This window comes from Curtobacterium sp. VKM Ac-2865 (assembly GCF_015350905.1).
In the GTDB taxonomy this organism is placed as follows: Bacteria; Actinomycetota; Actinomycetes; order Actinomycetales; family Microbacteriaceae; genus Curtobacterium.
This window is the reverse complement of the sequence record NZ_JADKRZ010000002.1, coordinates 557,575-614,693: the sequence shown is the minus strand read 5'-3', so window position 1 is coordinate 614,693 and position 57,119 is coordinate 557,575. Positions and strand designations below refer to the sequence as shown.

General features: G+C 71.5%; 53 protein-coding genes and 4 tRNA genes (1 of these 57 running past the window's edge). 41 read left to right on the top strand and 16 right to left on the bottom strand.

The annotated features are described in order from the left end of the window. Positions 1–927, top strand: partial view of a cytochrome c biogenesis protein ResB gene (gene resB / locus ITJ54_RS08105; protein ID WP_194627128.1) — the 3' portion only. Its footprint begins 795 nt before the window's first position; the window shows 927 of its 1,722 coding nt (coding positions 796–1,722); its start codon lies beyond the left edge, outside the window; the stop codon is at positions 925–927. A gap of 5 nt (positions 928–932) precedes the next feature. Continuing rightward, positions 933–1,946, top strand: coding sequence for a c-type cytochrome biogenesis protein CcsB (gene ccsB / locus ITJ54_RS08100; protein ID WP_194627415.1), 1,014 nt, complete (start codon positions 933–935; stop codon positions 1,944–1,946). 675 nt (positions 1,947–2,621) lie between these two features. Here ccsB and ITJ54_RS08095 read toward each other — a convergent pair. Further along, positions 2,622–3,611: an o-succinylbenzoate synthase gene (locus ITJ54_RS08095; RefSeq protein WP_323741641.1), complete on the bottom strand. Its 990-nt coding sequence runs from the start codon at positions 3,609–3,611 to the stop codon at positions 2,622–2,624. Positions 3,612–3,784: 173 nt separating this feature from the next. Between ITJ54_RS08095 and ITJ54_RS08090 the strand changes: the two genes are divergently transcribed. Genes ITJ54_RS08090 through ITJ54_RS08075 form a run of 4 tightly spaced genes read left to right on the top strand, consistent with a single transcriptional unit; the run spans position 3,785 to position 7,474 of the window. Continuing rightward, positions 3,785–4,354 (top strand): hypothetical protein, encoded by a 570-nt coding sequence (locus tag ITJ54_RS08090; protein ID WP_194627126.1) that lies wholly within the window; start codon positions 3,785–3,787, stop codon positions 4,352–4,354. Positions 4,355–4,392: 38 nt separating this feature from the next. Beyond that, on the top strand, positions 4,393–5,322 hold the full coding sequence (locus ITJ54_RS08085) for a 1,4-dihydroxy-2-naphthoyl-CoA synthase (RefSeq protein WP_194627125.1): 930 nt from the start codon (positions 4,393–4,395) through the stop codon (positions 5,320–5,322). Further along, a complete protein-coding gene (locus ITJ54_RS08080; protein ID WP_194627123.1) occupies positions 5,322–6,458 on the top strand; it encodes an AMP-binding protein in 1,137 nt (378 codons plus the stop codon). Before ITJ54_RS08085 ends, ITJ54_RS08080 begins: the two co-directional genes overlap by 1 nt. Before the next feature lie 20 nt (positions 6,459–6,478). After that, a complete protein-coding gene (locus tag ITJ54_RS08075; RefSeq protein WP_323741640.1) occupies positions 6,479–7,474 on the top strand; it encodes a 1,4-dihydroxy-2-naphthoate polyprenyltransferase in 996 nt (331 codons plus the stop codon). Positions 7,475–7,552: 78 nt separating this feature from the next. Here the strand turns inward: ITJ54_RS08075 and ITJ54_RS08070 are convergent, their stop codons facing one another. Next, positions 7,553–7,879 carry a DUF4229 domain-containing protein gene (locus ITJ54_RS08070; RefSeq protein WP_194627119.1) on the bottom strand — a complete coding sequence of 109 codons (327 nt, stop codon included), beginning with the start codon at positions 7,877–7,879 and terminating at the stop codon, positions 7,553–7,555. Between the two features lie 63 nt (positions 7,880–7,942). Between ITJ54_RS08070 and ITJ54_RS08065 the strand changes: the two genes are divergently transcribed. After that, positions 7,943–8,296 carry a PLD nuclease N-terminal domain-containing protein gene (locus tag ITJ54_RS08065; RefSeq protein ID WP_194627117.1) on the top strand — a complete coding sequence of 118 codons (354 nt, stop codon included), beginning with the start codon at positions 7,943–7,945 and terminating at the stop codon, positions 8,294–8,296. Positions 8,297–8,390: 94 nt separating this feature from the next. Next, the gene (gene menD / locus ITJ54_RS08060; RefSeq protein ID WP_194627115.1) at positions 8,391–10,061 is read left to right on the top strand and encodes a 2-succinyl-5-enolpyruvyl-6-hydroxy-3-cyclohexene-1-carboxylic-acid synthase; all 1,671 of its coding nucleotides are present in this window, start codon (positions 8,391–8,393) and stop codon (positions 10,059–10,061) included. Between the two features lie 190 nt (positions 10,062–10,251). Here menD and ITJ54_RS08055 read toward each other — a convergent pair whose 3' ends face one another. After that, on the bottom strand, positions 10,252–11,511 hold the full coding sequence (locus ITJ54_RS08055) for an isochorismate synthase (protein WP_194627113.1): 1,260 nt from the start codon (positions 11,509–11,511) through the stop codon (positions 10,252–10,254). 87 nt (positions 11,512–11,598) lie between these two features. Between ITJ54_RS08055 and ITJ54_RS08050 the strand changes: the two genes are divergently transcribed. The 4 genes from ITJ54_RS08050 (at position 11,599) to ITJ54_RS08035 (ending at position 16,174) form a co-directional block, all read left to right on the top strand. Further along, positions 11,599–12,465: a demethylmenaquinone methyltransferase gene (locus ITJ54_RS08050; protein WP_323741639.1), complete on the top strand. Its 867-nt coding sequence runs from the start codon at positions 11,599–11,601 to the stop codon at positions 12,463–12,465. A 48-nt stretch (positions 12,466–12,513) separates the two neighbouring features. Then, positions 12,514–13,590, top strand: a complete 1,077-nt coding sequence (locus ITJ54_RS08045; protein ID WP_194627111.1) for a polyprenyl synthetase family protein — start codon at positions 12,514–12,516, stop codon at positions 13,588–13,590. Between the two features lie 79 nt (positions 13,591–13,669). Then, on the top strand, positions 13,670–15,073 hold the full coding sequence (locus ITJ54_RS08040; protein WP_194627109.1) for an FAD-dependent oxidoreductase: 1,404 nt from the start codon (positions 13,670–13,672) through the stop codon (positions 15,071–15,073). Between the two features lie 3 nt (positions 15,074–15,076). Continuing rightward, on the top strand, positions 15,077–16,174 hold the full coding sequence (locus tag ITJ54_RS08035) for a heparan-alpha-glucosaminide N-acetyltransferase domain-containing protein (RefSeq protein ID WP_194627107.1): 1,098 nt from the start codon (positions 15,077–15,079) through the stop codon (positions 16,172–16,174). Positions 16,175–16,332: 158 nt separating this feature from the next. Here ITJ54_RS08035 and cls read toward each other — a convergent pair whose 3' ends face one another. Further along, positions 16,333–17,793: a cardiolipin synthase gene (gene cls, locus ITJ54_RS08030; protein WP_194627105.1), complete on the bottom strand. Its 1,461-nt coding sequence runs from the start codon at positions 17,791–17,793 to the stop codon at positions 16,333–16,335. Positions 17,794–17,834: 41 nt separating this feature from the next. Further along, the gene (locus ITJ54_RS08025) at positions 17,835–18,323 is read right to left on the bottom strand and encodes a YajQ family cyclic di-GMP-binding protein (protein ID WP_194627102.1); all 489 of its coding nucleotides are present in this window, start codon (positions 18,321–18,323) and stop codon (positions 17,835–17,837) included. Between the two features lie 113 nt (positions 18,324–18,436). On the opposite strand from ITJ54_RS08025, the gene ITJ54_RS08020 reads away from it, so the two are divergent. The 5 genes from ITJ54_RS08020 to ITJ54_RS08000 all read left to right on the top strand — a co-directional run bounded on the left by ITJ54_RS08020 (position 18,437) and on the right by ITJ54_RS08000 (position 21,451). Further along, positions 18,437–18,518: transfer RNA gene (locus ITJ54_RS08020), tRNA-Tyr, on the top strand. A gap of 488 nt (positions 18,519–19,006) precedes the next feature. Beyond that, the gene (locus ITJ54_RS08015; protein ID WP_194627100.1) at positions 19,007–19,828 is read left to right on the top strand and encodes an inositol monophosphatase family protein; all 822 of its coding nucleotides are present in this window, start codon (positions 19,007–19,009) and stop codon (positions 19,826–19,828) included. Between the two features lie 146 nt (positions 19,829–19,974). Further along, positions 19,975–21,183, top strand: a complete 1,209-nt coding sequence (locus tag ITJ54_RS08010; RefSeq protein WP_194627098.1) for a M23 family metallopeptidase — start codon at positions 19,975–19,977, stop codon at positions 21,181–21,183. Positions 21,184–21,273: 90 nt separating this feature from the next. Beyond that, a tRNA-Thr gene (locus tag ITJ54_RS08005) sits at positions 21,274–21,345 on the top strand. A 32-nt stretch (positions 21,346–21,377) separates the two neighbouring features. Next, a tRNA-Met gene (locus tag ITJ54_RS08000) sits at positions 21,378–21,451 on the top strand. A 255-nt stretch (positions 21,452–21,706) separates the two neighbouring features. On the opposite strand, the gene ITJ54_RS07995 is transcribed toward ITJ54_RS08000, so the two are convergent. Next, positions 21,707–22,093 carry a hypothetical protein gene (locus ITJ54_RS07995; protein ID WP_194627096.1) on the bottom strand — a complete coding sequence of 129 codons (387 nt, stop codon included), beginning with the start codon at positions 22,091–22,093 and terminating at the stop codon, positions 21,707–21,709. A 134-nt stretch (positions 22,094–22,227) separates the two neighbouring features. On the opposite strand from ITJ54_RS07995, the gene ITJ54_RS07990 reads away from it, so the two are divergent. The 3 genes from ITJ54_RS07990 to ITJ54_RS07980 are packed head-to-tail and all read left to right on the top strand — an operon-like array spanning position 22,228 to position 24,127. Continuing rightward, positions 22,228–22,677, top strand: a complete 450-nt coding sequence (locus tag ITJ54_RS07990) for an FAS1-like dehydratase domain-containing protein (RefSeq protein WP_194627094.1) — start codon at positions 22,228–22,230, stop codon at positions 22,675–22,677. Next, entirely contained in the window at positions 22,674–23,096 is a 423-nt protein-coding gene (locus ITJ54_RS07985; RefSeq protein ID WP_194627092.1) for a MaoC/PaaZ C-terminal domain-containing protein, read from the top strand. Before ITJ54_RS07990 ends, ITJ54_RS07985 begins: the two co-directional genes overlap by 4 nt. 2 nt (positions 23,097–23,098) lie before the next feature. Further along, entirely contained in the window at positions 23,099–24,127 is a 1,029-nt protein-coding gene (locus ITJ54_RS07980; protein ID WP_194627090.1) for a UDP-N-acetylmuramate dehydrogenase, read from the top strand. A gap of 132 nt (positions 24,128–24,259) precedes the next feature. On the opposite strand, the gene ITJ54_RS07975 is transcribed toward ITJ54_RS07980, so the two are convergent. Further along, the gene (locus tag ITJ54_RS07975; protein WP_194627088.1) at positions 24,260–25,492 is read right to left on the bottom strand and encodes a pyridoxal phosphate-dependent aminotransferase; all 1,233 of its coding nucleotides are present in this window, start codon (positions 25,490–25,492) and stop codon (positions 24,260–24,262) included. Positions 25,493–25,630: 138 nt separating this feature from the next. Here ITJ54_RS07975 and ITJ54_RS07970 point away from each other — a divergent pair. The 6 genes from ITJ54_RS07970 (at position 25,631) to ITJ54_RS07945 (ending at position 29,327) form a co-directional block, all read left to right on the top strand. Then, a tRNA-Trp gene (locus ITJ54_RS07970) sits at positions 25,631–25,703 on the top strand. 36 nt (positions 25,704–25,739) lie between these two features. After that, a complete protein-coding gene (gene secE, locus ITJ54_RS07965) occupies positions 25,740–26,003 on the top strand; it encodes a preprotein translocase subunit SecE (protein ID WP_175481264.1) in 264 nt (87 codons plus the stop codon). Positions 26,004–26,149: 146 nt separating this feature from the next. Next, complete coding sequence (nusG, locus tag ITJ54_RS07960) at positions 26,150–27,274, top strand: transcription termination/antitermination protein NusG (protein WP_194627086.1); 1,125 nt, start codon at positions 26,150–26,152, stop codon at positions 27,272–27,274. Between the two features lie 139 nt (positions 27,275–27,413). Beyond that, on the top strand, positions 27,414–27,845 hold the full coding sequence (rplK, locus tag ITJ54_RS07955; RefSeq protein WP_071270180.1) for a 50S ribosomal protein L11: 432 nt from the start codon (positions 27,414–27,416) through the stop codon (positions 27,843–27,845). 89 nt (positions 27,846–27,934) lie between these two features. Next, on the top strand, positions 27,935–28,624 hold the full coding sequence (gene rplA, locus ITJ54_RS07950) for a 50S ribosomal protein L1 (RefSeq protein ID WP_071270183.1): 690 nt from the start codon (positions 27,935–27,937) through the stop codon (positions 28,622–28,624). Between the two features lie 82 nt (positions 28,625–28,706). Beyond that, complete coding sequence (locus ITJ54_RS07945; protein ID WP_194627084.1) at positions 28,707–29,327, top strand: Pr6Pr family membrane protein; 621 nt, start codon at positions 28,707–28,709, stop codon at positions 29,325–29,327. Positions 29,328–29,557: 230 nt separating this feature from the next. On the opposite strand, the gene ITJ54_RS07940 is transcribed toward ITJ54_RS07945, so the two are convergent. Together ITJ54_RS07940 and ITJ54_RS07935 are read right to left on the bottom strand one after the other, a co-directional pair. Continuing rightward, the gene (locus tag ITJ54_RS07940; protein ID WP_194627083.1) at positions 29,558–30,244 is read right to left on the bottom strand and encodes a YqaJ viral recombinase family protein; all 687 of its coding nucleotides are present in this window, start codon (positions 30,242–30,244) and stop codon (positions 29,558–29,560) included. Between the two features lie 47 nt (positions 30,245–30,291). Continuing rightward, positions 30,292–31,503, bottom strand: coding sequence for an ROK family protein (locus ITJ54_RS07935; protein WP_194627082.1), 1,212 nt, complete (start codon positions 31,501–31,503; stop codon positions 30,292–30,294). A gap of 144 nt (positions 31,504–31,647) precedes the next feature. Between ITJ54_RS07935 and ITJ54_RS07930 the strand changes: the two genes are divergently transcribed. From ITJ54_RS07930 to ITJ54_RS07905, 6 genes are all read left to right on the top strand, one after another. Further along, positions 31,648–32,394: a sugar phosphate isomerase/epimerase gene (locus ITJ54_RS07930; RefSeq protein WP_323741638.1), complete on the top strand. Its 747-nt coding sequence runs from the start codon at positions 31,648–31,650 to the stop codon at positions 32,392–32,394. After that, complete coding sequence (locus ITJ54_RS07925; RefSeq protein ID WP_194627081.1) at positions 32,391–33,548, top strand: Gfo/Idh/MocA family protein; 1,158 nt, start codon at positions 32,391–32,393, stop codon at positions 33,546–33,548. The genes ITJ54_RS07930 and ITJ54_RS07925 overlap by 4 nt, the downstream gene beginning before the upstream one ends. Positions 33,549–33,733: 185 nt before the next feature. Next, positions 33,734–35,035: an ABC transporter substrate-binding protein gene (locus tag ITJ54_RS07920; RefSeq protein ID WP_194627080.1), complete on the top strand. Its 1,302-nt coding sequence runs from the start codon at positions 33,734–33,736 to the stop codon at positions 35,033–35,035. Positions 35,036–35,136: 101 nt separating this feature from the next. Further along, on the top strand, positions 35,137–36,129 hold the full coding sequence (locus tag ITJ54_RS07915; RefSeq protein ID WP_194627079.1) for a carbohydrate ABC transporter permease: 993 nt from the start codon (positions 35,137–35,139) through the stop codon (positions 36,127–36,129). Then, positions 36,122–36,961: a carbohydrate ABC transporter permease gene (locus tag ITJ54_RS07910; RefSeq protein WP_071270201.1), complete on the top strand. Its 840-nt coding sequence runs from the start codon at positions 36,122–36,124 to the stop codon at positions 36,959–36,961. Before ITJ54_RS07915 ends, ITJ54_RS07910 begins: the two co-directional genes overlap by 8 nt. Positions 36,962–37,075: 114 nt before the next feature. Next, positions 37,076–38,014 carry a hypothetical protein gene (locus ITJ54_RS07905; RefSeq protein ID WP_194627078.1) on the top strand — a complete coding sequence of 313 codons (939 nt, stop codon included), beginning with the start codon at positions 37,076–37,078 and terminating at the stop codon, positions 38,012–38,014. A 99-nt stretch (positions 38,015–38,113) separates the two neighbouring features. Here ITJ54_RS07905 and ITJ54_RS07900 read toward each other — a convergent pair whose 3' ends face one another. The 5 genes from ITJ54_RS07900 to ITJ54_RS07880 form a co-directional block, all read right to left on the bottom strand. Beyond that, on the bottom strand, positions 38,114–38,857 hold the full coding sequence (locus ITJ54_RS07900; protein ID WP_323741637.1) for an ABC transporter ATP-binding protein: 744 nt from the start codon (positions 38,855–38,857) through the stop codon (positions 38,114–38,116). 53 nt (positions 38,858–38,910) lie between these two features. Next, a complete protein-coding gene (locus tag ITJ54_RS07895) occupies positions 38,911–40,449 on the bottom strand; it encodes an ABC transporter permease (RefSeq protein ID WP_194627074.1) in 1,539 nt (512 codons plus the stop codon). Between the two features lie 122 nt (positions 40,450–40,571). Then, entirely contained in the window at positions 40,572–41,297 is a 726-nt protein-coding gene (locus ITJ54_RS07890; protein ID WP_194627072.1) for a glycosyltransferase, read from the bottom strand. Then, positions 41,294–42,643, bottom strand: a complete 1,350-nt coding sequence (locus ITJ54_RS07885; RefSeq protein ID WP_323741635.1) for a bifunctional PIG-L family deacetylase/class I SAM-dependent methyltransferase — start codon at positions 42,641–42,643, stop codon at positions 41,294–41,296. The genes ITJ54_RS07890 and ITJ54_RS07885 overlap by 4 nt, the downstream gene beginning before the upstream one ends. Then, the gene (locus tag ITJ54_RS07880) at positions 42,640–43,692 is read right to left on the bottom strand and encodes an acyl-CoA dehydrogenase (RefSeq protein ID WP_194627068.1); all 1,053 of its coding nucleotides are present in this window, start codon (positions 43,690–43,692) and stop codon (positions 42,640–42,642) included. Before ITJ54_RS07880 ends, ITJ54_RS07885 begins: the two co-directional genes overlap by 4 nt. 104 nt (positions 43,693–43,796) lie before the next feature. Here ITJ54_RS07880 and ITJ54_RS07875 point away from each other — a divergent pair, with 104 nt between their 5' ends. The 4 genes from ITJ54_RS07875 (at position 43,797) to rplL (ending at position 47,372) form a co-directional block, all read left to right on the top strand. Next, complete coding sequence (locus ITJ54_RS07875) at positions 43,797–44,537, top strand: response regulator transcription factor (RefSeq protein ID WP_194627066.1); 741 nt, start codon at positions 43,797–43,799, stop codon at positions 44,535–44,537. Positions 44,538–44,541: 4 nt separating this feature from the next. Next, on the top strand, positions 44,542–46,047 hold the full coding sequence (locus ITJ54_RS07870) for a sensor histidine kinase (protein ID WP_323741633.1): 1,506 nt from the start codon (positions 44,542–44,544) through the stop codon (positions 46,045–46,047). A gap of 374 nt (positions 46,048–46,421) precedes the next feature. After that, positions 46,422–46,937, top strand: a complete 516-nt coding sequence (gene rplJ / locus ITJ54_RS07865; protein WP_017888663.1) for a 50S ribosomal protein L10 — start codon at positions 46,422–46,424, stop codon at positions 46,935–46,937. 51 nt (positions 46,938–46,988) lie between these two features. Continuing rightward, entirely contained in the window at positions 46,989–47,372 is a 384-nt protein-coding gene (rplL, locus tag ITJ54_RS07860) for a 50S ribosomal protein L7/L12 (protein WP_071270222.1), read from the top strand. Between the two features lie 158 nt (positions 47,373–47,530). On the opposite strand, the gene ITJ54_RS07855 is transcribed toward rplL, so the two are convergent. Together ITJ54_RS07855 and ITJ54_RS07850 are read right to left on the bottom strand one after the other, a co-directional pair. Beyond that, on the bottom strand, positions 47,531–48,457 hold the full coding sequence (locus ITJ54_RS07855; RefSeq protein ID WP_194627062.1) for a hypothetical protein: 927 nt from the start codon (positions 48,455–48,457) through the stop codon (positions 47,531–47,533). A gap of 221 nt (positions 48,458–48,678) precedes the next feature. Continuing rightward, positions 48,679–50,106, bottom strand: coding sequence for an APC family permease (locus ITJ54_RS07850; RefSeq protein ID WP_194627060.1), 1,428 nt, complete (start codon positions 50,104–50,106; stop codon positions 48,679–48,681). 161 nt (positions 50,107–50,267) lie between these two features. Here ITJ54_RS07850 and ITJ54_RS07845 point away from each other — a divergent pair, with 161 nt between their 5' ends. The 5 genes from ITJ54_RS07845 to ITJ54_RS07825 all read left to right on the top strand — a co-directional run bounded on the left by ITJ54_RS07845 (position 50,268) and on the right by ITJ54_RS07825 (position 57,006). Further along, positions 50,268–52,130, top strand: coding sequence for an ABC transporter ATP-binding protein (locus ITJ54_RS07845; RefSeq protein ID WP_194627058.1), 1,863 nt, complete (start codon positions 50,268–50,270; stop codon positions 52,128–52,130). Between the two features lie 130 nt (positions 52,131–52,260). Next, on the top strand, positions 52,261–53,625 hold the full coding sequence (locus ITJ54_RS07840) for a cystathionine beta-synthase (protein WP_194627056.1): 1,365 nt from the start codon (positions 52,261–52,263) through the stop codon (positions 53,623–53,625). A 106-nt stretch (positions 53,626–53,731) separates the two neighbouring features. Then, positions 53,732–54,877, top strand: a complete 1,146-nt coding sequence (locus tag ITJ54_RS07835; protein ID WP_194627054.1) for a cystathionine gamma-synthase — start codon at positions 53,732–53,734, stop codon at positions 54,875–54,877. A gap of 73 nt (positions 54,878–54,950) precedes the next feature. Next, a complete protein-coding gene (locus ITJ54_RS07830; RefSeq protein WP_194627053.1) occupies positions 54,951–56,369 on the top strand; it encodes an MFS transporter in 1,419 nt (472 codons plus the stop codon). A 67-nt stretch (positions 56,370–56,436) separates the two neighbouring features. Further along, on the top strand, positions 56,437–57,006 hold the full coding sequence (locus ITJ54_RS07825; protein WP_194627052.1) for a substrate-binding domain-containing protein: 570 nt from the start codon (positions 56,437–56,439) through the stop codon (positions 57,004–57,006). The last annotated feature ends 113 nt before the right edge of the window (positions 57,007–57,119 follow it).

The following is a 57,119-nucleotide window of genomic DNA, read 5'->3' as shown; positions in this document are numbered from 1 at the left end:
TCCTACGACTCCTTCAACCCGGGGCGCTGGTTCCAGCAGACCGACCTCAAGGGCTACAACCTGACGCTCGACAAGTTCGTCACGAAGTACGAGGAGCGGAACCTCAACGCCCTCGGCCAGGCGCTGGACTACTCGGCGACCGTGACGAGCCAGGAGAAGGGCGGCACCCCGAAGACGACGCGTCTCGGCGTGAACGACCCGCTGTCGGTCGGCGGGACGAACGTCTACCTGCTCGGCAACGGGTACGCGATGCAGGTCACCGTGCGCGACGGCGAGGGGCGAGAGGCGCTGACGGACACCGTGCCGTTCCTGCCGCAGGACGCCAACTACACGTCGCTCGGCGTCATCAAGGTCCCGGACTCGAAGCCCGACCAGCTCGGCATCCGCGGGTTCTTCTACCCGACCGCGGTGAAGAACGCCCGCGGCGCGTTCACGTCGAGCTACCCCGACACCGAGAACCCGCTGCTGACGCTGCAGGTGTACACGGGCAACCTCGGGCTCGACGACGGCGTCCCGCGCAGCGTGTACTCGCTCGACACCACCGGTCTGAAGCAGATCGCAGGGACCGACGCGGCCACGGCCAGCCTCGAGCTCAAGCCCGGGCAGACCAAGACACTGCCCGACGGGGCCGGTTCGATCACGTTCGACGGCGTCAAGCGGTACGTGTCGCTCGACGTCCACCACGACCCGTCGCAGCTGTGGGTCGGCGGGTTCGCCATCCTGAGCGTGCTCGGGCTGCTGACGTCGCTGTTCGTCCCACGCCGTCGCGTGTGGGTCAAGGCGGTGCCCCGGAACGGTTCCGACCAGGGCGAGTACGACCTCGAGTACGCGGGTCTGGCCCGCGGCGAGGACCCCAACCTCGAGCGCGCCGTCGCCGAGATCGCCAACCGGCACTTGTCGGACCTCGGAGTTAGGATGCCCTCGTGAATGACATGACTGCGAACCTCGCGACCTATTCGGTCGTCCTCACGTACTCGGCGATGGCCGTCTACGTGGTCGCGTTCATCTCGTTCGCGCTGGACATGGCCAAGCGCTCCGGTGACGTCCGCGTCGCCGAGGGCGCCGTCGGCAGCGCGGACGCTGCTGCGACCGCGTCGAAGCGGCAGGCCAAGACCGTCGCCACCGTGCAGGGCGGCACCGTCGTGCTCGAGCGCGTCGAAGCCCCCGTCAAGTCCGGCTCCGGGCGTGGTGGCGGTTCGCGGTTCGAGCGTGTCGGCATGGCGATGACGATCCTCGCGCTCGTGCTGCACGTCGCGGCAGTCGTCCTCCGGGGCATCGCGGCCGACCGTGTGCCGTGGGGCAACATGTTCGAGTTCTCCCTCACGGGCACGGCGCTGATCATCGCGATCTTCCTGCTCGTGCAGCTCTGGCAGAACCTGAAGTTCCTCGGCGTCTTCATCACCGGCCTGACGATCATCCTGCTCGGCATCGCGACGGTGAACTACTACGTCCCCGTCGTCCCGCTCCAGCCGGCGCTGCAGTCGTACTGGCTCGTCCTGCACGTGTTCGTCGCCATCTCCGGCACCGGGTTCTTCGCCCTGGGTGCCGGGCTCGCGGTCTCGCAGCTCGTCCAGACCTACCGGCTCGGGCACAGCGCCGCGTCGAAGAAGCTCCGCTTCATGGAGACCCTGCCCGACGCTGACCGGCTCGAGGTCCTGACCTACCGCGTCCTGCTCGTCGGCTTCGTGCTGTGGACCTTCACGCTCATCGCCGGCGCGATCTGGGCCGAGCGCGCCTGGGGCCGCTACTGGGGCTGGGACACCAAGGAAGTCTGGACCTTCATCATCTGGGTCATCTACGCGGGCTACATCCACGCCCGTGCGACCCGTGGCTGGCGCGGTGCGCGGTCGTCCTGGCTGGCACTCATCGGCTTCGGGGCCGTGATGTTCAACTTCTCGGTCGTCAACGTCTTCTTCAAGGGGCTGCACAGCTACTCCGGTCTGTGAGTCGCCGCTGACGCGCCCTCCCAGGAGGCCCGGTGCAGGTCCGCCTCGCACCGGGCCTCCGGTGCGTCCGGGGTCCGGGTGCTTGGGGCCGGTCTCCGTCTGCTGTGTCCGGCGTGTACGAGGTCCGCGCTGCGCACACTTCGTGCGCGCCGGCCCGTCCGCTGAGATCGCACTTCGTGTCGCCTCCGCGCCGCCGGAGGCGACACGAAGTGCGATCTCACCAGCCGCGCGCTGCGCTGCGCTGCGCTGCGCTGCGCGTCGACCGGCGACCCGGACGCGCCGGACCTTGCCGAGTGGTCGCGACACCCCGTCGGTCGACGGCCGACCGGTCAAGGATCGTCGGACCGGTGGCGCTGGACCGACGGTCTGCGACTGCTCGGCGAACCTGAGCGGGGTGTCGCGACCATTCGCGAGGTCGACGGGGTGCAGCCGGAGCGCGCACTGCGCGCACTGCGCGCCGGCCGCGCGCGCGGCGTGCTGCGCCGGCCCGGCCCGGCCCGGCCCGGCCGTGAGATCGCACTTCGTGTCGCCTCCACGTCGCGGCAGGCGACACGAAGTGCGATCTCACCGAAGACGGGACGGGACGGGACGGGACGGGACGGGACGGGACGGGACGCGCGGCGGGGCGGCGCACCTCGGCCGCGCTCAGCGGCGCTGCCGCGCGGCGGGGCCGCGCTACGCGGCCGCGAGGAGCGCGTGCACGCGCTCCAGGCGCGCCCGCCACCACGCTGCCCGCTCCGGCGGGGCACCGAAGCGAGCCACGAGATCGGGCGAGACGTCGACGCGACGGACGGCGATCCTCCCGGCCGTGGGCAGGAGCGGCGCCGAGGTGACGTCTCCCTCGAAGAGCACGGCGGTCCCGAGCCCCGCGGCGTAGCCCGGGGACATCGCCGACGCAGCGAGGAACGCCCCCATCCCGAGCCCGACCGACGTGTCGAGCGCGCTGGAGACCACGCAGGGGAGCCCGGCCTCGGCGATGACGGCCTGCGCCGCGGTGATGCCGCCGAGGGGCTGCGCCTTGACGACGAGGACGTCGGCGGCTCCGGCCCGGGCGACGGCGAGCGGGTCCGAGGCCTTGCGCACGCTCTCGTCCGCAGCGATCCGCACCCCGAGGCCGTCGATCCGGCGCCGCAGCGCTGCGAGTTCCGGGACGGTGCGACAGGGCTGTTCGGCGTACTGCAGGTCGAAGGGCGCGAGGCGTTCCAGCGCGACGACGGCCTGGTCCACGCTCCACAGTCCGTTGGCGTCGACGCGGACCGCGGCGTCCGGGCCCATCACGCGGCGCACCTCGGCGACACGCGAGACGTCGTCCTCGACCGTGGTGCCGGGTTCGGCGACCTTGACCTTCGCCGTCCGGCACCCGGGGTACCGCGCGAGCAGGTCCGCGACGCCCGCAGGTGCGATCGCCGGCACCGTGGCGTTGACCGGGACGGCGTCAGCAGCGGGCTCGTGCGCCGTCCAGCCGAAGTCGATCGCGGCGCGCAGCCAGGCAGCGGACTCGCGGTCGTCGTACTCGACGAAGGGGGAGAACTCGGTCCAGCCGGCCGGGCCGCGGAGGACGAGGGCCTCGCGGACGGTGATCCCGCGGAACCGGACGCGCATCGGGAGGGCGACCACGTGCGCGTCGGCGAGCAGGTCGGTGAGCGGAGGAAGTGTCGGGACCACGTCCCCATCCTCCCAGCGTCGGCCCGTGCCGGTGCCGTCTGGGCACCGACCAAGGCCCTCGACTGCTGCCCAGCGGACCCCACGGTTCCTCGGAGGGGACCGCCAGCGCAGGGCATTAGCATGCATCGGTCGGCCCGGGTCGACCCGCGACCATGACGACAGAAGGAGGCTCCGTGACGCCAGATCCGCACCAGCGGTCGTCACGAAGCCCCTCGTCGTCCCGAGCAGCGAAGCCCGCGGCAGCCCCGAAGGCCGCGGCAGCCCCGAAGCCCGCGGCGGCCCCGAAGGCCGCGGCGGCCACGTCGCCCGCCGCCAGGGCACAGGCGGCAGCACGACCCTCGGCGGCGAGGACCCGACCGGCGTCGGGCAGCGACGAGTTCGCCCGGCTGATGCGGAACAACACTGTCGACGTCCGGCAGCAGCAGGGATCCGCTCGGCGTCAGCGCAAGAGCCCCCTGGCCGGCAAGCTCGCACTCGGCCTCGCGGTCGTCTCGGCTGCCGTGGACGCCAGTGCCTTCGCGGTCTACATGGGCGGCGACACCACCTTCGCGTTCGGCATCTGCTTCGTCGTCGTGTTCCTGACCCTGATCGCCGCGATCCTCGGGTTCATCGCCGCCGTCGGGGGACTCGGCCGCTGGTACGGCGCGATCGGCGTCGTCCTGGCGTTCTTCGCGAACCCGGTGATCCTGATCGTGCTCGTCGTCATGGTGGCCCCGGAGCTCCTGACCGACATGAGCTCCTAGCCCTCAGGACTTCTGGCAAGCGGCAGTACCGTGGGGGCATGCCCGCTCCCGTCTCCGACCTGTTCGACCCCGACGTCTGGACCGAGGCCCCGGTGGCCGCCTCCTTCACGGACATCACCTACCACAAGCACGTCGACCACGGCATCGTCCGAGTGGCCTTCGACCGGCCCGAAGTCCGCAACGCGTTCCGTCCGCGCACGGTCGACGAGCTCTACCGCGCCCTCGACGACGCCCGCCAGGACCCCCGCGTCGGCGTCGTCCTGCTCACGGGCAACGGCCCGAGCCCGAAGGACGGCGGCTGGGCGTTCTGCTCCGGCGGCGACCAGCGGATCCGCGGTCGCAGCGGCTACCAGTACGTCGGCGACGAGGGGGCCCCGCCCGAGGGCGTCGACCCCGCGGCAGCGCAGGCCTCGATGGGTCGGCTGCACATCCTCGAGGTCCAGCGCCTCATCCGGATGATGCCGAAGGTCGTGGTCGCCGTGGTGCCCGGCTGGGCAGCCGGCGGTGGGCACTCCCTCCACGCGATCTGCGACCTCACGATCGCCAGCGCCGAGCACGGCAGGTTCAAGCAGACCGACGCCGACGTGGGCTCGTTCGACGGCGGGTACGGCAGCGCCTACTACGCCAAGCAGATCGGCCAGAAGCTGGCACGCGAGGTCTTCTTCCTCGCCGAGGAGTACTCCGCCCAGCGCGCCTACGAGATGGGCGCCGTCAACAAGGTCGTGCCGCACGCCGACCTCGAGCGCGAGGCCATCCGGTGGGGCGAGACCATCCTCGGCAAGTCCCCGACCGCGATCCGCATGCTCAAGTACGCCTTCAACGCGGTCGACGACGGACTGGTCGGCCAGCAGGTGTTCGCCGGCGAGGCCACCCGGCTCGCCTACGGCACGGACGAAGCCGTCGAGGGCCGCGACTCCTTCCTCGAGAAGCGCGCCCCCGAGTGGACGTCCTTCCCCTGGCACTACTGATGCCCCGTCCGCTGGTCGCGCTGGACGCGTCCGACCCGATGGCCGTGCTGCGCGGCCTGGAGGCTGCCCTCGCCGGCGGCCCCGCCCTGCTGCCGGTCGACCGGGACGCCCCGGCGCTGCCGACCCCGCCACCGGCCGATGTCCAGCAGCGGGTCGCCCTGGTCGTCACCACGAGCGGGTCCACCGGCACCGGCAAGCGGGTGGCGCTGTCCTCGGAGGCGCTCCTCGCCGGGGCGGCCGCCGCCGACGCGGCGCTCGGCGGACCGGGTGGGTGGGTGCTCGCGCTGCCGACGCACTACATCGCGGGCCTCAACGTCCTGACGCGGTCGATCACCGCCGGCACGGCACCCAGCGTCATCGCCCCCGGGCACTTCACGGCGGCGGCGTTCGCGGACGCGGCCGAGCGGCTCGTCACCGGGCCGGCGGCACCACGGCGGTACACCTCGCTCGTGCCGGTGCAGCTCGCCCGGGTGCTCGACGACCCGCGTGCGGCGCGGGCCCTGGCCGGGTTCGACGCGGTCCTCGTCGGCGGGCAGTCCACCCCGGCGCCGCTGCGGGCACGAGCGGACACAGCGGGCGTCCGCGTCGTCACCACGTACGGCGCCAGCGAGACGAGCGGCGGCTGTGTCTACGACGGCGTGCCGTTCGGGACCGTCCGGGCCGAGCTGGTCGAGGGCGAACTGCAGCTCGCCGGCCCGATGCTCGCCGAGGGGTACCTCGGGGACGACGACCGGACCGCGGCGACCTTCGTCGTGCGGGACGGCCTGCGGTGGTACCGCACGGGCGACGCCGCCGACCTCGAGGACGGCCGCGTCCGGGTGCTCGGTCGACTCGACGACGTCGTGATCTCCGGCGGGGAGAAGGTCCCGCTCGGGGCCGTCGAACGACTCGTCCGGGAGCTCCCGGGCCAGGACGGCGCCGTCGTGACACGACGGTCGTCGGGGGAGTGGGGCGAGGTCCCCGTGGTCGTGACGGCGGAGCCCCTCGACCTCGAGCGGGTCCGTGAGCACGTCGGGGCAGCCCTCGGTCGAGCCGCGCGCCCGGCGGCGGTGGTGCTCGTGGACGCGGTGCCGATGCTCGCGTCCGGCAAACCCGACCGTCGGGCCGTCCGCGCCGTCGCCGATCCGGACGCCTGACGCCGGTACGCTTGACGGTCGTGGCACGAGCGAAGAACACGACCCAGAAGAAGGGCCGCTCCGGCAACCCGGCGAAGGCCGCGGGACCGGCACGGACGAAGCGACGCGCGACCGCGAGCGACTGGATCGGGGGCGCCCGCCTCCGCACCCTGACGCTCGGAGTCGTCCCGGTCGTCCTCGGCACCGCAGTCGGCTTCGTGGACAGCGGCACGACCGGGGACTTCGGCGCCTACCTGCAGCAGGACGGCCACCTCGCGCTGGCGGTCCTGGCGCTGCTGGTCGCGCTGTTCCTGCAGATCGGCGTGAACTACAGCAACGACTACTCGGACGGCGTCCGCGGCACGGACGAGTTCCGCGTCGGACCCGCCCGCCTCACCGGGGCCGGTCTCGCCGCCCCGCGGACGGTGCTCACCGTCGCGCTGACGTTCTTCGGGCTGGCCGCGGTCGCCGGGATCGTCATCGTGGTGCTCACGCAGCTGTGGTGGCTGCTGATCGTCGGCGCGGCCGCGATCGTCGCCGCGTGGTTCTACACGGGCGGCAAGAAGCCGTACGGGTACAACGCCCTCGGCGAGGTCTTCGTGTTCGTCTTCTTCGGCCTGGTCGCGGTGCTCGGCACGCAGTACACCCAGATCCGCGAGGTCACGGCGAGCGGCTGGGTGGCTGCCGTCGCGGCGGGGTTCTTCGCCTGCGCGGTGCTCATGGTGAACAACATCCGCGACATCGACGAGGACCGGCTCGCGGGCAAGCGGACCCTGGCCGTCCTGCTCGGACGCCCGGTCGCCCGCGCGCTGTACGGCGTCTTCCTGATGCTGCCGTACGTCGCGCTGCTCTGGTTCGTGCTGCTGTACTTCCGGTCCGGGTTCACGTACTTCACGCTGCTGCTCGCCCTGCCGGCGCTGCTGATCGGGGTCACGTCGCGGAAGCCGCGCGAGCTCATCACCGCGTTGCAGCTGTCGTCGTTCTCGGCGCTGGCGTACGGCGTCGTGCTCGCGATCACCCTGGCCGTCCAGCCGTAGCGAGCGGAACTGGCGCAGCGACCGGAACTGGCGCAGCGACCGGAGCGGGCACAGCGACGGAGTGGCTGCGCCCGGCGGTCAGTCCGCCGCCGGGTGGTCCCGGCGCTCCGCGTGGCGCTCGGCGTCCGACACGGGCCGCACCGCGGGGGCGTCGGTGTCCTCGGCGTCGACGAAGTCGTCCTCGAAGTCCGCGTCGGCGTCGTGGTCCGGACGCACCCGCCGGGTGGCCAGGCTCGTGGTCACCTGGTCGCGGAGCCGGGGCAGCGCGATGTAGGACACGAGCAGCCCGACGAGGGCCGCGCCGATGGTCGCCCAGTACCAGGGCAGCCCCACCACGAACAGGACGACGAGCGCCGCCGCGAAGATGCCGAGCCGGGCGAGGGTGTACACGAGCCACGCTTTCACGCGGCAAGTCTACGGACGCCCGACCATGAGTCGGGTCACAGAATCCCGACCTAGACTCCCCGCATGGTCCGTCTCTGGCTCGTCGTCGTCGTCGCCGCCGTGGCGTTCACGGTCTACGCGGTCATCGACTGCGCGACCATGCCGCGGCCGCGGATCCGGTCGCTGCGACGCGGACTCTGGATCGCGCTGATCATCATCCTGCCGGTGCTCGGCGCCGTCCTGTGGTTCCTGCTCGGTCGTGCGCCCGCTGCCCCCGAGCGCGTGGCCCGGTACCGTGGTCCCGAAGACGACCCGGACTTCCTCGGCGAGCAGGCTCCCGAGCGGCCCCGCACGGACAAGGACCAGGACGACGTCACCCTCCGAGATCTCGAAGACCAGTTCCACGACACCGACGACGACGGCCGCTCCGATCGCTGACGGCCCGGGCGCCGACGGGGCCGCGTCCGACGCGGGACCGACGGCCGCCCACGGCACCGGGTCCGGCAGTCCAGCCTCGGACTTCGCCCTGGCGATGCTGCAGGAGTTCGCATCCGCCGGGGTCACCGACGTGGTGGTCAGCCCCGGGTCCCGCTCGCAGGCCCTCGCCCTCGCGGCGGTCGCCCTCGAGCGCGCTGGCGGCATCACCGTGCACGTGCGCCTGGACGAGCGGACGGCCGGGTTCTTCGCGCTGGGGCTCGCCGTCGAGAGCGGTCGACCTGCGGCGATCGTCACGACCTCGGGCACCGCGGTCGCGAACCTGCACCCCGCCGTCCTCGAGGCCCACCACTCCGGCGTGCCGATGATCGTCCTGTCCGCCGACCGACCGGGGGAGCTCCGCGGCATCGGGAGCAACCAGACCACCGTGCAGCCGGGCATCTTCGCGTCAGCGGTCGCCTTCGTCCGCGAGGTCGAGGCCCCCACCGCCCACGGCGTCGACGCCTCCACCCGCCAGACCCTGCGCGAGCTCGTCCGCCAGACCGTGGCCGCCGCTGCCGGGCACACCGGGCAGCCGGGTCCGGCGCAGCTCGACGTCGCCTTCCGCGAGCCGCTCTCGGCGACGCTGACCGACGTCCAGGGCGTCCCGGACGACGAGATCGACCTCGACTTCGCCCGACGCCGTGTCCACACGGGGCTGCCCGTCGCGGAGCTCACGCCGGACGACGACCCCGGCACCGTCGTGATCGCCGGGCACGACGCCGGCGAGGACGCCGAACGGATCGCGTGGGAGCTCGGTGCGCCGCTGCTGGCCGAGGTGTCGAGCGGGGCGCGCTTCGGGCGCAACCTCGTCGTCGCCTACCGCGAGCTCCTCCGCGACCCCGACTTCGGCGGTCGCGTCCGCCGCGCCGTCGTCCTCGGGCACCCGACGCTCTCGCGCGAGGTCCCCGCGCTCCTGCAGCGCGCCGACGTCGAGGTGGTGACGGTCCGTGGGGCGGGATCCGACGCGTTCGACCCGAGCCGAGCCTCCCGGCTGGTCGCCGACGTCCGCGTGACGGGCCGCACCGCTCCGACGCACCGCGCGTGGGTCGGGCGCTGGGTCGCCGCCAGCCGGACCGCGCTCGGTGACGGCGACGCCGGTCCCGACCTCGACGCCAAGCGGTCCGAGGACCGCGCCGAGCGCAACCGGTTCCTGCAGGACGAGGTCGCGCTGCGCCGCCGGCCCGTCGACCGAGCCATGCTCGCCGAGGCCGTCTGGGGCGTGACGTGGCCGCACGACCGGCTCGTGCTCGGCGCCTCGCAGATCATCCGGGTCGCCGACGCCCGCGTCCTGGGCAAGAAGATCCGCGTGCATGCCAACCGCGGACTGGCGGGCATCGACGGCACCGTCTCGACGGCACTCGGCATCGCCGCCGCGCTCGAGAGCACCGCCGCGGCGGTCGGCACCACGCGTGTCCTGCTCGGCGACCTGACCCTGCTGCACGACGTGGGCGCGTTCGTCACCGGCACCCACGAGCCCACCCACCGCGTCCAGGTCATCGTGGGCAACGACGACGGCGGAGCGATCTTCCGCGGGCTCGAGGTCGCCGAGACGACCCCGCCTGAGGACATGGCCCGCATGATGACCACCCCGCAGCACGTCGACGTGGAGCGGGTCGTCACCGGGCTCGGGTGGGAGTACCGCCGGGCCGCGACGTGGGGCGACCTCGAGCGCGTCCTGACCGACCCCGCCGAGCGCGTGGTGATCGAGGTGCCGCTGGCCGACTGACGGACAGGAGGCTCGGTGCCGGACCGGCACCGAGCCTCCTGTCCAGTGGTGCGCGGGTCCGCGCATGCCGGCGCGCGTGGTGCGAGGTTGCCCACCCCGTGCGCGCCTGGCGGCCTGCACAGGGTGACCGAGCTCGCACCAGCCGAGGAACCGCGCACGGTGCGAGGCACCTGGGCGCGAGCAGCCGCCGCTACGCGAGCGCGTCGCGGATGGGGCGGAACTTCAGTGCCGTCTCGGCGACCTCGCGCGCCGGGTCGGACCCGGCGACGATGCCGGCGCCCGCCCAGGCGGTGACGGTGCCGTCATCGTCGATCTGGGCGCTGCGGAGCGCGAGCATCCACTCGCCGTCCCCGGACGCACCGAACCAGCCGACCGGACCCGCGTAGCGGCCGCGGTCGCCGCCCTCGAGCTCGGTGACGAGCCGGACGGCGACGTCCGTCGGGGTGCCGGCCACGGCGGCCGTCGGGTGCAGGGCGTCCGCGACGTCGAGCGAGGTGGTGCCGACCGGCAGCGTCGCCTGGACGTCGCTGGCCAGGTGCCACAGGTTGGGCAGCTGCAGGCGGAAGGGCTCAGGGTCCACGCGGAGGTCGGTGGCGAGGGGGCGGAGTGCGTCGACGAGGCTCGCGATGGCGAAGGTGTGCTCCTGGACGTCCTTCGCGCTGCCGGCGAGGGCCTCGGCCGCCGCACGGTCGGACACCGGGTCGCTGCCCCGCGCGGCACTGCCGGCGAGCACCCGCGCGGTGAGCCGGGTGCCGTCGGTGCGGGCGAGCGTCTCCGGGGTCGCCCCGACGAGTCCGTCGACGGCGAACGTCACGCACTGCGGGTAGGTCGCGGCGAGGTCGAGCAGGAGTGCGCGGCGGTCGGCTCCGGCCGGCAGCGACCCGACGAGGTCGCGGGCCAGGACGACCTTGCGGGCGTCGCCGGCGGTGATGCGGCGGACGGCCTCGGCGACCGAGGCGGCGTAGGCGTCCTCGTCGATGCGGCCGGGGCCGAGTGCGACGGAGACGTGCCCGCCGACCTGGGGGACCGGGACGGAGGTCCTGGTGAAGGCGAGCGGCTCCGGGTCGGCGGTGGTGTCGACCGCGGTCAGCCAGGCCTTGCCGCGGCGCCGACCGACGACGACCCGGGGGACGATGAGCACGCTCGTCGCCGCGGAGTCGTCGGCGAACGCGAACGAGCCGAACGCCACGAGCCCGGACCCGCGCAGCTGCACGGGGTCGTCCACCACCGCGGTCGCGACGATCGAGCGCCAGACCCGGGCGGCGTCGCGCATCCGGTCGGGCCCGGAGAACTCGTACCGGACGGCTTCGCCGATGCCGACGATGCCGTCCCCGTTGCGCACGAACGCGAGCGGCTGGTCGGGGAGCGTGTGGCGGAGCACGGCGCCCGGGTCGTCGAGGATCCGGGTCGAGACCGTGAGCGGCGGGGCCGCCGTGGCGGATCGGGACACGCTCTGATCGTACGCGTCGGGCAGGGCGTGGGCCGACTCGCCGGACGTCCCCGGGAACGCACGGCACGGCCCTCTAGGATTGGTCCTGTGAGCAGAGCGGACATGCAGAAGCGGCCGGACGAGGTGGCGGCCATGTTCGACGACGTCGCGGAGAAGTACGACCTGACGAACGACATCCTCTCCGCCGGCAACGCCCCGCTGTGGCGGGTCGCGACCGTACGCGCCGTCGACCCCCAGCCGGGCGAGCGCGTCCTCGACATCGCCGCGGGCACGGGCACCAGTGCTGCGGTGCTCGCCAAGAAGGGCGCCGAGGTCACCGCGCTCGACCTCTCCGCGGGCATGATCGCGGTCGGTCGGCAGCGTCACCCCGAGATCACCTTCGTGGAGGGCGACGCCGAGCACCTGCCGTTCGAGGACGACACCTTCGACGCCGTCACGATCTCGTTCGGGCTGCGCAACGTGAACGACCCGATGCAGGCCCTCGGCGAGATGCTCCGGGTGCTCAAGCCCGGTGGCCGCGTCGTCATCTGCGAGTTCTCCACGCCGCCGCTCGCCGCCCTGCGGTTCGGGTACTTCTCGTACCTCAAGCGTGTCCTGCCGGGGATCGCCCGCGTCTCGAGCAGCAACCCCGCCGCATACCGCTACCTGGCGGAGTCCATCGAGGCCTGGCCCGAGCAGCAGGTGCTCAGCCAGTGGCTGCGCGGCGTCGGCTTCACGATGGTCGCCCACCGCAACCTGACGGCTGGCATCGTCGCGCTGCACCGTGGCCGCAAGCCCGTCGCCGGCACGGTGCGCGAGTCGGCGGCCCGCCGGGCCAAGGCACGACGCGACCACCACGCCACCGGCGAGCAGCCGACGGTCGACCAGGCCACCGGCGAGCAGCCCAGCGCCGGTCAGCCCAGCGCCGATCAGCCCAGCGCCGACCGGCCTGATGCCGAGTCCGCTGACAGCTGACCGGTCCTTCCCCCCGCACACGGACTTCCCCCGAACACGGAGCACCACTTGAACCCGAGCGTCCCGGTCGCACGCCGCGCACCGAGTCTCCGAGCGTCGCTCGGCATCGGCGAGCGGTTGTTCGCCAGCCCCACGGAGCGCCGGTTCATCAGCGCCGTGGACGACGGACTCGAACTCGTCGAGCAGGGGCTCGAGGACGCCATGCGCTCCGCCGACACCCTGGCCGACACCACCAGCCGGTACCTGCTCTCCGCGGGCGGCAAGCGGATCCGTCCGACCCTGACGCTGCTCATCGCGCAGCTCGGCAACGGCGTGACCGACCACGTCGTCAAGGCCGCGGTCAGCGTCGAGACGACCCACCTGGCGTCGCTGTACCACGACGACGTCATGGACGAAGCGCCCGTGCGACGCGGGGTGCCGGCCGCGCACGTGACCTACGGCAACAACGTCGCGATCCTCACCGGGGACCTGCTGTTCGCCCGTGCCAGCCTGATCACCGCCGATCTCGGGCCCGAGGGCATCCGGATGCAGGCCGAGACCTTCCAGCGCCTCTGCATGGGGCAGCTGCACGAGACGACGGGCCCGCAGCCCGAGGACGACCCCGTCGAGCACTACATCCAGGTGCTCAGCGACAAGACCGGCTCGCTCATCGCGACCGCGGCCCGCGCCGGGGTGCTCTTCTCCGGAGCGGACCGCGCCTACCTCGAAGCCGTCGGCACCTTCGGCGAGAAGGTCGGCGTGGCCTTCCAGCTCGTCGACGACGTCATCGACCTCGCCCCGGCGAAGGACAAGACCGGCAAGATCGCCGGCAACGACCTGCGCGCGGGCGTCGACACCCTGCCGCTGCTCCAGCTCCGTCGTCGTGCGGCGAGCGAGCCCGGCGCGGCAGCACTGGTCGAGCGCATCGAACGTGACGTCACCGGTGCGCCGGACGACGCCGTCACCACCGACGCCTACCTCTCCGCCGTCGCCGCTCTGCGCGACCACGAGGCCACGGCGGCGACCCGTGCGCTCGCGGCGCAGTGGGCCGGCGAGGCCGTCGTCGCACTCGAACCCCTGCCCGACGGCGTGGTGAAGCGCGCCCTCACCCGCTTCGCGGAGTCCGTCGTGGACCGCAGCCGCTGACGTCGGCACCACCGCCACACGGACGACGGCGACACCGCCCGTCCCCGGAGCACACCGCTCGAACGAACTGGAGACCCACGTGCCCACCCTCCGCCTCGCCATCGTCGGCGCCGGTCCCGCCGGCATCTACGCCGCGGACATCCTCCTGCGGGAAGCACACGCGTACGACGTGTCGATCGACCTCTTCGAGCAGCTGCCGGCGCCGTACGGCCTGGTCCGCTACGGCGTCGCCCCGGACCACCCCCGCATCAAGGGCATCATCAACGCGCTCCGCGACGTGCTCGACAGCGGGCACATCCGCATCTTCGGCAACGTCGAGTACGGCAAGGACATCACCCTCGACGACCTGAAGCAGCACTACAACGCGGTCGTCTTCTCGACCGGTGCGGTGAAGGACGCCGACCTCGACGTGCCGGGGGTCGAGCTCGAGGGCTCCTACGGGGCCGCCGAGTTCGTCAGCTGGTTCGACGGACACCCCGACGTCCCGCGCACCTGGCCGCTCACCGCCGAGAGCGTCGCGGTCATCGGCAACGGCAACGTGGCGCTCGACGTCTCCCGGATCCTCGCCAAGCACGCCGACGACCTGCTGCCGACCGAGGTGCCGGACAACGTCTACCAGGGGCTCAAGGCCTCGCCCGTCACGGACGTCCACGTCTTCGGCCGCCGCGGCCCGGCGCAGGTGAAGTTCACCCCGCTCGAGCTCCGCGAGCTCGGCGAGGTCCCGGACGTCGACGTCGTCGTGTACGACGAGGACTTCGACCACGACGAGGCCTCGCTCACCGCGATCCAGACGAACAAGCAGGTCATGGTCATCGACCGCGTGCTGCAGCAGTGGCGGAAGCGCGAGCCCGGCACGGCCAGCCGCCGCCTGCACCTGCACTTCTACGCGAAGCCGCTCGAGTTCGTCGGGGACGACCAGGGCCGCGTCGCCGCGATCCGCTACGAGCGCACGCGTCCGAACGGGCAGGGCGGCGTCGAGGGCACCGGTGAGGTCCGCGAGATCCCGATCCAGGCCGCCTACCGCGCGGTCGGCTACTTCGGGTCGCCGCTGCCTGGGCTCCCCTTCGACGAGCGTCGCGGTGTCATCCCGAACCACGAGGGCCAGGTCCTCGACGACGACAACCAGCAGATGCCGGGCGTCTACGCCACCGGGTGGATCAAGCGCGGGCCGGTCGGCCTGATCGGTCACACGAAGTCCGACGCGATGGAGACCGTCCAGCACATAGTCAACGACCAGGCCCAGTGGTGGACGCCGGTGGACCCCTCCGACGAAGCCGTCCCGGCACTGCTCCGCGAGCGTGGGGTGGAGTACACCGACCTCGACGGCTGGCACCGCCTGGACGAGCACGAGATCGCGCTCGGTGCGCCCCACGGCCGCGCCCGCGTCAAGGTCGTCCCGCGCGAGGAGATGGTCGACGCGTCGCTCGGACGCATCGAAGCGCCGAGCGCCGACACCTCGCGCGCCGGCGCCGACCAGGTCTGACGCATGACCGCCGTGCGCCCCGCTCCCGTCGCCCGGGTGCGGGGCGCTCGCCTGTCCGGGGTCGACGTCGCCCGTGCGGTCGCGCTCCTCGGCATGATGGCCGCCCACGTCGGAGGCGTCACCGACCACCTCGACTGGGCCGACCCGTCCTCGTGGTCCGCCGTCGTGAACGGCCGATCCTCGTCGTTGTTCGCTGTCCTCGCGGGTGTCTCCGTCGGCCTGGTCAGCGGGCGCACCACCCCGCCCGGCCCGCCGGAGATCGGTCGTGTCCGTGCGCGGCTCGCCGTCCGCGCCGTCCTGATCGTCGTGATCGGGGTGGCGCTGATGCTGCTCGGCACGCCCGTCTACGTCATCCTGCCGACCTACGGCGCGCTCTTCCTGCTCGTCCTGCCCGCGCTCCGCTGGCCCCGGTGGGCCGTGTTCACCGCGGCGGGCGCCTGCGCGCTGCTGTCCGCGCCGTTCGCGGTCGCCATCGTGCCGCTGTACGCCGACACCGGCTCCTTCGAGCAGCAGCTCGGGCTGGTCTACCCCGTGGTCACCTTCCTGACGTACGTCCTGGTCGGTCTCGGCGTCGCCCGGAGCGGTCTGGAGGGTCGGCGCACCCAGGTGGCGCTACTCGCGTCCGGCATCGTGGTCGCCACCGTCGCCTACGTGGTCGGCACCCTGCTCGCACCGATCCCGGCCGACGCCGGCAACGCGTTCCCGGGGGTGCCGTACGTGTCCGAGGGCTCGACCGCCGGACAGGCCGTGGCGCAGGTGTTCCTCTCGCCGCGCGACCACTCGTCGTCGATCGTCGACGTCCTGGGGACCGCCGGGGTGGCGATCGCCGTCATCGGGCTGTGCTCGCTGCTCGTCGACGGCCGCGCGCGGACCGTCCAGCGCATCGCGTTCCCGCTCGTCGCGATCGGCTCGATGCCGCTGTCGATCTACGCGCTGCACCTCGTCGTGATCGCCGCGGTGCCCGGGCTCCCGCAGGGCCTCGCCACGTGGTGGTGGTTCGCCGTCGGTGCGGCGGTGTTCGCGATGCTGTGGCAGCGGTTCCTCGGGCGGGGGCCCCTCGAACGCCTGGTCTCCCACATCGCCGGCACCGTCGGGCGCTGACCGGCACGCGCACGGTGCGGACCCTCTCGACCGGTGCGAGGTTGCACACCCCGTGCGAACTCGTAGCGCCGCACCACGTGCGCAACCTCGCACGGGGCGGAGGAACGCGCACGGTGCGGCCGGCGCGCGCCAGCCGGGGCGAGCCTCCTGGCCGGCGACTACTGCAGGGCGGCGGTGAGCCGCGCGACGTTGTCGAGCACCTGCGACCGACGCGTCCGTCCGAGCCACTCGTCCAGGTCGAGCTCCCGGCTCTGCTCCCGGTAGGCGTCCTGCACCCCGCGCAGCGCGTCGACGAACCGCTCACCGCGCACGAGCACCGAGATCTCGAGGTTCAGGCTGAACGAGCGCATGTCCATGTTGCTCGAGCCGATGACCGCGACGTCGTCGTCGATCGTGAAGTGCTTGGCGTGCAGGACGGTCGGGGCCTTGTACAGCCAGATCTTCACGCCCGCGCGGAGCAGCCCCTCGTAGTAGGACCGTTGCGCGTGCCACGTCATGGCGTGGTCGCCGATCTCACCCACGAAGAGCTCGACCTCGACCCCACGCTGCGCCGTCGTCGTGATGGCGTAGAGCATCGAGTCGTCCGGCACGAAGTACGGCGAGGTGATCGACACCCGCTTCTGCGCCGAGTACAGCAGCGCGTTGAACAGGCGCAGGTTGTTCTCGCCGTCGAACCCGGGCCCCGACGGGACGACCTGGCAGTCGAGCGCGTCGCCACGGTCGGCTCGGTGCACGGGGTCGCTCTCCCGGAGCAGGAGCTCGTCGGTCTCGCTGTACCAGTCGGTGACGAACAGGGCGTTGATCCCCGCGACGACCGGCCCCTCGAAGCGGGCGAACAGGTCCTTGTACGCCAGGCCCCTGGCGATGTTGCCCTTGAGGTCGTACGACTTGTCGATGAGGTTCTGCGACCCCGTGAAGGCGATCGAGCCGTCGATCACCATGATCTTCCGGTGGTTCCGCAGGTCCGGGCGCTGGAACTTCCCCTGCAGCGGCTGCAGCGGGAGCATCAGGTGCCACTCGATGCCGGCGTCGTCGAGGAACGCGAGGGTGTCCTTGAACGCCGGGTACCCGCGGCTGGCCCAGTGGTCCATGAGGAAGCGGACCCGGACGCCGCGTGCCTGGGCCCGGGCGAGGGCGTCGAAGAACGGGCGGGTGGTGTCGTCGAGCGTCGCGATGTAGAACTCGACGTGCACGAAACGCCGTGAGCCGTCGATCGCGCGGGCCATCTCGAGGATCGCGTCCTCGGAGTCGGGGTAGAGCTCCGCCGAGTTGCCGCCCACCAGGGGCATCGCGCCCAGCTTCCGGTTCAGCTCCGTGATGCTCTCGAACCACGGGGGCCACGGGTGGTCACGGCGCACCCGCTCGATGCCCTCGGTCTGCTCGAGGATGTACGCGTTGATCTCGGTCTGCTTCTCACGCCGCGCCTTCGGCAGCTTCGTCGACCCGATGATGAGGAAGACGATGAACCCGATGTACGGGATCAGGAAGATCGCCAGCAGCCACCCGGTCGCCGTCTGCGGCTTGCGGTTGATCGGCACGTAGATGATCGCGAACACACGGATCGCCAGGTCCAACAGGACGAGCAGGACGGTCAGGGCGACGGTGAGCCAGTGCTCCACGGGGACGTCGTGTCGTCAGCGGTTCGGCGAACGCGGGCGCGTCAGCGGAAGTTGATGAACTGGAGCGGGACGTCGAACTCTTCGCCCTTGAGCAGCTGGATGGTGTTCTGCAGGTCGTCGCGGCTCTTCGACGAGACCCGGAGCTCGTCGCCCTGGATCTGGCTCTTCACGGTCTTCGGGGCCTGCGCCCGGAGGAACGCGCCGATCTTCTTCGCCACGTCCTGCTCGATGCCGTTCTTGAACTTGACCTCGATGCGGAACTCCTTGCCCGAGGCGTAGGGCTCGCCGGCGTCGATGCTCTTCAGGCTGATGCCGCGCTTGATCGCCTTCGACTCGAACACGTCGAGGACGGCCGTGGCGCGCTCCGCGGTGTTCGCCTTGATGAGGACGTCCTCACCGCTGAACGCGACCGAGGCGCCGACACCCTTGAAGTCGTAGCGCTGCTCGATCTCCTTGGCGGCCTGGTTGAGGGCGTTGTCCGCCTCCATCTTGTCGACCTTGCTGACCACGTCGAAGGAGCTGTCTGCCATGCCGACCACCCTATCCGGCGACGCTGACCTCGGTTGGTCACGACCACGCTCGGCTGTCCGGTATGCTGTTCTGGCGCCTCCGGTTGGTGATCACACGGGCTGGGTGCGCACATGGCGAGTTACCCAAGCGGCCAAAGGGATCTGACTGTAAATCAGCCGGCGTAGCCTTCGGGGGTTCGAATCCCTCACTCGCCACGTGTCCATTCGCTGAAGAACTCTCTTCGAGTGGCCGAGTCACCAGAGCAGGGCCCCGTTTCTGACGGGGCCCTTTCTCGTTTCGCCCAGGTCTGGACGCGGGCCTCTCTCGTCGTGCCCCGTTCTGAACGGGGCCCCTTCTCGTTTCGCCCTCGCGTGACGAGGGCGTGCCGGACTGGAGGCTCGGTGCCAGCTGGAACCGAGCCTCCAGTCCGGCAGTTGCGGACTCCGCACCGCGCGGGTGCGCGCGTTTCTTCCCCTCACGCCCGCGATGGGAAGTCGAATCGCGCGTCGGAGGCGGGAAGAACCGACGGACAACGCGCGATTCCACGTCCCACGCACGGAACGACCACCCGCCCGGGCAGGGTGGATCCGCGTGATTCCACGTCCCACGCACGGAACGACCATCCGCCCGGGCTGGGAGGATCCGCGCGCTCCCACCTCCCACGCCTGGGACCACCACCCGCCCGGGCTGGGAGGATCAGGCCATGAGCGCTGCGCCGACCCCGACCGAACTCGCCGACCTCGCCGAGTCCATCGCGACCGAGGCTGCGGCCCTCGCCGCCCGCCGCCGAGCCGAGGGCGTCGAGGTCGCCGACCGGAAGTCGAGCATCGTCGACGTCGTCACCGCGGCCGACCAGGAGGTCGAGGACCTCATCCGCTCCCGGATCGCCGCCGCCCGCCCCGACGACGCGTTCTTCGGCGAGGAGACCGGCGCGAGCAGCGGCAGCACCGGCATCACCTGGGTCGTCGACCCGATCGACGGCACCGTCAACTACCTCTACGGCAGCCCCGCCTACGCCGTGAGCATCGGCGTCGTCCGCGGCGAACCCGACCCCGCACAGTGGGAGCCCGTCGCCGGCGTCGTCATCGCACCAGCGACGGGCGACGTGTTCCGTGCCGTCGCGGGGGAGCCGGCGACGCTGAACGGCGTCCGCCTCAGCGTCTCCGAGCCGGCGTCCCTCGCCGAGACCCTCGTGGCCACCGGCTTCGGCTACACCGTCGAACGGCGCCGGGAGCAGGTCGCGGTGCTCGCCGGACTCCTCGGCGACGTGCGGGACATCCGCCGCGGCGGGTCCGCCGCGCTCGACTGCTGCGCCGTCGGAGCGGGCACGGTCGACGCGTACTACGAACGGGGCATCAACCCGTGGGACATGGCCGCCGGGTCGATCGTCGCCGTGTGCGCCGGCGCCGTCTCCCGCACGTGGGAGGCCGGGGGGACCCGGTCCTTCCTGTTCGCAGCGCCCTCGATCGCCGAGCAGCTCGAGTCCCTGGTCCGCCGCGCAGAGGCCGACGTGCTCGCTGGTTGAGCGCTTCCGCGCCCCGCACTCTGGGCACAGGTGTGGGCATGCCTACGACTGGCGTCACACCGTGACCCCTGGTAGCGTCGTCGAGTCCCGTTATCTGCTCGTTACCAACGAGCGCATCTGCCTCGATCAGGATCATCACCGCACGTATGCCCCAGACTCCGCTCTCGCCCGTCGTCTCCGGACGAACCACCACCGACGCAACGGCGCAGTCCCCGCACCCGACTCCGGTCACGCACCTCACCCGCCGAGCCCGCATCGAGGCGGAACGCGCGGCCGTGAAGCAGGGCGTCCAGCGCATGTCGTCGTCGGACACCGCCGTCGTGCCGGCTCCGGTCGCCGCTGCTCCGTCGAGCGCAGCTCCGGTCTCGCCCGTCGCCGACGACTCGGCCGCAGCGATGCCCGTCACGCCGCCGGCCCCCGCGTCCCCGGTCCTGCCGCAGTCCGCCTTCGGCCCCGTGACTCCTCCCGCGCCCAGCTCGCCCGTCGTCGCACCGACCACGAAGCGTGCCGGCAGCCGGCGTCGCACGGTGCAGTCCGCGTCCACGGCGAAGTCAGCCGTCCCCGCCGCGAAGGCCGCTCCCGCTGCCGTCCGCGTCGACCGAGCCACCCGTCACCTCGGCGCCGTCCCGCGGCCCGCGGCGACGACCCAGCGCGGGGGAGTGGCCTTCCGCCGGAACGCCTCCCGCGTCACCGCCGTCGGCGCCCTGCTCTTCGCCGCCGGCCTCGTCGTGTCGACCTCGCTGCCCGCCCAGGCGCTGTACACCGCCGAGCCCGGGTCCCCGCTCGCGGCCGCGGCCGCTGCCGGTGACGCGCAGGACTTCCGCTCCGGCGACACGACCACGGGGTCGATCGACCGCGACGCCTACACGGTGACGGCCGCCGCAGCGCAGCCCAAGGTCACGGACTCCTCCTCCTTCACGAACGACCCCGCCGGCACGATCCAGTGGCCGTTCCCCACCGGCGTCCCGATCACCTCCGGGTTCGGCGGACGCCAGGTCGCCGGCTGCTCGTTCTGCTCCACGAACCACCAGGGCGTCGACTTCGCTCCGGGTGCTGGCACCCCGATCCACGTGATCGCCGCCGGCACCGTCGTCAAGGTGCAGGCGCACGACGGCGGCTTCGGCAACGACGTCTGGGTCGAGCACGAGGTCGACGGCAAGCAGTTCACGAGCGTGTACGGCCACATGCAGGACGACTCCTTCCAGGTCATGCAGGGCCAGGAGGTCGAGGTCGGCGACGTCCTCGGGCTCGTCGGCAGCACCGGCAACTCGACCGGCCCGCACCTGCACCTCGAGGTGCACCTGGACGGCGTGCCGGTGGACCCGCTGGCGTGGCTCAGGGCCAACGCGAACTGACCTCCGCGGACGGCACGCCCGGGCGTCGCAGTCGGTTCTGGAGCACCGTCCGGGTTCTGCTATCCTCGTGTGGTGCCGCTCGCGGTACACGCCCCGATAGCTCAGTGGTAGAGCACTTCCATGGTAAGGAAGGGGTCGTCAGTTCAATCCTGACTCGGGGCTCCGACCCGGCGTGAACACAGCGCCGGATCTCTGGCGGGGTAGCTCAGTTGGTTAGAGCACACGACTCATAATCGTGGGGTCGCGGGTTCAAGTCCCGCCCTCGCTACCGCAAGCCCGGCGTCCGCGCCGGGCTTTCGTCGTTCCCGGGGGGCGTGCCTCCGGGTCGTGCCACGCGCGTCGTGCGTCGCTCCGCCCGCCTCGGGCGTCAAGTGGCGCGGCACCACCGACGTGGGCTCGCGCCAGGGACGTCCGCGGCGCGAGCCCACGTTCGTGGTGCGGTACCAGCGCACACCGCCGCCGGACGGGAGGCTCGGTGCCGGACCGCCACCGAGCCTCCCGTCCGATGTCGCGACCCGTCGCGCTACCGCGCCCGGTCCACCCGCCCGACGAGCACGCCCGCTGACCGCAGCGCCCCCTCGACCGACGACGTGACCTGCTGCCAGCGCGCACGTCGCCGCGCCGCACCGATCGACCCGCCGGCGACCGCCGTCCCGTGTCCGGCGTGCCGGAGCGTCAGGAGCGACTGGCACCCGGTCGTCGAGACGACGACCTCGTAGCGGCGGTACTCCCGCGACGGGTGGACCATCGCCCCGAGCAGCGTCGTCAGGACGCGGTTGCCGGTCGTGGCGGTGATGGAGCCGGGCAGGGCATCGACCCGGTGCCCGGCGGTGCGGAGCGCGGAGCCCGCGGCCTCCATCGCGGTCAGACGATCGCCGGTGTGGACGGCGAACTCGATCGTGTCCTCCATGGTTCCCCCCAAGAGTCGTGACGACCCGGGCGGTGCCGGGCCTGGCGACGTCCCCCGACGCCACCGGTGCCAGGATAACCGATGCGTGCTCATGGACTCCAGCGGTGTCCGGGGGCGTCGGTAGACTGCCGGTCGTGTCAGTGAACCCCGAGCTCGTCGGCAGGACGTTCCCGCCGGCCCCGCCGTACCTGGTCGGCCGTGAGAAGGTGCGCGAGTTCGCCCGCGCCACGTTCGCCACGAACCCGATCCACCACGAGGTCGACGCCGCGCGAGCCGCCGGCCACGACGACGTCGTCGCACCGGCGACCTTCGCGGTGGTCGTGCAGGAAGCCACCCTCGCGCAGCTCCTGGCCGCACCGGACGCCGGCATCGACTTCTCGCGCGTGGTCCACGGCGAGCAGAAGTTCACGTACGCCCGGCCGATCGTCGCCGGTGACGAACTCACCGCCACGCTCACCGTCACCAGCGTCAAGACCCTCGGCGGCAACGCGATGGTCACGGCGGAGAGCACCATGACCGACGCCACGGGGGAGCACGTCGTCACGGCGACGTCGACCCTCGTCGTCCGAGGAGACGACGCATGACCACCGACACCACCACCGCCGAGGTCGGCACCGTCGTCGCCGAACACGAGGTCCACCTCACCCGTGACTCGCTCGTGCGGTACGCAGGGGCCTCCGGCGACTTCAACCCCATCCACTACCGCGACGACGTCGCCGCCGCCGTGGGGCTCCCCGGCGTGCTGGCGCACGGCATGCTCACGATGGGCCTCGCCGTCCAGCCGGTGTCCGAGTGGCTGGGCGACCGCGGCTGGATCGTGTCGTACGGCGTCCGCTTCACCCGTCCCGTCGTCGTCGACCCCGAGCAGGGCGCCACGGTCGGCGTCGTCGCCAAGGTCGGCACCGTCGACGACCAGGGCCGTCCCGCCCGCATCGACCTCATCGTGACCGCCGCCGGGCAGACCGTGCTCGGCAAGGCGCAGGTCACCGTGGCGTTCCACTGACGATGGCAACGACGACGCTCGCCGACCTCACCACCCTCGGCGTCGGTGGCGACGCGGGCCGCCTGCTCGTGGCACACACCACCGACGAACTCGTCGCGCACGTGCAGGACGCCTGGGACGACGACGACTGGCTCGTCGTCGGCGGTGGCAGCAACCTCCTGGTCGCCGACAGCGGCTTCGACGGCACCGTCGTCCTCGTGCGCACGCGCGGCGTCGAGCACGAGCGCACCGCCGACGGCGTCACCGTCCGTGTCGCCGCTGGCGAACCGTGGGACGCGTTCGTCGCGTCGACCGTCGAGCTCGGCTTCACCGGCCTGGAGGCCCTGAGCGGCATCCCGGGCACCGTCGGTGCGTCCCCCGTGCAGAACATCGGGGCGTACGGGGTCGAGCTCTCCGACGTGCTCACCCGCGTCGAGTTCCTGGACGCGGCCACGGGGGAGCGCGCCTGGCTCGACGCCGCCGAGCTGGAGCTCGGGTACCGCACGAGCACCCTGAAGCACGGTCGCCGGGGCGTCGTGCTCACCGTGGAGTTCGCCCTCGGCACCGACACCGACGGCGGCGTCCCGGTGCGGTACGCCCAGCTGGCGGGGTCACTCGGTGTGGAGCTCGGTGCGCGGGTCGACCCGGCCGTCGTGCGCTCGACCGTCCTCGGACTGCGGGCGTCCAAGGGCATGGTCCTCGACGCCGCCGACCCGGACACCCGGAGCGCCGGGTCGTTCTTCACGAACCCGATCGTCTCGGCGGGCTTCGCCGAGGGCCTGCCGGCCGACGCGCCCCGGTGGCCAGCGGGCGACGAGGTCAAGCTCAGCGCCGCCTGGCTCATCGAGCACGCCGGGGTCCACCGCGGGTACGGCATCGCCGGTTCGCGGGCAGGGATCTCGACGAAGCACACGCTCGCGCTGACGAACCGCGGCGGTGCGACCGCCGCCCAGGTCGCGGAACTCGCCCGCTACGTCCAGGTGAGCGTCCTCAACCGGTTCGGTGTCACGCTCGCACCGGAGCCCGTCGTGGTCGGCGACCTGCTCGCCTGAACCGCGCCGGGCCTCCCGGTCGAACCGGACCCACCGGTCGCGCCCCCGCAACGGCATCGCGCCCCGTCGGGACGGGGCGCGATGCGTGCGACGGGGCGCGATGTCTGGGTGCGCGGGATGCGCGGGCGCGCGTCAGCTGAAGAACGCGGCCAGGCGGGCGACGCCCTCGGCGATGTCCTCGTCACCGAGGGCGTACGACAGCCGCAGGTAGCCGGAGGGGCCGAAGGCCTCGCCGGGGACGACCGCGACCTCGGCGTGCTCGAGGACCAGGTCCGCGAGCTCGAGCGTGGTCGTCGGGGTGCTGCCGGCCCACTCGCGGCCGAGCAGCGCCGTGACGTCGGGGTAGACGTAGAAGGCGCCCTCCGGTGTGGGCGTGACGAAGCCGGGGATCGCGTTGAGCCCGTCGACGATGGCCTTCCGGCGGCGGTCGAAGGCCTCGCGCATCGCCACGACGGGCTCCTGCGGCCCGGTGAGCGCTGCGATGGCCGCCCGCTGCGACACGTTCGACACGTTCGACGACAGGTGCGACTGCAGGTTCGACGCGGCCTTGACGGCGTCGGCCGGGCCGATGAACCACCCGACGCGCCAGCCCGTCATGGCGTAGGTCTTGGCGACGCCGTTCACCAGGATCGTGGTGTCGGCGAGGGCGGGCACGGCGTCGAGGATGCCGGTGAAGGTGATGCCGTCGTAGACGAGGTCCTGGTAGATCTCGTCGCTGATGACCCAGATGCCGTGCTCGAGCGCCCACTCGCCGATGGCTCGGGTCTGCTCGGCGGAGTAGACGGCGCCGGTCGGGTTCGAGGGGGAGCAGAACAGCAGCGCCTTGGTCTTCGGGGTGCGTGCCGCTTCCAGCTGCTCGACCTTGACCAGGTAGCCCTGGTCGCTGCCGGCGAAGACCTCGACGGGTTCCCCGCCCGCCAGACGGATCGCCTCGGGGTAGGTGGTCCAGTACGGCGCGGGGAGCAGGACCTCGTCGCCGTCGTCCACGATCGTGGCGAAGGCCTGGTAGACGGCCTGCTTGCCGCCGTTCGTGATGATCACCTGGGACGGGTCGACGGTGATGCCCGAGCTGCGGGCCGTCTTGTCGGCCACGGCCTGCTTCAGCTCGGGCAGGCCCGTCGCGGGCGTGTAGCGGTGGTTCCTCGGGTCCTTCGCGGCGGCGACCGCGGCGTCGACGACGTGGTCCGGCGTCGCGAAGTCCGGTTCACCGGCAGCGAAGGAGATCACCGGGCGACCGGCTGCCTTCAGTGCCTTCGCCTTGGCGTCGACCTTGAGGGTCGCGGACTCGGCGATCGCGGCGATGCGCGAGGCGATGCGCGGTCGCTGGTGGGCGGTGGACTCGGGGCCGGGGGCTGCGGTGCTCACCGGCCCAGCCTATCGGCGCGGCACGCCGGAGCACCGCTCAAGTGGACACCGCGTGACGCACTCCCGTACACTCATCTGCGGTGGTCACGGCCTGCCTGATGGCGGACGTGTCCACTCGGGAGACGAAGCGTCTCCTGAAGGGCGGTGGCTCAATTGGTAGAGCAGCGGTCTCCAAAACCGCAGGTTGCAGGTTCGAGTCCTGTCCGCCCTGCACATCTGGAAAGGTGACGAGTTGGCCAGCAAAGACATGGACACGACGGCGGACGACGTCGTCGCCCAGGCGAAGCAGGACCGGGCCACGCGCCGCGGGCCGTTCGCTGCCATCGCGCTGTTCATCCGCCAGGTCATCGGCGAACTCCGCAAGGTCGTGACGCCGACCCGCAAGGAGCTCTTCAGCTACACCGGCGTCGTGCTGGTGTTCGTCGTCGTGATGATGGTCCTCGTGTCGATCCTCGACTTCGTGTTCGGCCTCGGCGTCGGGTACGTCTTCGGCAACGGCCCCACGGCCTGACCCGCTCGGACGTCCGTCCCGACCCACCGGCAGGCCGCCAGCGGTCGTCGTCGGCGCAGATCGAAGACCGTGCCGACGGACCTCGTCCGCACGGACAACGGGCCGACCGCAACCCGATCCGAACCACCGAACGGAAAGAACCGACAGTGTCTGACTACTCCCGCGACGACATCGACCTCGCGACCGCTGCAGAGCAGTCCTCCGAGGTGGAGGAGAACCAGGAAGGCAACGTCGAGACGGGCGAAGGCCGTTCGGCCGAGTCCGCCGAGGAGCGTGCGATCGGCATCGAGGACGAGGACGACGAGTCCCTCGGTCTCAGCGCGGAGCCGGACGACGGTGACGTCGACGGCATCGACGAGACGCTGACCGCCCTCGCCGAGTCCCGCGACCCCGAAGCCGACGCCGTCGTCGACGACGCACTCGAGATCGACACCCCCGACGAGGCCGAGGCCGCCGTCGAAGCCGTCGAGGACGAGGAAGAGACCGAGCTCGAGGACGAGACCCCTACAGAGGCGAACGCGACCATCGCCGCCGAGGAGTCCTCCGACACCCTCGGTGCGATCGCGCCCGAGTCCGAGGTCGACCTGGCTCCCGACACCGAGGTCACCATCGTGGCCGAGGACGACGCCGACGCCGAGGACGACGAGCCCGCCGAGGTCGACCCGTACGAGTCCTTCAAGGCCGAGCTGCGGATGAAGCCGGGCAAGTGGTACGTCATCCACTCCTACGCGGGCTTCGAGCGCCGCGTGAAGTCGAACATCGAGAACCGCATGGTCTCGATGTCGATGGAGGACTACATCTACCAGGTCGAGGTCCCGATGGAGGACGTCGTCGAGATCAAGAACGGTCAGCGCAAGCTCGTCACGCGCGTCCGGATCCCCGGCTACGTGCTCGTCCGCCTCGACCTCAACGAGGACTCGTGGTCCGTCGTCCGGCACACCCCGGGTGTCACCGGCTTCGTCGGCAACGCGCACAACCCCACCCCGCTCCGCTTCGACGAGGCCTTCGGCATGCTGAAGTCCCTGGTGCAGGTCGCCGAGACCGCACCGACGAAGGGCGGCAAGGGCTCCGGCCTCACGCAGGCCCAGCCGGCCGCCGAGGTCGACTTCGAGGTCGGCGAGACGATCACCATCAAGGAGGGCTCGTTCGCGGGTCTCCCCGGGTCGATCTCGGAGATCAAGCCGGAGAGCGGCAAGCTCACCGTCCTCGTCTCGCTGTTCGAGCGCGAGACCCCGGTCGAGCTCAGCTTCGACCAGGTCACCAAGCTCTAGCGGTCACACATCCACTAGACTCATCGAGTTTGGGTCTGCGGCGTCCGCGCTGCAGGCTCGTCACCGCGAGCCGGATCCGCCGGCCACGCGGGAGAGTGCACGGATTCCCCGTGCGTTCGATCCCAGGAGGAAAGCGAACATGGCACCGAAGAAGAAGGTCACGGGCCTGATCAAGCTGCAGATCAACGCGGGCGCCGCCAACCCGGCACCCCCGATCGGTCCGGCGCTCGGTCAGCACGGCGTGAACATCATGGAGTTCTGCAAGGCGTACAACGCCGCGACCGAGTCGCAGCGCGGCAACGTCGTCCCGGTCGAGATCACCGTCTACGAGGACCGTTCGTTCACGTTCATCCTCAAGACCCCGCCGGCCGCCGAGCTCATCAAGAAGGCTGCGGGTGTGCAGAAGGGGTCCGCGACCCCGCACACGGTCAAGGTCGCGAAGATCTCGATGGACCAGGTCCGTCAGATCGCCGAGACCAAGCAGGCCGACCTGAACGCCAACGACATCGAGCAGGCCGCGAAGATCATCGCCGGCACCGCCCGCTCGATGGGCATCACGGTCGAGGCCTAGGCCTCACCGCCTCAGGCACACACCCCAGACACCCTTCCGTGGGAGAGCCTCGCCGGCTCGCCAACCACGTATCTCGCAAGGAGACCACCATGGCGAAGAAGTCAAAGGCCTACCAGGCCGCGGCCGCGAAGATCCAGGCCGACAAGTTCTACACCCCGACCGAGGCCGTCGCCCTGGCCAAGGAGACCGGCTCTGCGAAGACCGACTCCACGGTCGAGGTCGCGCTGAAGCTCGGCGTGGACCCCCGCAAGGCGGACCAGATGGTGCGCGGCACCGTCATCCTGCCGCACGGCACCGGCAAGACCGCCCGCGTCATCGTCTTCGCGACGGGTGCAGCGGCCGAGGCCGCCATCGCCGCGGGCGCCGACGAGGTCGGTGGCGACGAGCTCATCGCGAAGGTCGCCGAGGGCTACACCTCGTTCGACTCCGCCGTCTCGACCCCCGAGCTCATGGGCAAGGTCGGTCGTCTGGGCAAGGTGCTGGGCCCGCGTGGCCTCATGCCGAACCCGAAGACCGGCACCGTGACCCCGAACGTCGCGCAGGCCGTGAACGACATCAAGGGCGGCAAGATCGAGTTCCGCGTCGACAAGCACTCCAACGTGCACTTCGTCGTCGGCAAGGCCTCGTTCACCCCGGAGCAGCTCGACGAGAACATCTCGACCGCGCTCGAGGAGATCAACCGCCTCAAGCCGAGCGCCTCGAAGGGCCGCTACGTCATGAAGGGCGCCGTCTCGACGACCTTCGGGCCGGGCATCCCGCTCGACGTCAACAGCATCTGATCGTCCTGATCTGATCATCACGAACGCCCCGGACCGACATCGGTCCGGGGCGTTCGTGCGTCCGGGCCACTAGCGTGGCACCGTGCGCACGTTCGTCAACACCCTCCGGCTCGTCGCCGTGGTCCTGGTCGTCGCCGCGATCATCGCGCAGTTCCTGCGGAGCATCGCGAGTCCGACGTTCAACCCGTTCAACTTCTTCGGGTACTTCACGATCCAGTCGAACGTGTTCATCGCGGTCGCGCTGGCGGTGACGCTCGTCGCCGCGGCGAAACGGCAGCGCGAAGGCGTGGCGGCGTCGGTGTTCCGCGGTGCGTCGACGGTGTACATCGCCACGACGGGCATCGTCTACAACACCCTGCTCGTGCACGCGTCGCTCGACCAGTCCTTCACCGTGCAGTGGTCGAACGACGTGCTGCACCGGGTCATCCCCGTGTACGCGGTCCTCGACTGGCTGCTGTTCTCGGACCGGGCGCGCCTGTTGCTCCGGCACGTCTGGCTGTTCCTGATCTACCCGGCGGTCTGGCTGGTGGTGGTCCTGGTCCGCGGTGCGACCGACGGCTGGGTGCCGTACCCGTTCCTCGACCCGGGCCAGGGCTACGGCTACGGCGTCGTCGCGCTGTACAGCCTCGGCGTCGCGGTGTTCATCGGGCTGATGGGGATCCTGGTGGTCGGGATGAGTCGGCTCAGGCTGGTGCGGGTCTGACGGCACGAGAAGCACGCCAGGACGCTCGGTCCCGGCTGGGACCGGCGGAGCCCGTCGGGTCCGGCACTCCGCCGGTCGGTCGAGGGCGGATCAGGTGCGCTCGGCCAGCCAGGTCCGCGAACGGCGTCGTCGTCGTCGCGTGCGGATCATCACGGCGGCCGGGGTCCGGGGCTGCAGTGCGGTCAGCATAGATCAGGACCGAGGGCAGGTCCAGTGTCGATTCTGACCGGTCAGCGCGCGGTGCGCAGGCGGTCGAGCACGATGTCCGCGAGGCCGACGAGCCCGCGGATCTGGTCGTCGTCGCGGTCGATCCACCGGCACTCGGGCTCGTCGGCGACGGGCACGAAGTCGTCGTGCTTCTCCCAGACGAACAGGGTGCGCTCGGCGCCGAGGACGTACTGCTGCCACCACACCTGACGGAGGTAGTGGCGGGGGATGCGCTTCCAGCCGTTCGCCGTGGTCTTGATCTCGGCGAGCAGCAGGCGGCCGTCGCGGTCGTGTCCGACGCCGTCGGGGGTGGCGAGGTGCGCGCGGTTCGCTGCGGCGTGGAACAGGTGCGCCGACGGCAGGATCCCGTGGGTCGCGGCGACCCAGGCGGCGAGGACGGGCTCGCGGTCCTTGCCGTGCTCGGTGTAGACGTTGCCGGAGAACCGGGAGCCGTACCGCTTGTCGGTGACGACGGCCTCCACCGCGTGGAGCGACGCCAGCCGGGCGACGTCGGTGGCGGTGATGCCCATCGCGCGGGCGCGGAGCCAGGCGACGCGGTCCGAGGAGTGCGCGACGATCCGCTCGGTGTGCCCGCGCAGGGCGGTGAAGCTGTCGCGTCGGACCGGCGGGGTGTGCGCGACCGCCGGGGACGCGTCGGGGCCGGCCAGGGCCTCCAGACTGTCCCACAGGGTGGGTTGCACGATCGTCACCAGACGATTCTCCACCCGCGCACCGACGTGCCGGAACCGGCGCGCGGTCAGGACACGAGCTCCCGGCCCTCGGCGTAGGTGACGAGCTCGTCGACGCCGGCGGGGGAGAGGGCGTACCCGATGGCGAGTGCGGCGGCTCCCTGCAGTGCGGCGATGCCGCCGGCGCGGGACTGCGCGATGACGAGGTGCTCGGTGGCGAGGGGCATCGAGCGGGAGTAGACGACTTCGCGGACACCGGCGAGCAGGTGCTCCCCGGCCTGGGTGATCGAGCCACCGAGGACGATCACCGACGGGTTCATCAGCGACACGCACGTCGCCAGGACCTCGCCGATGTCGCGTCCGGCCTGTCGCACCGCGCCGATCGCGTCGAGGTCCGAGCGGGTGACCAGGTCGATGACGTCCGCGCTCGTGTGCACGTCGTGTCCCTTGGCCCGGAGCGAGCGGGCGATCGCGGGGCCCGACGCGACGGCCTCGAGGCAGCCGGTGTTGCCGCAGTGGCAGGGGACGCTGCCGGCGCTGGACACCCGGACGTGGCCGATGTCGCCCGCGGTCCCCTGGGCACCGCGCTGGAGTCGGCCCTCGGACACGATGCCGGAACCGATGCCGGTGGCGACCTTGACGAAGAGCAGGTGGTCGACGTCTGCCCAGCCGTGCTCCCGTTCGCCGAGTGCGGCGATGTTGACGTCGTTGTCGAGGAGGACGTGGGCCTGGATGTGCTGCCGGAGCCACGCGGGGACGTCGAAGCCGTCCCAGCCGGGCATGATCGGCGGGTTCGCGGGGCGTCCGGTGGAGAACTCGACCGGGCCGGGCACGCCGATGCCGATCGCGATGACGTCGTCGCGGGTCCGGCCGACCTCGTCGAGGAGCTCGTCGATGGCCTGCACGAGCCAGGTGAGCGTGGGGACGGGGCCGGCGGCGATGTCGATCTGGGCCTCGCGGGTGGCGAGCGGCCGTGCGACGAGGTCCGTCACCGCGACGCGGCCGTGGGAGGCGCCGAGGTCGGCGGCGATGACCAGGCGGGAGGTGGGCCGGAGCGCGACCTGGGCGGGCGGGCGTCCGCCCGTGGACGCGGCCGTCTCGACGGCGCCGACGAGACCGACGTCGATGAGGGCGTCCAGGCGCACGCCGATGGTCGAGCGTGCTGCTCCCGTCAGGGCGGCGAGTTCCGACCGGGTCCGCGGCACACCGTCGCGGAGGATCTGGAAGAGCTCGCTCGTCCCGACCGGAGGCGACGCTGCCGTCCGTGCCGAGTCGACCATGGTGCGAGTGAAACACACTTCGAATGCGCCACGCAACGAAGTGCGTCGAACGTCTGCGGACTTCTGCTTGACGACCGACAGAAGTACTCGTAGTGTGACGATCGGTCAGTGACGACCCGCACCAACTCGATGAGGAGAACACCGGTGACCCAACCGCTTTCGGTCCAGCTCTACACGGTCCGTGACGCGCTCTCGGCCGATCTGCCCGGCACGCTGCAGCGCCTCGCCGGCATCGGCTTCACGAACGTCGAGCTCTTCGGCTACGTCGACCGCGCCGACGAGTACGCGACCGCCCTGCGGGACGCCGGCCTCGTCGCCCCGAGCGGCCACGCCCGTCTGCTGGACGCCGGCGAGCAGGACCTCGAGCAGATCTTCCACGCCACCTCGACGGTCGGCACGGGCACGCTCATCGACCCGCACATCGACGAGGCCCGCTGGACCACCCGCGATGACGTCGAGGCGATCGCCCGCGAACTGAGCGCCCTCGCACCCCGCGCCGCCGACCACGGTCTGACCCTCGGCTACCACAACCACGCGTTCGAGTTCTCGAACCGCATCGACGGCGTCAGCGCCTACGAGGTCTTCGCCGACGCGCTGTCCGACGACGTCGTGCTCGAGCTCGACACCTACTGGGTCACGGTCGGCGGTGACGACCCGGTGGCGATCATCGGCAAGTACGGCGACAAGGTGCAGTTCCTGCACGTCAAGGACGGCGACGGCTCGCACGACGACACGAAGCAGGTCGCCGTGGGCAACGGCATCATGCCGATCGCGGACATCATCGCCGCGGCGCCGGACGCCCAGCACGTGATCGAGCTCGACGACCACGAGGGTGACGTGTTCCAGGCCGTCGCCGACTCGTACGCATTCCTGCAGGGAGCACACGCATGACCGACATCGCGACCGACACCACGTCGGCCCCCACCACCGCGACCAACCGGAAGACGGGCCCCGTCGGCGTCGGCGTCATCGGCGCCGGGGTCATCTCCGACCAGTACCTCGGGAACCTCACGGTCTTCCCCGACGTGCAGGTGCGCTGCATCGCCGACATCGACCTGGAGCGCGCCGCCGCCCAGGCCGAGAAGTGGGGCGTCCCCGCCTCGGGCACCGTGGCGGAGCTGCTCGCGGACGACGACATCGAGATCGTCGTCAACCTGACCATCCCGGCCGCCCACGTCGAGGTGGCCCTCGAGGCCGTCGCCGCCGGCAAGCACGTGTGGGGCGAGAAGCCCTACGCCCTCGACCGCGAGAGCGCCACGCAGCTCCGTGACGCCGCAGCCGCAGCGGGCGTCACCGTCTCCGTCGCCCCCGACACCTTCCTCGGCGCCGGGCTCCAGACCGCCCTCCGGACGATCCGCGACGGTCGCATCGGCACCCCGCTGAACGGCCTGACGCTCTTCCAGAGCCCCGGCCCGGAGTCGTGGCACCCGAGCCCCGAGTTCCTCTTCGCCTACGGCGCCGGCCCGCTGTTCGACATCGGCCCGTACTACATCACCACGCTCGTCCAGGCCTTCGGCCCGGTCAAGAAGGTCACGGCCACCGCGTCGAAGTCCCGTGCCACCCGCACGATCGGCTCGGGCCCCAAGGCCGGCACCGAGTTCCCGGTCGACGTCCCGACGAACCACTCCGCGCTCATCGAGTTCGAGGACGGCGGGAGCGCACAGAGCGTCTTCTCGTTCGAGTCCGACCGCGGCCGGACCGGCTTCGTCGAGATCGCGGGCGAGACCGGCACGGTCGTCTTCCCCGACCCGAACAACTTCGACGGCGACACCGAGCTGTACGCGCTCGGTTCCGAGGAGCCGGAGACGATCCCGGCCGTCGGCTCCACCTACTCGCGGGGGACCGGCGTGGTCGACCTGGCCCGCTCCCTCCGTGCCGGCGAGGAGAACCGAGTCCCCGGGGCCCTCGCCTTCCACGTCCTCGACGTGATGGTCTCCATCGCCGAGGCCGCAGAACGTGGCGAGGCGGTGCTCGTGACGAGCACCGTGTCGCCGTCCCAGACCCTCACCGAAGGCTGGGACCCCGCGGAACAGACCCTGGTCTGAGCTGCCGAACACCCGCACCACCGAACACCCGCACCACCGAACACCCGCACCACCGAACACCCGCACCACCGAACACCCGCACCACCGAACACCCGCACCACCGAACACAGCAGCACCCGAACCGCTCCTCCCGGAGCACAGCACCATCCCCTTGCACCATCTCAACGACGAGAAAGTAGAGAGTCATGCGCACTGTCACCCGCGCACTGGCCATCACCGCGGCTGCGGCACTCACCGTGACCGGCCTCGCAGCCTGCTCCGCCGGAGGGTCCGGTTCCTCCGGCGACTCCAAGACGCTCACCTACTGGGCGTCGAACCAGGGCACGTCCCTGCAGAACGACAAGGAGGTGCTGACCCCCGTCCTCAAGAAGTTCACCAAGGAGACCGGGATCAAGGTCGACCTCCAGGTCATCGGCTGGAACGACCTGCAGACGAAGATCCAGACCGCCGTCACCTCGGGCCAGGGCCCGGACGTCGTCAACATCGGCAACACCTGGGCGACCTCGCTCCAGGCCACCGGCGCCTTCAAGGAGTTCGGTGACTCAGAGATGAAGTCGATCGGCGGTGCCGACAAGTTCGGCAAGGTCGCGCTCTCCACCGGTGGTGCCCCCGGCAAGACCGTCACGAGCGTCCCGCTCTACGGCCTCGCCTACGGCCTGTACTACAACAAGCAGATGCTCAAGGACGCGAACATCACGCCGCCCACCAACTGGGAGGACCTGGTCGCCGACGCGAAGAAGCTCACCACGGGCAGCACGTACGGCTTCAGCCTCGCGGGTGGTTCGTACACGGAGAACGCGCACTTCGCGTTCATCAACTCGGCGCAGAACGGCGGCGAGTGGTTCGACAAGAGCGGCAAGCCGACCTTCACCTCGAAGGCCAACGTCGACGGCATCAAGCGCTACCTCGACCTCATGCAGGTGTCGAAGGTCGCGAACCCGTCGAACGCGCAGTACGACAACGCGACCCAGTCGGTGACGGACTTCGCGAACAAGAAGGCCGCGTTCATCCTCAACCAGAACAACGCGAACAACACGATCGACTCCCTCGGGATGAAGTCGGACGAGTACGGCGTCGTCGCGCTGCCTGCACCCGCGGGTGGCAAGGACATCGCCAGCTTCCCGGCCGGCATCAACCTGTCGATCTTCAAGAACACGAAGAACGAGGACGGCGCGCTCAAGTTCGTCAAGTACATGACGAGCGCGAACACGCAGACCACGCTCGACAAGCCGTACTCGGCCCTCCCGGTGCTCGCCGCCGCCGCCGACTCGGTCTCTGACGAGCAGACGAAGACGTTCCTCGACATCTACAACAACAAGGCCAAGCCGCTCCCGCTGGTGCCCGCCGAGGACCAGTTCGAGTCCACGGTCGGCAAGGCGATGAACGACATGTTCGCCAAGATCGCGACCGGTGGCACCGTCTCCGCCAGCGACATCAAGTCCGCACTGCAGACCGCCCAGGACCAGGTGTCCCAGGCGAACGGCTGATCCACACCCAGCCCGGAGGCCCGGGGCGCGTCCGCAGGACCGCCCCGGGCCTCCACCCCGCACCACCAGACTCGAACTCCTGACGCCGAAAGGCCCTGCCCATGTCCACGACGGTCCTGCCTGACTCCGAGGCCATCGACCTGACGCACACGAAGGCCCCGACGCTGTCGGGTCCTCCGCCCAGGGGGAAGCGCCGCCTGCAGTGGCTGCCGTACGCCCTCGTCGGTCCTGCCATCCTCTTCGAGCTGCTCATCCACATCGTGCCGATGCTCGTCGGCATCTGGATCAGCTTCGTGCAGCTCACCAAGTACTTCATCGCGAACTGGGGTGCCGCGCCGTTCGCCGGGCTGCACAACTACTCCGTCGCGATCGACTTCAACCAGGCGATCGGCCGTGGGCTGCTCAACTCGTTCCTGATCACGTGCGCGTTCACCGTGCTCGTCGTCGGGCTCTCGTGGGGCTTCGGCATGGCGGCAGCGGTCGCCCTGCAGAAGGAGTTCCGAGGTCGCGGCCTGTTCCGCACCCTGTTCCTGGTGCCGTACGCACTGCCCATGTACGCCGGCGTCATCACGTGGAAGTTCATGTTCCAGCGTGACTCCGGTGCGCTGAACCACCTGCTCGTCGACCAGCTGCACCTGTTCAACCAGGCGCCGTTCTGGCTCATCGGCAACAACGCCTTCGTGGCCGTGGTCGTCGTGGCGATCTGGAAGACCTGGCCCTTCGCGTTCCTCATGCTGATGGCGGGCCTGCAGTCCGTGCCGGCCGACGTCTACGAGGCCGCATCGGTCGACGGCGCCAAGCCGTTCCGCCAGTGGCGCTCGATCACGCTGCCGATGGTCCGCCCGGTGAACGTGACGCTCGTGCTCGTGATGTTCCTCTGGACGTTCAACGACTTCAACACGCCGTTCGTGCTCTTCGGCTCCACCGCGCAGCCGCCGGCAGCCGACCTGCTCAGCTTCCACATCTACAACGCGTCGTTCATCACCTGGAACTTCGGCTCCGGTGCCGCGATGAGCGTGCTGCTCCTCATCTTCCTGCTCATCGTGACCGGCATCTACCTCGCCGTGACCAACCGGAGGTCCGTCCGTGCGTGAAACAGTCGGCGCCAAGTCCTTCAAGGTCGTCGTCCTGACGCTCCTGACGATCTTCACGGTCGTCCCGCTCTACGTGATGATCACCACGGCCATCAAGCCGCTCGGGGACGTGCAGAACGACTTCACGTGGATCCCCACGCGGATCACGTTCCAGCCGTTCATCGACATGTGGTCGACCGTCCCGCTGGGCCAGTACTTCATCAACTCGCTCGTGGTCTGCACGGTCGCGACGGTGTTCTCGCTCATCATCGCCACGTTCGCCGCCTACGCGGTGTCGCGCTGGAACTTCAAGGGCAAGAGCGCCTTCACCACGACGGTGCTCTCCACGCAGATGTTCCCCGGCGTGCTGTTCCTGCTCCCGCTGTTCCTGATCTTCACGAACCTCGGGCAGACGCTCGGCATCCAGCTCGTCGGCAGCTGGCTCGGCCTGATCATCACGTACCTGACCTTCACGCTGCCGTTCTCGATCTGGATGCTCGCGGGCTACTTCGAGACGATCCCGCGTGAGCTCGACGAGGCCGCGATGGTCGACGGCTCGGGCCCGATGGGCGCACTGTTCCGGATCATCCTGCCGTCGGCCCGCCCGGGTCTGGTGGCGGTCGGCATCTACTCGTTCATGACGGCGTGGGGTGAGGTCCTCTTCGCCTCGGTCATGACGAACGGCAACGGGCAGACGCTCGCGGTCGGTCTGCAGCAGTACTCGACGCAGACGAACGTGTACTGGAACCAGATCATGGCGGCGAGCCTCGTGGTGAGCATCCCCGTCGTCATCGCCTTCCTCGTGGTCCAGCGGCAGTTCGTCGCCGGCCTGACCGCCGGTGCGGTGAAGTAGGGCGGCCGCACGCCCGACCGAGTCTCGGCTCGGCGGACATCGTGCGGGGTGCAGACCCCGCAGGACGTCCGCCGGGCCGAGTCTCGTTTCCGCTCGACCCAGGAGGATGGACCCATGAGCGACACCAGGGGGCGGCAGCTGCTGCCCGGACAGACCAGCCGCGTGCACGTGTACGACGTCGCCACCAGGACCGCACGGCTCGTGTTCGCGTCCGACACGGTGCTCGTCGAGGCCCCGAACGTGCTCGACGACCACACCCTCGTGCTGAACGGCAACGGCGACCTGTGGCTGCTGCCGCTGCCCGCACCCGGGGACGACACCGTGCTCGACGAGACCGCGCTCGTGCCCGTGCCGATGGACGGCGTCGACGAGATCAACAACGACCACGTGCTCGACCCGTCCGGCACGTCGGTCGTGGTGAGCGCCCGGAACGGCGAGCTCTACCGCGTGCCGCTGCCCGCCGGCGGCCCCAGCGAGCGGATCACCGACGTCGCTCAGGCGCTGCCCGTCGCCCGCAAGTACTACCTGCACGGCATCGCACCGGACGGGTCCTCGCTCGCGGCCATCGTCGGCGAGCTGTCCGAGGACGGCGTCTGGACCACCGACGTGGCACTCGTCGACCCGACCTCCGGGGACACCACCTTCGTGACGCGGGACGAGCACCCGACGGACGGCTGCTCGTTCGCCGGCGACGTGCTCGTGTACAACTCGGAGCGCTTCACCCCCGGGACCGCGCAGCTGGTCGCCCTGCGCGCGGGCTCGAGCGACCCCGTGCAGATCACGACCGACGACCGCGTGAACTGGTTCCCGCACGTCTCGCCCGACGGCGCGCACCTGCTGTACCTGTCGTACGAGCCCGGCGTGCAGGGCCACCCGGCCGACCACCGCGTGGAGCTCCGGCTGCTGCCGGGGACCCTGGTGCGCGGTGCCCGGATCGCGGTCCTGCCCGAGACCCTCGTCGCGCTCGACGGCGGCCAGGGGACGGTCAACGTGCCGCCGTGGGCCCCGGACTCGATGTGGTTCGCGTACTGCGACTACCCCGTCGCCGGCTGAGCGTCCCGCCCGAGCGCCTGGACATGACCGCCTGGAGGCCCGGTGCCGGTCTCGTGGACCCGCACCGGGCCTCCAGGCGGTCACCGTGGGTCGGCCGCGTCAGGGGCGCGGCGGCAGCTCGCGCACCTGCCCCTGCTGCAGGAGCAGCCGCCGCTCGGCGCGCCCCGCGACCCACGAGTCGTGCGTGACGATCACGACGGTGAGGCCGCGGTCACGCCACTGCCGCTCGATGATCGCCATGATCTCATCGCGGGTGCCCTCGTCGAGCGCCCCCGTCGGTTCGTCCGCCAGGAGCACCCGCGGGTCCTTCACGAGCGCGCGGGCGATCGCGACGCGCTGCTGCTGCCCGCCCGAGAGCTCAGCGGGCAGGTGGTCCAGGCGTTCGCCGAGGCCGACCTCCTGCAGCGCCTCGGTGGCACGTCGGCGCACCTGGTGCCGGGACTGCTTCGCCAGCGAGCCCGCGAACGCCGTTTCGACGTTCTCGAGCGCGGTCAGGGTCGGGATCAGGTTGAAGCTCTGGAAGACGAAGCCGATCTCGGTGGCCCGCAGGTCGGTCAGCGCCCGGTCGCCGAGGGTCGCCACGTCACGACCGGCGAGCTCCACCGATCCCGCGCTCGGCCGGTCGAGCGCGCCGAGCATCTGCAGCAGCGTCGACTTCCCGCCGCCGGTCGGCCCCTGGATCGCCACGAGCTGCCCCGCGGGGACCACCAGGTCGACGTCCCGCAGGGCGCTGACGGTCCGTTTCCCCTGCTGGTACGTCTTGCTCACGTTCGTCAGGCGGTAGACGGGCCGGGAGGCCGTGTCCCGCTCGTCCGTGCCGGCTGCGGTCGCGGTCGTGGTCACGATGGCTCCTTCGGGCTGTTCGGTGTGGTCGTGGGGTTGGGACGTCGTGCGCATCAGGCGACGCTCCGCAGGGCCTCGGCGGGACGCAGCCGGGAGGCGCGCCAGCCGCCGAGCGCACCGGCGACGAGTCCGCCGAGGACCGCCAGGCCGATCGCGAGGAGGAACACCTCGACGGTGACGGGCGCGTGCAGGACGACGTCCATGGTGGCCGCGGTGCTCGCGCCGCCGCCGAACCCGCCGGCGGGGGCCCCGCCGGTCGTGCCGCTGCCGGCCGCGGCCGTGGCTGCCGCACCGGGCATCCCGCCGGAGCCCGGGCCGCGGCCGGTCGTGGTCGCGGCGCTGGCGGAGACCGTCGGGGCGATGACGTTGATGACGAGGATGCCGATGAGCCCGGCCGCGGCGCCGATCACGCCGCCGATGAGGCCCTGCACGAGGGACTCGCCGGCGACCTGCCGGGTGATGCGACCGTTCGACCAGCCGATGGCCTTGAGGGTGCCGAACTCGCGGGTGCGCCGGGTGACGCCGGAGATCGTGAAGAGGATGGCGATGAGGAACGCGGCGGCGAGGACGAGGATCGACAGCCACCGGCCGAGGTTCGCGACGAGGCTCGAGGCCGTGGCGAGGGACCCGGACACGCTCGAGGCGAGGTCGGCCTCCGTGGAGACCGTGGCGCCCGAGAGCTTCGTCTGCAGGGCGGTCTTCACCGCGGCGACGTCGGACGACGAGGTCGCCGAGACGTACACGGTCGTCACCTCGCCGTCGAGGTCCGCGAGCGCCTGGGCCGTGTCGAGGGGCACGTAGGTGTTCGAGCCGGTGGTGCTCGCCGACCCGGTCGAGGCGACGATCCCGATGACGGTGAACTTCGTCCCGCCGATCTCGAGCGTGTCCCCGACGGCCTTCGACTCGCTCTTGGCGTACGCGGCGTCGAGCACGACGACGTCCTTGCCGGCGTCGCTCGTCCGGAACGCACGGCCCGTCGTGACCTCGGTGCTCGTCAGCGGACCGACGGTGTCGCCGGACACCGGGATGCCGGTCACCGTGAAGGAGTCGACGCTGAACGAGCCGCCGCCGAAGCCGCCGCCGCCGGTGCCCGCGTCACCGCTCGGGGCCTGTCGGGTGGCGGCGCTGTCGTTGCTGTTGCTGCCGCTGCCGCTGCTGCTGTCGGTGCCCTGCTTGACCGAGCCGGAGAACGTGCTGTTCTCGAGGGTCAGCACACCGGTGGCGGCCTTGACGCCGTCGGTCGCGGCGACGGCGGACAGGTTTGCGGCGGACAGGCTGGACGTGCCGCGGGTGACGGCGAGGCGGGACTGGGAGAGGTCGGTGCTGCCGGAGGAGCCCGACGAGCCCTGGTCGCCGAAGTCGAAGGACGGACGCCCGCCGCTCGTCGACGACGGGGTCTCGGTCTTCGTCACGGTGATGTCCGTGCCGACGCCGTACACGGACTGCAGCACACTCGACTGCGCGGTCTGCACGCCGCTGGAGATCGAGGAGACGATCACGACGAGGGCGATGGCGAGCGCCATGCCGATCGCGATGATGACCGTCTGCTTCCTGCGGTTCGTGAGTTCGCGCCTGAGGTAGGTCAGGAACATGGTTCTCCTCGGTGGGGGCCGGCAACCAGGTCACCGTCCGCGCAGTGGACGCGCGGCGGGGCCGACCGAGGAGACGCTAGGCAGCCGTCCAGTGGCTGCCCCATGCCCGTCCGATGAACCGCCTATGGGGCGTAGGTCTGCCGGAGGTGCTCCGCGTAGCCGCCCGGGGTGCGCCCGGCGAAGCGGCCGCTCGTGACGACGGGGAGGTCCGTCGTCGCCTCGACCCGGAGCCCCAGCGCGTGCGCGCGCTCGACCAGGCGGACGTCCTCGTGCTCCGGGACGGGGTCGAACCCGCCGAGCGCCGTGTACGCCGCGGCGAGCACGCCGAGGTTCGCGCCGTGCACGTGGCCGAGTGCCGCGCCGGGCGGGTGCGCGATCGTCCAGCGCTCGAGGACCTCGGGGTCGAGGTCGCGCGGGTCGGGCACCACGGCGCCGATCAGCACGTGCCACTCGGCCAGGAGCGCGTCGGTCTGCTGGACGAGCCACCACTCGTCGACGCGCGAGTCGGCGTCGGTGTGGGCGAGCCACTGCGCGGTCGGGTCGGGGGTGCCGGCGGCCCGGACGGCGTGCGCGACACCGAGCGAGCGGGCGCGCCCGACCCCGACGTGCGCGGTCTCGATGTGGTCGACCCCGTGCTCGCGGACGATCGCCGCCGAGTCGTCGGTGCAGCCGTCGAGCACGAGGGTGACACCCACCCGGACGTCCGGGCGCTCCGCGGCCAGGCGCACCACGGCGGCGTCGAGCGCGTCGAGGCAGGCGCCGATCCGTTCCGCCTCGTCGTGGGCAGGTACGACGACGTCGACGCGGTACCTCCCCGCGCCGGGTCCCCGGCCGGTCGGGTCCGTCACCTGACGAGTCCTTCGCCCCGTGCGACGGACACCACACCGGGGCCGGGCAGGACGCTCAGCACGAAGTCGTCCTCGACGTGCCGGACGATCGCGGGCCGGGGCCAGCGCTCCGTGAGCCGGGCGTCGACGACGTCTCCGCTCGAGACGGCCTCGTCGTCGGGGTGGCGCCAGTGGCAGGCGACGAGCACGCCGTCGTCCGCGAGGGACGCGATCACGTGGTCGATCGTCCGGTCGAGGTCGCCGGGGGAGAGGTAGTAGCCGACCTCGGACATCACGACGAGGTCCCAGGTGCCCTCGGGCCAGTCGTCCGGGAGCGCTGCCTGCAGGAACCGGGCACGCGGCGCACGGGAGCGTGCTCGCTCGAGCGGCGCGGCGGCGATGTCGGTCCCGAGGACGTCGTCGGCACGGTCGGTCAGGGCCGCGGTCAGCACGCCGGTCGCGCAGCCGATCTCGAGCGCCGACCGGTACCGCTCACGGGGCAGCGCCGCCAGGGTGACGGCACGCTTCCGGCGCTCGTACCAGGAGCCGTCGAAGTCCCACCCCTCGGGCTTCCTGGCGTAGTGGGCGTCGAAGGACTCGCGGGAGCGGGAGCGCTCGCCGCCGAGGAACCACTCGGTGCGGCGCAGGTGGTGCGCGGCGTGCCGGTCGTCGACGACCGGCTCGTCGCCGGGCGCGGGGGAGAGCGGCAGCACCTGGGACCGGTAGGCCGCGAGGGCGGCGCGCTTCCGGTCGAGGACGTCGTCGGTCAGCGCGAGGGCACGTGCGGTGGGCCACGGCGCGACGGGCTCGGCGGCGTCGTCCCAGTGCCAGGCCCAGATCGGGTAGGACAGCAGGTCGACCTCGGGCCGTTCGCCGCTGACCGCCTCGGCGACCTCCCCGGCGACACGGTGGTCGCGGTGGCCGTCCCCACGCCACGGTGCGACGAGGAGGGAGCGGCCGGGGGTGGCGTCGAGCCGGGCGACCAGGGCGTCGCGCAGCGTGTCGGGCTGCTCACGGAGGCCGACGTCCGGCACGCCGAGCGACCCCGCCGTGACCTCGGGGTGGAGCAGTTCGAGGGCGTCCCGGAACTCGGTGGCACGCACGGCCGCGAGCTCGTCGGGGGTGGTCGTGGGGGAGTCGGGGTGCGATCCCTCGCCGAGCGTGACGAGGACGACGTGCACCGGGATCCCGGCGTCGGCAGCGGTGGCGATGAGGCCGCCCGCGCCGAGGGTCTCGTCGTCGGGGTGTGGCGCGACGACCACGACCGCGTCGTACCCGCGCAGGTCGACCGGTTCGGGGGAGAGCGTGTCGAGGAACGTCGTCCAGGCCTCGGGGTCGGTGCCCGGCTCCCGGTGGTCGAAGCTCACCACGCGACACCGCCGCGCTCGAGGACCATACGGCCGATGCGGGCGAGGTCACGGTCGCCGTGGTCCTGCAGCACGTACAGCTCCAGGTCGGCGACCCGCGCGGCCACGGCGGGCTCGGACGTCAGCGGACCCGGGCCGATCGCGGCGACGACCCGCGTGCGGACGGCGTCCACCGCCCGGCGGACCCGGGAGCGGACGGTCTGCGCGACGAGGGGCCAGTCGGCGTCCTCGTCGGCGTCGATGCGCGCGGCCGCGTCGGCCAGGGCGTCCTCGGCGTCCGCGAGGTCGGCGACCACGGCACCGAGCGCGACGCGGAGCAGCTCGGCGTCGGGACGCGCGGCGGCGTGGTCGCGGAGGACCCGGGCAAGCCCGACGGCTCCGCCCCACCAACACGCGGCGACGCCGATGCCACCCCATGCGAACCCGGGTCGGGTCAGGTACCAGCCGGGGTCGCCGACCGGGACGGCCACGACCCGAACGAAGTCCACCGGACCGCTCGGCACGTCCGGCATGCCGCGCGCGACCCAGGCGTCGTCGTGCGCGGTGACCCCGTCCTGCCGCAGGTCGACGGCGAACAGCTGCCGCTCGTCCCCGCGGTGCGCGGTCACGAGCGCGTGCGAGAGCTGCGACGCGAGCGAGCACCACGGCTTCGCGCCGTCGAGCACGACCCCGCCCGCTCCGTCGTCGGAGGCCTCGAGGCGCAGTCCCGGCCCCTCCGCGGCGAAGACGCCCCAGGTCGAGCCGGCCAGGACCTCGGCGTCCGCCTGGGCCAGGATCGAGAGCGCGTCCAGGTGCGGCTCGACGGTGCGGGCCAGGGCGACGTCCACCGCGGCGACCGCCGCGAGCGTGACGAAGGACCTGGCGGCCGTGCCCGCGGTGAGGGGCGGGGTGGCGGCGGCGACCGACCGCGCGAACGCGAGCCGGTCCGTCGGGGCCGAGCCGAGCCTCCCGTCGGTTGCCGACAGCGCGGTGGCCGACAGCGCCGTGGCCGACAGCGCGGCGACGTCGACGGCAGCTGCGTCGACGGGCCAGGCAGCAGAACGGATCATGCTGCCCACCGTACGGACGCGGACATGTTGGGCGACAGATCATCCACAGACCGCCGTTGGCTGCTCCACAGACGACTCATAGACTCGTCTCGATACTCATAGACGTGACCATCTCCCAGCCCTCCGCAGCCCCACGCCTCACGCGTGCCGACGGTTCGCCGTTGCGCATCCTCGTCGTCGACGACGAGGCCAGCCTCACCGACCTGCTGTCCATGGCGCTGCGCTACGAGGGCTGGGACGTCACGAGCGCGAACGGCGGGCAGGACGCCCTGACGAAGGCGCGGGAGTTCAAACCGGACGCGATGGTGCTCGACGTGATGATGCCGGACCTCGACGGTCTGCAGGTGCTCAGCCGGCTCCGCCAGAACAACGACGACACCCCGGTGCTGTTCCTGACCGCGAAGGACAGCGTCGAGGACCGTGTCACCGGCCTCACCGCCGGCGGCGACGACTACGTCACCAAGCCGTTCTCGCTCGAGGAGGTGGTCGCTCGGCTCCGCGGGCTCATCCGTCGCTCGCAGATCTCGATCTCCGAGGCCGGTGACTCCCGCATCGTCGTCGGTGACCTGGTGCTCGACGAGGAGTCGTACGAGGTGTCCCGCGCCGGCCGACCCATCGAGCTGACCGCCACCGAGTTCGAGCTCCTGCGCTTCCTGATGCGCAACCCCCGTCGTGTGCTGTCGAAGGCGCAGATCCTCGACCGCGTGTGGTCGTACGACTTCGGCGGCAAGTCCTCCGTCGTCGAGATCTACATCTCCTACCTCCGCAAGAAGATCGACGCCGGCGAGCAGCCGATGATCCACACCGTGCGCGGTGTCGGGTACGTCATCAAGCCCGTCGTCTGATCCCGTGACCCTGCGCCGCCGGCTCGTCCTGAGCATCGTCGCCCTCGTCGTCGCCGTCAGCGCGGTCATCGGCGCTGGCAGCATCGTCGCGCTGTTCTCCATCCAGCGCTCCGCGATCGACCAACAGCTGCAGTACGCCACGAGCCGCGCCCAGAAGTCGATCGAGGGGCAGGGGACCGGCGGGCCCGGGCTCGACATCGGCCGTCCGTCCGGGCAGGCCGCCGGCACCCTCACCGCCTACTTCCTCAACGGCAACGCCGTCATCGGCAGCGTGCTCGAGGACGACGGCCACCTCGACAGCCTCGCGGCGTCGGCCGTCGAACCCCTCGGTGGCGTGCGCGTCGACGGGGAGCCCCGGACCGTGGACCTCGGCTCGGACCTCGGCCGATACCGCGTGACCGCCGCCCCCGTCGGTTCCGCCGTGCTCGTCGTCGGCCTGCCCATGGCGCCCGTGTACGAGAGCGTCTGGAAGCTGTTCGGCGTCGTGCTCGTCGTGATGCTGCTGGCGCTCGTCGTCGCCTCCGCCGCCGCGGCGCTCGCCGTCCGGCGCTCCCTCCGCCCGCTCGAACGCGTGGCCGAGACCGCCACGACCGTCGCCGGCATGCCCCTGGACCGCAGCGACGCGCTCGACGGCATCCGCGTGCCCGACGCAGACCCCCGCACCGAGGTCGGCCGCGTGGGCACCGCGTTCAACCGGATGCTCGGCCACATCGGGAACGCGATGCAGGCCCGTGAACGCTCGGAGCAGAAGGTGCGGCAGTTCGTCGCGGACGCCTCGCACGAGCTGCGCACGCCGCTGGCGTCGGTCCGCGGGTACGCCGAGCTCACCCGCCGCATGGGCGGTGACCTGCCGCCGGACGTCGTCTACGCGATGAGCCGCATCGAGTCGGAGTCGCTGCGGATGACCTCGATGGTCGAGGACCTGCTGCTCCTGGCCCGGCTCGACGAGGGCCGCGAGGTCCAGCTCGACGACGTCGACCTGACCGGCCTGGTGCTCGACGCCGTCAACGACGCCCACGCTGCCTCGCCCGGGCACGTCATCGAGGTCGACGTCCCACCCACCCCGGTCGTCGTGCTCGGTGACGCCGCCCGGCTGCACCAGGTCATCGTCAACCTCGTCACGAACGCCAGGACCCACACCCCCGACGGCACGCGGATCACCGTGGGCATCGAGACCGTCGCGGACGGTGTCGACCTGACCGTGCGGGACACCGGGCAGGGGATCGACCCGGCGTTCCTGCCGAAGTTGTTCGAGCGCTTCGCCCGGGCCGACAGCTCGCGGTCGCGCACGGCGGGGTCGACGGGCCTCGGGCTGGCGATCGTCGACGCGGTCGTGCAGGCCCACGGCGGCACGGTCGGGGTCGAGAGCCGGCCGGGCGACACGGCCTTCACGGTGCACCTGCCCGCGCGGGCGGGTGCGGCTGCTGCTGGTGCTCCTGGTGGTGCTGCTGGTGGTGCTGCTCCTCCCGCGGCCGCGGACGCCTGGTCCGGCGTGCCCGACCGCGCGTAGCGAGTCGGTTCGCGCGTGGGAGGTCGGGTCTTCCGACCGCCCACGCGCGATCCCGCATGCCAGGGCGCGCGTCATGGGTGCGTTCGCACCCACCGGACGGGAGGCTCGTGGCGGGCCGGCACCGGGCCTCCCGTCCGGGGGTTGGTGGCGTCCACCGCATCTGCTACAGTTCTCGAAGCCAAAGACCGCCGGTTTGCTGCTGTGCTCGCACAGCAGTCGAAGGTCCTCATCATGAGGCATCCAGCGCAGGTGTTCCGAACCACTCCATCCGCTTGCGGGGGAGCAGCTCCGAGCCTCTGCGCCGGAGCTTTTTTCATGTGCTGTGTTCGTTGCAGTGGGACCTGGGGCTGCCGGCAAGACCCCCAAGGAGAACCATGGCGAACAAGGAAGCTGCGGTCGCCGAGCTCACGGAGTCCTTCCGTAGCTCGAACGCCGTTCTGCTCACCGAGTACCGCGGTCTCACGGTCGCGCAGCTCAAGGAGCTCCGCAACTCGATCCGTGAGCACGCCACGTACGCCGTGGTGAAGAACACGCTGACCAAGATCGCGGCGAACAACGCCGGCATCTCGTCGTTCGACGATGAGCTCGCCGGTCCGTCCGCTCTCGCCTTCGTCCACGGTGACACCGTCGCCGTCGCGAAGTCGCTGCGTGCATTCGCCAAGGCGAACCCCGAGCTCGTGGTGAAGGGCGGTTACTTCGACGGTAACCCGCTCACCGCGACCGAGGTGGACAAGCTCGCCGACCTCGAGTCCCGTGAAGTGCTGCTCGGCAAGCTCGCCGGCGCACTCAAGGCCTCGCTGTTCGGTGCTGCGTACCTGTTCCAGGCACCCCTCTCGCAGGCCGTCCGCACGGTGGACGCCCTCCGCGAGAAGCAGGAGTCCGCGGCCTGACCAGGCACGCGTTCATCAACCACACGTACTAGCTAGCAGTAGGAGAAAATCATGGCGAAGCTTTCGCAGGACGAGCTCATCGAGGCCTTCAAGGAGCTCACGCTCATCGAGCTCTCGGACTTCGTGAAGAAGTTCGAAGAGGTCTTCGAGGTCACCGCTGCCGCCCCCGTCGCGGCTGCCGCGGTCGGTGGCGCTGCCGCTCCCGCCGAGGAGGTCGAGGAGAAGACCGAGTTCGACGTCGTGCTCAAGTCGGCCGGTGACAAGAAGATCCAGGTCATCAAGGAGGTCCGCAGCCTCACGTCGCTCGGCCTGGGCGAGGCCAAGGCCCTCGTCGAGACCCCCGACGCCAAGGTGATCGAGGGCGCGAACAAGGAGACGGCCGACAAGGCGAAGGCTTCCCTCGAGGCCGCCGGCGCCACCGTCGAGCTCGTCTGAGTCTGACCTTCTGGTCACGAAGGCCGCTGCCCCTCGGGGTGGCGGCCTTCGTCGTGTGCGGGGTCGGCGGCACGAGGCTCGCACCTCGCGACACGACTCGTGCGTGTGACCGCGCGGTCGGTCGCGGGGCACGAGGCTCGTCCGTGCGTGTGGCTCCATCATGCGAACACGACGCCGTGTTCGCGGAAGAGTGCTCGCAGTCGGTCGAGTTCGACGAGGTGCCACCAAGTGACCCGGACGACCGTTCGGACCTCGGGGTGAGCAGTCAGCCGGTCCTGTCGCAGCTTCTCCTGCCAGAGCACGTCGGCGGGGTCACGTCCGCCGAGCATCTCCGGGTCGACGTACTTCTGCCGGCCGTCGAACTCGACGACGACGCCGAGGGACGGGATCCAGAAGTCCACTCGGTCCACGTGACCGCTCGGTGCCCGGAACTCCTGCTGCGGGACGATCTGGGGAGCGCCGAGCTCGACCAGTCGGATCGCGGTGTACGACTCACCCGGCGACTCGTGCCTCGGGTCGAGGGCGGTCGCGACCGTCCGAGACCGGACGGAGCCACGAGCCCGACCCAACGGGAGCGCTGCGACGAACTCCTCGACGGTGAGCATCTGACGTCGGACACCACCGTCGACGGCGATGGCCGCCGTGGTGACCGGCAGGGTGGTCGCGAGTGCCACGGCTGTCTCGAGTGCGGTGGTGACCGGGATGCCCTCGAAGTGGGTCGACCGTGCGGCTGGGTCCCCACGGTCGACGTGCCGGACGAGTCCAGCGCGGTGCTCGACGTCGGTCACCGCCCTGTCGAGGACGTGGACGCGCTCCGGCGCTGATCCCCGGAGCGGCCACCCGAGGATGAGTGCGGCCGTGAGGTGGGAGAAGGTCGAGGTGACCCGGAGCCGGGGAGCGATCGCTCGTGCGCGAGTGAGATGGCGTTCCACCTCGCCGAGTTGGTCCCAGTCGTCACGGAGGAGGTAGACGCCCGGGCACAAGCGGTGCAGTTCACCCGCGCGGTGCCGACGCTGGAGCGCGCGGTCGTGCGCGCGGTCGACGCGGCTGAGTCGGAACAGTGTCGGTCTCGGTGTGCTCGTCATGGACCGACGCTGCCCGGCGACCGGCTCGCCGTGTGCTCGGGCGGTGCCCCTGTGGACAGTGCCCGGTCCCCGACGGCATGTGGAGGGCCCGTGTCGTGCGCGTCGTACGCGTCGTACGCGTCGTGCGCGCCGTGCGCGGACGAGGCTCGCGCCCGGCGACGCCGCTCGTGCCGCAGCGCGCACGGTGTGTCGCGCAGCACGAACCTCGTGCGGGCGGGGGGTCAGCGGAGGGTGCTGTGGCGGCGACCGTAGAGCGCGTAGAGCACCGCGCCGGCGACCATCCAGATGCCGAACGCGATCCAGGTGCCCGCACCGAGGAACACCGCGAGCAGAGCGCAGCTCAGGGTGCCGAGGACCGGGACGACCGGGAAGAGCGGGACCCGGTACGAGCGGTCGAGACCGGGCTGCGACCGCCGGAGGATGATCACGGAGACGTTCACCAGCGCGAACGCCACCAGGGTGCCGATGCTCGTCGCGTCGGCGAGCTCCCCGAGCGGCACCAGCGCCGCGACGACCGTCACCACGAGGCCCACGATGAGGGTGTTCACGACGGGGGTGCCCGTGCGCTCCGACACCCGCCCGAAGGCCTTCGGTACCAGACCGTCGCGCGCCATCGTCAGCAGGATGCGGGTCTGGCCGTAGAGCACCGTGAGCACGACGCTGGCGATCGCGATCACGGCGCCGACGGAGAACACCAGCGCCACGAGGGGCTGGCCGGTGACGTCGACGACGATGCGGACGAGGGACGCCTCGGTGGAGGAGAACGACGTCCACGACCGGGCGCCGATCGCCGCGATGGCGACCAGGATGTACAGAGTGGTGATGAGGGCGATCGACCCGATGATGGCGCGGGGGAGGTCACGCCGGGGGTCCTTGGCTTCTTCACCGGCGGTCGAGGCCGCGTCGAAGCCGATGTAGGAGAAGAACAGGCGCGAGGCCGCCGCGGTGACCCCGGCAGCGCCCATCGGTGCGAGCGGCTCGAAGTTCTGCGCACGGAACGCGGTGAAGGCCACGACCACGAAGAACACCAGCAGGGCGATCTTCACGATGACCATGAGGGTGTTGACCCAGGCGCTCTCGCGGGCCCCCGGCAGGAGCACCGCCGTCGCGAGCAGGACGAGCACGGCCGCCGGCAGGTTGACCACGCCGCCGTCGCCGGGCGGGGCCGACAGGGCGAGCGGCAGGTGCGTGCCGAACACCTTGAGGGTCTCGTCGACGTACTCGCTCGCACCCACGGCGACCGCGGCGACGGACACGGCGTACTCGAGCACGAGACACCAGCCGCAGACCCAGGCGATGCCCTCACCCATGGTCGCGTAGGTGTACGAGTAGCTCGACCCGGACGTCGGCACCGCGCCGGCCATCTCGGCGTACGACAGGGCGGACAGCAGCGCCGCGATGCCCGCCACGACGAACGAGATCCAGACGGCGGGCCCGGCGAGGGGGACCGCCGTGCCGAGCACGACGAGGATCCCGGTGCCGAGCGTGGCGCCGACGCTGATCATCGTCAGGTGCCACACGCCGAGCGTCCGGCGGAGCGGATTGCCGTCGACCCCGGCCGCTGCTTCGGCCTGCAACTGGTCGATCGGCTTGCGCCGGGCCAGTTGGTGACGGAGGGACGTGGCGGGGCGGGACTGCGCGGACGACATGGGACCTCGTGGAGCGGCGAACGGGACGGGTCATGCTCGCACGGCCCCGGATGGGGGTCAATTCCACAGGACCTCGCCGGCGGCTCATCGATGTCCGCCCGCGGGGTTACATTGACTCGGGAGAGCGGACCGTCCGGTCACGCCGGGCGGAAGGAGCTCGCATGAGCATGCGTGGTGGCGGTGGACACGGCGGCGGCCGGATCTCCAGCGGTGACTTCGACGCGCAGCGCGCGGCCAACGCGGCGGCACCGCGGATCCCGAACCTGCTCGGTCGCATCGCCGGGCTCTTCGGCCCGCACCGCCGGTCGATCGGGTTCACGGTGGCGCTCGTCCTGCTCGGTGCTGCGCTGTCGGTGATCCCGCCGCTGCTGACCCAGCGCGCGTTCGACGAAGGGCTGTTCCCGAAGTCGGGCACCCCGGACGTGCCGGTGCTCGCCTGGCTCGTGACGGCGATGGTGCTCCTCTGGATCGCGAACGCCGGCGTGGGGGTGTGGCAGACGTACCTCACGGCGACGGTCGGCAACAAGGTCATGGGGTCCCTCCGGATGCGGCTGTTCGCGCACCTGCAGCGGATGGAGCTCGCGTTCTTCACCCGGACGAAGACGGGGGTCATCCAGTCGCGTCTGCAGAACGACGTCGGCGGTGTCGCCAGCGTGCTGAACAACACCATCTCCTCGGTGCTCGGCAACACCGTGACGGTGATCGCCGCGGTGGTCGCGATGCTGCTCCTCAGCTGGCAGATGACCATCGTCGCGGTCGTCCTGCTGCCGCTCCTCGTCATCGCACAGCGCCGGGTGGGCCAGGTCCGCGCGAAGATCGCCGGGCAGACCCAGGAGTCGCTCTCCGACATGACCGCGATCACACAGGAGGCCCTGAGCGTGTCGGGCATCCTGCTCGCGAAGAGCTTCAACCAGCAGCGCAGCGAGACCCACCGGTACGGCGACGAGAACCGCAACCAGATCGCGCTGCAGGTCCGACAGCAGATGTCCGGGCAGTGGTTCTTCGCGATCGTCCAGATCTTCCTGTCGATCATCCCGGCGATCATCTACCTGGTCGCGGCGTACCTGATCCTCGGCGGCGTCCCGATCACCGCGGGCACGATCGTGGCGTTCACGACGGTGCAGTCGCGCCTGCTGTTCCCGACGGTCGGGCTGCTCCGCGTCGTCCTCGACCTGCAGACGTCGGGAGCGCTGTTCGCCCGCATCTTCGAGTACCTCGACCTGAAGCCCGCCATCACCGACGCACCGACCGCGCACAAGGTCGACGAGCAGCGGGTCGGTCACGTCGCGTTCGACGACGTCACGTTCACCTACCCGGACGGGGAAGCCGACAAGCCGACGCTGCGGGGTGTCTCCTTCGAGCTCCAACCAGGGCAGTTCGCCGCGTTCGTCGGCCCGTCGGGTGCCGGCAAGACGACCGTGTCGTACCTGGTGCCCCGCCTGTACGAGGCCACGGAGGGATCGGTCCGGTTCGCGGGGTCCGACGTCCGCGATCTGGAGCACGAGGACCTCATGCGGCACATCGGCATCGTGAGCCAGGAGACCTACATGTTCCACGCGACGATCGGCGACAACCTCCGCTACGCCAAGCCCGACGCCACGGCCGAGGAACTCGAGCGGGCAGCACGGGCCGCGAACATCCACGAGACCATCGCCTCGTTCCCGGACGGCTACGACACCGTCGTCGGGGAGCGCGGCTACCGGCTCTCCGGCGGCGAGAAGCAGCGCATCGCGATCGCACGGGTGCTGCTCAAGGACCCGCCGGTGCTGGTGCTCGACGAGGCCACCAGCGCGCTCGACTCGATCTCAGAGCGGGTGGTGCAGACCGCGCTCGACAACGCCGCTCGCGGCCGCACGACCATCTCGATCGCGCACCGCCTGTCGACCGTCCGCGACGCCGACGTCGTCTTCGTGCTCGACCACGGGCAGATCGTCGAGCAGGGCACGCACGAGGAGCTGCTCGCCCTCGGCGGGACGTACGCGACGCTGCACCACCAGCAGAACGCGCCGGCCGATCTGGTCTGACGGGCAGCGGGCGACCGACGGGAGGCCCGACCCACCTCCGCCACGGGCGCTGCGGCCCGCCCCGCTGGAGGGTTGTCACCCGGCGTCGCATGCCTGGGAGGTGCGGAGGTGCGCCGCCTAGGATCAACGCGTGCGTTACGCGAACTCCGTCGTCGACCTCGTCGGCGACACCCCCCTCGTCAAGCTGAACCGGGTCACCGAGGGCCTCCGGGCGACGGTCCTGGTCAAGGTGGAGTACCTCAACCCCGGCGGGTCCTCGAAGGACCGCATCGCGACGCGGATCCTCGACGCCGCTGAGGCATCGGGCGAGCTGCGCCCCGGCGGCACGATCGTCGAACCGACCTCGGGCAACACCGGCGTCGGCCTGGCGCTCGTCGCCCAGAAGCGCGGGTACCGCTGCGTGTTCGTCCTGCCCGACAAGGTCGGCGAGGACAAGCGGAACGTCCTGACGGCCTACGGCGCCGAGATCGTCGTCACTCCGACGGCGGTCCCGCCCGAGCACCCCGAGTCGTACTACTCGGTGTCCGACCGGCTCGTGCAGGAGATCCCGGGCGCCTACAAGCCGAACCAGTACGCGAACCCGAACGGCCCGCGCAGCCACTACGAGACCACGGGTCCGGAGATCTGGCGCGACACCGAGGCGCAGCTGACCCACTTCGTGGCGGGCGTCGGCACCGGCGGCACGATCTCCGGCACGGGCAAGTACCTGAAGGAGGTGTCCGAGGGTCGCGTGCGCGTCATCGGCGCCGACCCCGAGGGCTCCGTCTACTCGGGCGGCACCGGTCGCCCGTACCTGGTCGAGGGCGTCGGCGAGGACTTCTGGCCGAGCGCCTACGACCCCGACATCGCGGACGAGATCATCGCCGTGTCGGACGCCGAGTCGTTCGCGATGACCCGTCGTCTCGCGCGCGAGGAGGGGCTGCTCGTCGGCGGCTCCAGCGGCATGGCCGTCGTCGCGGCGCTGCGGGCCGCCCGCGACCTGACCGAGGACGACGTCATGGTCGTGCTGCTGCCCGACGGTGGCCGCGGCTACCTCGGCAAGATCTTCAACGACCGCTGGATGCGCTCGTACGGCTTCGCCGAGACCGACGAGGCCCGCACGGTCGGGTCCCTCATCGCGGGCAAGGACGGGCGCCTGCCCGACCTCGTCCACGCGCACCCGGGGGACACGGTCCGCGAGGTCGTCGACATCATGTCGAAGTACGGCGTCTCGCAGATGCCCGTCCTCAGTGCGGAGCCGCCCGTCGTGATCGGTGAGGTGATCGGCGCCGTCGCCGAGAAGGACCTGCTCGAGCACGTCTTCACCGGAGCCGCCAAGATGGCCGACCGCCTGGCCGAGTCCGTCGGCGACCCACTGCCGCTCATCGGCGTCGGCGAGTCGGTGTCCTCGGCCCGCCGTGCCCTCGAGACCGTGGACGCGCTGCTCGTCGTCGAGGACGGCAAGCCCGTCACCGTCCTGACGCGACACGACCTGCTCACCTACCTCTCGGAGTGAGCGCGCCAGCGCGAGCGGTGCGCGCCACGGCAGCGCACCCGACCGAGCGGTCCGCGCGCGACGCGATCCGAGCCTCCCGTCCGCTCCTGACCTGGAGATACGCACCATGACCGAGTTCAGCACCCGCGCCGTCCACGCCGGCCAGGAACCCGACGCCACCACCGGCGCCGTCATCCCGCCACTGCACCTGACGTCCACCTACGTGCAGGACGGCATCGGGCAGATGCGGAACGGGTACGAGTACTCGCGCTCCGCGAACCCGACCCGTGACTCGCTGCAGACCCTGCTCGCGGACCTGGACGGCGGCGTGGCGGCGTACTCGTTCGCCTCCGGCCTGGCCGGGGAGGACGCGCTGCTGCGAGCGACGCTCGCCCCCGGCGCCCGCGTGGTGATGGGCAACGACGTCTACGGCGGCACCCACCGCCTGGTGAGCCGCCTGCACGTGCCGTGGGGCGTGGAGCTCGTCGTCGTCGACATGAGCGACCTCGACCTGGTCCGCGGCGCGCTCGAAGGTGCCCCCGAGAAGACCGTGCTGTGGGTCGAGACGCCGACGAACCCGCTCATGAAGATCGCCGACATCGCGGCGCTCGCCGAGATCGGGCACGCGGCCGGAGCCCTCGTCGTCGTCGACAACACCTTCGCGTCGCCGTACCTGCAGCAGCCGTTGTCGCTCGGCGCCGACGTGGTCGCGTACTCGACCACGAAGTACCTCGGCGGGCACTCGGACGTCGTCGGCGGGGCGATCGTCCTCAAGGACCAGGAGCTCGCGGAGAAGGTGCAGTTCCTGCAGTTCGGTGCCGGTGCGATCTCGTCGCCGTTCGACGCCTGGCTGACGATCCGCGGCATCAAGACCCTGGCCGTCCGGATGGAGCGCCACTCGCAGAACGCGCAGGCCGTCGCCGAGGCCCTCGTCGAGCACCCGTCCGTGGAGCGCGTCTTCTACCCGGGGCTGGCCGACCACCCGGGGCACGACGTCGCGTCCCGCCAGATGCGCGGGTTCGGCGGGATGCTGTCCGTGGCGCTCGCCGGCGGTCCCGAGGCGGCGAAGCGCTTCGCGGAGTCGACCGAGCTGTTCGCGCTCGCGGAGTCGCTCGGTGGGGTGGAGTCGCTCATCGGGTACCCGAGCGAGATGACCCACGCGTCGGTGAAGGGCACCGAGCTGGCCGTGCCGGAGAACGTCGTGCGGCTGTCCGTCGGCATCGAGGACGCGGGCGACCTGGTCGCCGACGTGCAGCAGGCGCTCGCGCGGTAGTCCCGAGCGCAGCAAGCGCTCGCGCGGTGGTCCCCGCGCAGCAGGTGTCCCCGGCCGCTCCTACGATGGTCGCGTGACCACCGACGGACGCAGGACCACCGATGGCCGCGGGCCCACCGCGGCACCGCGGCCGTCCCTGTTCAGCCGGGGGTACGCGCTGCCGACGATCGGCATGGTCGCCATCGTCGCGGTGGCCGCGTTCCAGAACCTGGCGATGACGACGATCATGCCGGTGATCAGCCGCGACCTGCACGGGGAGACCCTCTACTCCCTGAGCTTCGCCGCCCCGCTCGCGGCGGGCGTCCCGGGGATGGTGCTCGCGGGCAACTGGACCGACCGCGCCGGCGGCCGGGTCGTGGCGTGGGTGTCGGCGATGCTCTTCGCCATCGGGACGGCGATCGTGATGCTCGCCCCGACGATGCCCGTGTTCCTCGCCGGCCGCCTGGTCGAGGGCTTCGGCGCGGGCGCGATCGACGTCGTCCTGTACGTGCTGGTCGCGCGGGTCTTCCCCGAGGACCTGCACGGCCCGGTGTTCGCCGGGTTCGCCGCCGCGTGGGTGGTGCCGGCGCTCGTGGGTCCTGCGATCGCCGGCTACGTCACCGAGCTCGCGAGCTGGCACTGGGTCTTCGCCGGTGCCCTCGTGATCGCGGTCGTCGCCTTCGTGCTGCTCGTGCCCACGCTCCGTCACCTGCACCCGCCGGCGCCCGAGCTCCGGCCACCGTGGCAGCGCGCCCGCATCGGGTGGTCCGTCGCCGCGGCCGTCGCGGTGCTGCTGCTCAACGTCGCGCCGGACCTGCCCGTGGTGCTGCGGGTCCTGGCGGTGGTGATCGGGCTCGTCGGTGCGTGGTTCGCCCTCCGCCCGCTGTTGCCCCGACGGACGCTGACCGCGGGCCCGGGGCTGCCGTCGGTCGTGTTGCTGCGCGGCGTGCTCGCGGCCGGGTTCTTCGGCAGCGAGGCCTACGTCCCGTTCCTGCTGCAGGCCCAGCACGGCCTGTCCGCGTCGGACGCCGGGCTGGCGCTGACGGTCTCCGCACTGAGCTGGGCCAGCGCGAGCTGGCTGAACGGCCGGCTGGGGGAGCGGCGGCTGCCGGCCGCGCGGGTGTTCGGCATCGGGCTGGCGCTCGTGCTCGTCAGCCTGGTGGCCGCGCTCGCGGTGGCCGCGTGGGACCTGCCCGTGTGGGTGCTGGTGGCGGGGTGGTTCGTCGGCGGGGCGGGGATGGGCTTCGCCTACCCCAGGACCTCGACGCTGACGCTCCGGTTCTCCACCGAGGGCGACGACGGCTTCGCGAGCTCGGCCCTGACGATCGCGGACGCCGCCGGCAGCGTGGTGGGGCTCGCCGTCGCGGGGCTGCTGTTCACCTCCGCCGGCGGTCGGGACCATCCCACGGCCTTCGCCTTGGTCTTCGCGGCGATGACCGTCATCACCCTGGTCGGGCTGGCCGCGGTCCGGCGGCTTGGTCCGGTCCCGGCTCCGTCCTCCGGGAACGGGTAGCGTCACCAGGACCGGGGCCCGGGGACCGGGAACGGGTAGCGTGGGGGACCCACGACGAGGAGGAACCGTGCGCCGCATCCTGGCCGCCGCCATCGCGCTGAGCACCGTCGCCGCGCTCGCCGGGTGCACGGGCACGACCTCGATGGCGCCGACCCCGGTCAAGAGCACGGACCTCACGAGCTCGGACGGCGGCTTCGACCAGCACGCGGTCGTCGGTGTGGTCCTGCTGGCCACCGACGCGACGCCCGGTGCGAGCTCCGGTGGCGTGGCACTGCCCGACCGGTTCCGCGAGGACCTCACCACAGCGGGCTTCCGCCCGGACGTCCGGGTCGCCAGCCCGACCGATCCGGCAGCGTCGCAGGCATCGGCCATCCGCGAGCTCGTGCGCGACGGCGCGAAGGCGCTCCTGGTCGAGGCCGCCGACCCGGACGCCCTGACGGGAGAGGTGCAGACGGCGCACGACGCCGGCGTCGTCGTCGTGGCGCTCGGCGACCCGCTGCCGTCCACCGGCACCGGTGGCGACGGCATCTCCTCCGACTACCGGGTGCAGGGCCGCGACTCCGACGCCGCGCTCGTCGGGCGGGCCGTCGCCGTCGTCGAGGCCCTGCAGCGCGGGACGAAACCACCCACCGACTGACACCGACAGCGGCACGGCACCTGCGTCGTGTGGCCGGGACGCATCGGACGGGAGGCTCCCCACCAGCTGCTGGGGAGCCTCCCGTTCGTCATCTGGTCGCGCCGACCGGCGCA

Coding starts and splice junctions, on each gene's coding strand:
- ITJ54_RS08015 (WP_194627100.1), top strand. CDS start 19,007: ATGAGCGCTGCGCCGACCCCGACCGAACTCGCCGACCTCGCCGAGTCC.
- ITJ54_RS07850 (WP_194627060.1), bottom strand. CDS start 50,106: ATGTCGTCCGCGCAGTCCCGCCCCGCCACGTCCCTCCGTCACCAACTG.
- ITJ54_RS07980 (WP_194627090.1), top strand. CDS start 23,099: ATGGCAACGACGACGCTCGCCGACCTCACCACCCTCGGCGTCGGTGGC.
- ITJ54_RS07985 (WP_194627092.1), top strand. CDS start 22,674: ATGACCACCGACACCACCACCGCCGAGGTCGGCACCGTCGTCGCCGAA.
- menD (WP_194627115.1), top strand. CDS start 8,391: ATGCTGCAGGAGTTCGCATCCGCCGGGGTCACCGACGTGGTGGTCAGC.
- ITJ54_RS07925 (WP_194627081.1), top strand. CDS start 32,391: ATGACCGACATCGCGACCGACACCACGTCGGCCCCCACCACCGCGACC.
- ITJ54_RS08025 (WP_194627102.1), bottom strand. CDS start 18,323: ATGGCAGACAGCTCCTTCGACGTGGTCAGCAAGGTCGACAAGATGGAG.
- secE (WP_175481264.1), top strand. CDS start 25,740: ATGGACACGACGGCGGACGACGTCGTCGCCCAGGCGAAGCAGGACCGG.
- rplJ (WP_017888663.1), top strand. CDS start 46,422: ATGGCGAACAAGGAAGCTGCGGTCGCCGAGCTCACGGAGTCCTTCCGT.
- ITJ54_RS07880 (WP_194627068.1), bottom strand. CDS start 43,692: ATGATCCGTTCTGCTGCCTGGCCCGTCGACGCAGCTGCCGTCGACGTC.
- ITJ54_RS07920 (WP_194627080.1), top strand. CDS start 33,734: ATGCGCACTGTCACCCGCGCACTGGCCATCACCGCGGCTGCGGCACTC.
- rplA (WP_071270183.1), top strand. CDS start 27,935: ATGGCGAAGAAGTCAAAGGCCTACCAGGCCGCGGCCGCGAAGATCCAG.
- ITJ54_RS07905 (WP_194627078.1), top strand. CDS start 37,076: ATGAGCGACACCAGGGGGCGGCAGCTGCTGCCCGGACAGACCAGCCGC.
- ITJ54_RS08065 (WP_194627117.1), top strand. CDS start 7,943: ATGGTCCGTCTCTGGCTCGTCGTCGTCGTCGCCGCCGTGGCGTTCACG.
- ITJ54_RS07935 (WP_194627082.1), bottom strand. CDS start 31,503: ATGGTCGACTCGGCACGGACGGCAGCGTCGCCTCCGGTCGGGACGAGC.
- rplK (WP_071270180.1), top strand. CDS start 27,414: ATGGCACCGAAGAAGAAGGTCACGGGCCTGATCAAGCTGCAGATCAAC.
- ITJ54_RS07845 (WP_194627058.1), top strand. CDS start 50,268: ATGAGCATGCGTGGTGGCGGTGGACACGGCGGCGGCCGGATCTCCAGC.
- ITJ54_RS07855 (WP_194627062.1), bottom strand. CDS start 48,457: ATGACGAGCACACCGAGACCGACACTGTTCCGACTCAGCCGCGTCGAC.
- ITJ54_RS08085 (WP_194627125.1), top strand. CDS start 4,393: ATGCCCGCTCCCGTCTCCGACCTGTTCGACCCCGACGTCTGGACCGAG.
- ITJ54_RS08035 (WP_194627107.1), top strand. CDS start 15,077: ATGACCGCCGTGCGCCCCGCTCCCGTCGCCCGGGTGCGGGGCGCTCGC.
- ITJ54_RS07835 (WP_194627054.1), top strand. CDS start 53,732: ATGACCGAGTTCAGCACCCGCGCCGTCCACGCCGGCCAGGAACCCGAC.
- ITJ54_RS07995 (WP_194627096.1), bottom strand. CDS start 22,093: ATGGAGGACACGATCGAGTTCGCCGTCCACACCGGCGATCGTCTGACC.
- ITJ54_RS08010 (WP_194627098.1), top strand. CDS start 19,975: ATGCCCCAGACTCCGCTCTCGCCCGTCGTCTCCGGACGAACCACCACC.
- rplL (WP_071270222.1), top strand. CDS start 46,989: ATGGCGAAGCTTTCGCAGGACGAGCTCATCGAGGCCTTCAAGGAGCTC.
- ITJ54_RS08080 (WP_194627123.1), top strand. CDS start 5,322: ATGCCCCGTCCGCTGGTCGCGCTGGACGCGTCCGACCCGATGGCCGTG.
- ccsB (WP_194627415.1), top strand. CDS start 933: ATGACTGCGAACCTCGCGACCTATTCGGTCGTCCTCACGTACTCGGCG.
- ITJ54_RS07895 (WP_194627074.1), bottom strand. CDS start 40,449: ATGTTCCTGACCTACCTCAGGCGCGAACTCACGAACCGCAGGAAGCAG.
- ITJ54_RS07915 (WP_194627079.1), top strand. CDS start 35,137: ATGTCCACGACGGTCCTGCCTGACTCCGAGGCCATCGACCTGACGCAC.